Origin of the sequence: Microbacterium sp. AG790 (assembly GCF_003634765.1) — a bacterium.
Classification (GTDB): Bacteria; Actinomycetota; Actinomycetes; order Actinomycetales; family Microbacteriaceae; genus Microbacterium.
Window position 1 is genome coordinate 1 of sequence record NZ_RBWZ01000006.1, and the last position, 57,336, is coordinate 57,336.

Annotated in this window: 51 protein-coding genes, 1 tRNA gene and 1 pseudogene (1 of these 53 only partly in view); 28 read left to right on the forward strand and 25 right to left on the reverse strand. The window is 68.8% G+C overall.

Annotation, left to right across the window (positions count from 1 at the left end):
- The 3 genes and pseudogenes from DEU37_RS14715 to DEU37_RS00615 all read left to right on the forward strand — a co-directional run.
- Positions 1-675, forward strand: a pseudogene (locus DEU37_RS14715) (hypothetical protein); the annotation flags it as partial.
- 3 nt (positions 676-678) lie between these two features.
- Entirely contained in the window at positions 679-1,752 is a 1,074-nt protein-coding gene (locus DEU37_RS00610; RefSeq protein ID WP_121188794.1) for a hypothetical protein, read from the forward strand.
- Positions 1,753-1,761: 9 nt separating this feature from the next.
- Complete coding sequence (locus DEU37_RS00615) at positions 1,762-5,112, forward strand: DEAD/DEAH box helicase family protein (RefSeq protein ID WP_121188795.1); 3,351 nt, start codon at positions 1,762-1,764, stop codon at positions 5,110-5,112.
- 26 nt (positions 5,113-5,138) lie between these two features.
- Here the strand turns inward: DEU37_RS00615 and DEU37_RS00620 are convergent.
- A tRNA-Gly gene (locus tag DEU37_RS00620) sits at positions 5,139-5,212 on the reverse strand.
- Positions 5,213-5,294: 82 nt separating this feature from the next.
- Entirely contained in the window at positions 5,295-5,597 is a 303-nt protein-coding gene (locus tag DEU37_RS00625) for a hypothetical protein (protein ID WP_121188796.1), read from the reverse strand.
- Between the two features lie 235 nt (positions 5,598-5,832).
- Here DEU37_RS00625 and DEU37_RS00630 point away from each other — a divergent pair, with 235 nt between their 5' ends.
- Positions 5,833-6,669, forward strand: a complete 837-nt coding sequence (locus tag DEU37_RS00630) for an alpha/beta fold hydrolase (protein ID WP_121188797.1) — start codon at positions 5,833-5,835, stop codon at positions 6,667-6,669.
- 45 nt (positions 6,670-6,714) lie between these two features.
- Here DEU37_RS00630 and DEU37_RS00635 read toward each other — a convergent pair whose 3' ends face one another.
- From DEU37_RS00635 to DEU37_RS00645, 3 genes are read right to left on the reverse strand one after another with little or no spacing between them, the layout of a single operon-like run.
- Positions 6,715-7,452, reverse strand: a complete 738-nt coding sequence (locus DEU37_RS00635; protein WP_121188798.1) for a hypothetical protein — start codon at positions 7,450-7,452, stop codon at positions 6,715-6,717.
- Entirely contained in the window at positions 7,449-7,961 is a 513-nt protein-coding gene (locus DEU37_RS00640; RefSeq protein ID WP_121188799.1) for a DUF6114 domain-containing protein, read from the reverse strand. The genes DEU37_RS00635 and DEU37_RS00640 overlap by 4 nt, the downstream gene beginning before the upstream one ends.
- Complete coding sequence (locus DEU37_RS00645) at positions 7,952-8,548, reverse strand: DUF6230 family protein (protein WP_016464019.1); 597 nt, start codon at positions 8,546-8,548, stop codon at positions 7,952-7,954. The genes DEU37_RS00640 and DEU37_RS00645 overlap by 10 nt, the downstream gene beginning before the upstream one ends.
- Positions 8,549-8,710: 162 nt before the next feature.
- On the opposite strand from DEU37_RS00645, the gene DEU37_RS00650 reads away from it, so the two are divergent.
- The 3 genes from DEU37_RS00650 (at position 8,711) to DEU37_RS00660 (ending at position 11,691) form a co-directional block, all read left to right on the forward strand.
- Positions 8,711-9,301, forward strand: coding sequence for a TetR/AcrR family transcriptional regulator (locus tag DEU37_RS00650; RefSeq protein ID WP_121188800.1), 591 nt, complete (start codon positions 8,711-8,713; stop codon positions 9,299-9,301).
- A gap of 40 nt (positions 9,302-9,341) precedes the next feature.
- Complete coding sequence (gene dcd / locus DEU37_RS00655; protein WP_016464021.1) at positions 9,342-9,947, forward strand: dCTP deaminase; 606 nt, start codon at positions 9,342-9,344, stop codon at positions 9,945-9,947.
- A gap of 148 nt (positions 9,948-10,095) precedes the next feature.
- Positions 10,096-11,691 carry a BCCT family transporter gene (locus DEU37_RS00660; protein ID WP_121188801.1) on the forward strand — a complete coding sequence of 532 codons (1,596 nt, stop codon included), beginning with the start codon at positions 10,096-10,098 and terminating at the stop codon, positions 11,689-11,691.
- Positions 11,692-11,730: 39 nt separating this feature from the next.
- Here the strand turns inward: DEU37_RS00660 and DEU37_RS00665 are convergent, their stop codons facing one another.
- Complete coding sequence (locus DEU37_RS00665; RefSeq protein ID WP_121188802.1) at positions 11,731-12,354, reverse strand: hypothetical protein; 624 nt, start codon at positions 12,352-12,354, stop codon at positions 11,731-11,733.
- A 115-nt stretch (positions 12,355-12,469) separates the two neighbouring features.
- Between DEU37_RS00665 and DEU37_RS14960 the strand changes: the two genes are divergently transcribed.
- A complete protein-coding gene (locus DEU37_RS14960) occupies positions 12,470-13,006 on the forward strand; it encodes a MarR family winged helix-turn-helix transcriptional regulator (protein WP_259457082.1) in 537 nt (178 codons plus the stop codon).
- 9 nt (positions 13,007-13,015) lie between these two features.
- On the opposite strand, the gene DEU37_RS00675 is transcribed toward DEU37_RS14960, so the two are convergent.
- On the reverse strand, positions 13,016-13,612 hold the full coding sequence (locus DEU37_RS00675; RefSeq protein WP_036320217.1) for an LON peptidase substrate-binding domain-containing protein: 597 nt from the start codon (positions 13,610-13,612) through the stop codon (positions 13,016-13,018).
- 36 nt (positions 13,613-13,648) lie between these two features.
- Between DEU37_RS00675 and DEU37_RS00680 the strand changes: the two genes are divergently transcribed.
- Both DEU37_RS00680 and DEU37_RS00685 read left to right on the forward strand, forming a co-directional pair.
- On the forward strand, positions 13,649-14,158 hold the full coding sequence (locus DEU37_RS00680) for a DUF427 domain-containing protein (RefSeq protein ID WP_016464025.1): 510 nt from the start codon (positions 13,649-13,651) through the stop codon (positions 14,156-14,158).
- A 41-nt stretch (positions 14,159-14,199) separates the two neighbouring features.
- Positions 14,200-16,017 carry a DEAD/DEAH box helicase gene (locus tag DEU37_RS00685; RefSeq protein ID WP_121189591.1) on the forward strand — a complete coding sequence of 606 codons (1,818 nt, stop codon included), beginning with the start codon at positions 14,200-14,202 and terminating at the stop codon, positions 16,015-16,017.
- A gap of 173 nt (positions 16,018-16,190) precedes the next feature.
- Here DEU37_RS00685 and DEU37_RS00690 read toward each other — a convergent pair whose 3' ends face one another.
- Complete coding sequence (locus tag DEU37_RS00690) at positions 16,191-17,504, reverse strand: MFS transporter (RefSeq protein WP_082784327.1); 1,314 nt, start codon at positions 17,502-17,504, stop codon at positions 16,191-16,193.
- Positions 17,505-17,722: 218 nt separating this feature from the next.
- On the opposite strand from DEU37_RS00690, the gene dnaK reads away from it, so the two are divergent.
- The 4 genes from dnaK to DEU37_RS00710 are packed head-to-tail and all read left to right on the forward strand — an operon-like array spanning position 17,723 to position 21,663.
- Entirely contained in the window at positions 17,723-19,609 is a 1,887-nt protein-coding gene (gene dnaK / locus DEU37_RS00695; RefSeq protein WP_121188803.1) for a molecular chaperone DnaK, read from the forward strand.
- A gap of 12 nt (positions 19,610-19,621) precedes the next feature.
- Positions 19,622-20,218, forward strand: coding sequence for a nucleotide exchange factor GrpE (locus tag DEU37_RS00700; RefSeq protein ID WP_121188804.1), 597 nt, complete (start codon positions 19,622-19,624; stop codon positions 20,216-20,218).
- Between the two features lie 15 nt (positions 20,219-20,233).
- Positions 20,234-21,217 carry a DnaJ C-terminal domain-containing protein gene (locus tag DEU37_RS00705; RefSeq protein WP_121188805.1) on the forward strand — a complete coding sequence of 328 codons (984 nt, stop codon included), beginning with the start codon at positions 20,234-20,236 and terminating at the stop codon, positions 21,215-21,217.
- Between the two features lie 2 nt (positions 21,218-21,219).
- The gene (locus tag DEU37_RS00710) at positions 21,220-21,663 is read left to right on the forward strand and encodes a heat shock protein transcriptional repressor HspR (protein WP_121188806.1); all 444 of its coding nucleotides are present in this window, start codon (positions 21,220-21,222) and stop codon (positions 21,661-21,663) included.
- Between the two features lie 3 nt (positions 21,664-21,666).
- Here DEU37_RS00710 and DEU37_RS00715 read toward each other — a convergent pair whose 3' ends face one another.
- Genes DEU37_RS00715 through DEU37_RS00730 form a run of 4 tightly spaced genes read right to left on the reverse strand, consistent with a single transcriptional unit; the run spans position 21,667 to position 27,669 of the window.
- A complete protein-coding gene (locus DEU37_RS00715; protein WP_183043550.1) occupies positions 21,667-23,031 on the reverse strand; it encodes a DUF2252 domain-containing protein in 1,365 nt (454 codons plus the stop codon).
- A 4-nt stretch (positions 23,032-23,035) separates the two neighbouring features.
- Complete coding sequence (locus DEU37_RS00720; protein WP_121188807.1) at positions 23,036-23,809, reverse strand: potassium channel family protein; 774 nt, start codon at positions 23,807-23,809, stop codon at positions 23,036-23,038.
- 42 nt (positions 23,810-23,851) lie between these two features.
- On the reverse strand, positions 23,852-27,067 hold the full coding sequence (locus tag DEU37_RS00725) for a GH92 family glycosyl hydrolase (protein WP_121188808.1): 3,216 nt from the start codon (positions 27,065-27,067) through the stop codon (positions 23,852-23,854).
- Positions 27,064-27,669, reverse strand: a complete 606-nt coding sequence (locus DEU37_RS00730) for a hypothetical protein (protein ID WP_121188809.1) — start codon at positions 27,667-27,669, stop codon at positions 27,064-27,066. The genes DEU37_RS00725 and DEU37_RS00730 overlap by 4 nt, the downstream gene beginning before the upstream one ends.
- 119 nt (positions 27,670-27,788) lie before the next feature.
- Between DEU37_RS00730 and DEU37_RS00735 the strand changes: the two genes are divergently transcribed.
- From DEU37_RS00735 to DEU37_RS00780, 10 genes are all read left to right on the forward strand, one after another.
- Positions 27,789-29,000, forward strand: a complete 1,212-nt coding sequence (locus tag DEU37_RS00735) for a glycosyltransferase (protein ID WP_121188810.1) — start codon at positions 27,789-27,791, stop codon at positions 28,998-29,000.
- A 1-nt stretch (position 29,001) separates the two neighbouring features.
- Complete coding sequence (locus DEU37_RS00740; protein WP_121188811.1) at positions 29,002-30,102, forward strand: glycosyltransferase; 1,101 nt, start codon at positions 29,002-29,004, stop codon at positions 30,100-30,102.
- A gap of 219 nt (positions 30,103-30,321) precedes the next feature.
- Positions 30,322-32,196: an alpha-amylase family glycosyl hydrolase gene (locus DEU37_RS00745; protein ID WP_121188812.1), complete on the forward strand. Its 1,875-nt coding sequence runs from the start codon at positions 30,322-30,324 to the stop codon at positions 32,194-32,196.
- 71 nt (positions 32,197-32,267) lie between these two features.
- A complete protein-coding gene (locus DEU37_RS00750) occupies positions 32,268-33,995 on the forward strand; it encodes a glycoside hydrolase family 13 protein (protein WP_121188813.1) in 1,728 nt (575 codons plus the stop codon).
- 36 nt (positions 33,996-34,031) lie between these two features.
- Entirely contained in the window at positions 34,032-35,285 is a 1,254-nt protein-coding gene (locus DEU37_RS00755; protein WP_259457083.1) for an ABC transporter substrate-binding protein, read from the forward strand.
- Between the two features lie 8 nt (positions 35,286-35,293).
- A complete protein-coding gene (locus tag DEU37_RS00760; protein WP_005051828.1) occupies positions 35,294-36,238 on the forward strand; it encodes a carbohydrate ABC transporter permease in 945 nt (314 codons plus the stop codon).
- Positions 36,235-37,056 (forward strand): carbohydrate ABC transporter permease, encoded by an 822-nt coding sequence (locus DEU37_RS00765; protein ID WP_121188814.1) that lies wholly within the window; start codon positions 36,235-36,237, stop codon positions 37,054-37,056. Before DEU37_RS00760 ends, DEU37_RS00765 begins: the two co-directional genes overlap by 4 nt.
- A 2-nt stretch (positions 37,057-37,058) precedes the next feature.
- Positions 37,059-38,447: a glycoside hydrolase family 13 protein gene (locus DEU37_RS00770; RefSeq protein WP_121188815.1), complete on the forward strand. Its 1,389-nt coding sequence runs from the start codon at positions 37,059-37,061 to the stop codon at positions 38,445-38,447.
- Between the two features lie 14 nt (positions 38,448-38,461).
- Positions 38,462-39,496, forward strand: a complete 1,035-nt coding sequence (locus DEU37_RS00775) for a LacI family DNA-binding transcriptional regulator (protein ID WP_259457084.1) — start codon at positions 38,462-38,464, stop codon at positions 39,494-39,496.
- A 200-nt stretch (positions 39,497-39,696) separates the two neighbouring features.
- Complete coding sequence (locus tag DEU37_RS00780) at positions 39,697-40,674, forward strand: GlxA family transcriptional regulator (protein WP_121188817.1); 978 nt, start codon at positions 39,697-39,699, stop codon at positions 40,672-40,674.
- A 30-nt stretch (positions 40,675-40,704) separates the two neighbouring features.
- Here DEU37_RS00780 and DEU37_RS00785 read toward each other — a convergent pair whose 3' ends face one another.
- From DEU37_RS00785 to DEU37_RS00810, 6 genes are read right to left on the reverse strand one after another with little or no spacing between them, the layout of a single operon-like run.
- On the reverse strand, positions 40,705-41,940 hold the full coding sequence (locus tag DEU37_RS00785) for a DUF2254 domain-containing protein (RefSeq protein ID WP_121188818.1): 1,236 nt from the start codon (positions 41,938-41,940) through the stop codon (positions 40,705-40,707).
- A 54-nt stretch (positions 41,941-41,994) separates the two neighbouring features.
- On the reverse strand, positions 41,995-42,549 hold the full coding sequence (locus DEU37_RS00790) for a hypothetical protein (protein ID WP_121188819.1): 555 nt from the start codon (positions 42,547-42,549) through the stop codon (positions 41,995-41,997).
- 11 nt (positions 42,550-42,560) lie between these two features.
- On the reverse strand, positions 42,561-43,130 hold the full coding sequence (locus DEU37_RS00795) for a hypothetical protein (RefSeq protein WP_121189594.1): 570 nt from the start codon (positions 43,128-43,130) through the stop codon (positions 42,561-42,563).
- 8 nt (positions 43,131-43,138) lie between these two features.
- Entirely contained in the window at positions 43,139-43,720 is a 582-nt protein-coding gene (locus DEU37_RS00800; protein ID WP_121188820.1) for a hypothetical protein, read from the reverse strand.
- The gene (locus tag DEU37_RS00805) at positions 43,717-45,123 is read right to left on the reverse strand and encodes a hypothetical protein (RefSeq protein WP_121188821.1); all 1,407 of its coding nucleotides are present in this window, start codon (positions 45,121-45,123) and stop codon (positions 43,717-43,719) included. Before DEU37_RS00805 ends, DEU37_RS00800 begins: the two co-directional genes overlap by 4 nt.
- On the reverse strand, positions 45,120-45,413 hold the full coding sequence (locus DEU37_RS00810) for a type VII secretion target (RefSeq protein WP_121188822.1): 294 nt from the start codon (positions 45,411-45,413) through the stop codon (positions 45,120-45,122). Before DEU37_RS00810 ends, DEU37_RS00805 begins: the two co-directional genes overlap by 4 nt.
- Positions 45,414-45,554: 141 nt before the next feature.
- On the opposite strand from DEU37_RS00810, the gene DEU37_RS00815 reads away from it, so the two are divergent.
- On the forward strand, positions 45,555-47,777 hold the full coding sequence (locus DEU37_RS00815; RefSeq protein ID WP_121188823.1) for an ATP-dependent Clp protease ATP-binding subunit: 2,223 nt from the start codon (positions 45,555-45,557) through the stop codon (positions 47,775-47,777).
- On the opposite strand, the gene DEU37_RS00820 is transcribed toward DEU37_RS00815, so the two are convergent.
- The 3 genes from DEU37_RS00820 to DEU37_RS00830 form a co-directional block, all read right to left on the reverse strand.
- Complete coding sequence (locus DEU37_RS00820) at positions 47,774-48,157, reverse strand: GntR family transcriptional regulator (protein WP_121188824.1); 384 nt, start codon at positions 48,155-48,157, stop codon at positions 47,774-47,776. The two genes, DEU37_RS00815 and DEU37_RS00820, sit on opposite strands and share 4 nt — an antisense overlap.
- Entirely contained in the window at positions 48,154-49,182 is a 1,029-nt protein-coding gene (locus tag DEU37_RS00825) for a hypothetical protein (RefSeq protein ID WP_121188825.1), read from the reverse strand. The genes DEU37_RS00820 and DEU37_RS00825 overlap by 4 nt, the downstream gene beginning before the upstream one ends.
- A gap of 181 nt (positions 49,183-49,363) precedes the next feature.
- Positions 49,364-49,945: a nitroreductase family protein gene (locus tag DEU37_RS00830; protein WP_121188826.1), complete on the reverse strand. Its 582-nt coding sequence runs from the start codon at positions 49,943-49,945 to the stop codon at positions 49,364-49,366.
- Positions 49,946-50,129: 184 nt separating this feature from the next.
- Here DEU37_RS00830 and rraA point away from each other — a divergent pair, with 184 nt between their 5' ends.
- On the forward strand, positions 50,130-50,597 hold the full coding sequence (gene rraA, locus DEU37_RS00835; RefSeq protein ID WP_121188827.1) for a ribonuclease E activity regulator RraA: 468 nt from the start codon (positions 50,130-50,132) through the stop codon (positions 50,595-50,597).
- Positions 50,598-50,704: 107 nt separating this feature from the next.
- On the forward strand, positions 50,705-52,018 hold the full coding sequence (locus tag DEU37_RS00840) for a cation:proton antiporter (RefSeq protein ID WP_121188828.1): 1,314 nt from the start codon (positions 50,705-50,707) through the stop codon (positions 52,016-52,018).
- Positions 52,019-52,028: 10 nt separating this feature from the next.
- Here DEU37_RS00840 and DEU37_RS00845 read toward each other — a convergent pair whose 3' ends face one another.
- Positions 52,029-53,117 carry an ABC transporter permease gene (locus DEU37_RS00845; RefSeq protein WP_121188829.1) on the reverse strand — a complete coding sequence of 363 codons (1,089 nt, stop codon included), beginning with the start codon at positions 53,115-53,117 and terminating at the stop codon, positions 52,029-52,031.
- Positions 53,114-53,998: an ABC transporter ATP-binding protein gene (locus DEU37_RS00850; RefSeq protein WP_121188830.1), complete on the reverse strand. Its 885-nt coding sequence runs from the start codon at positions 53,996-53,998 to the stop codon at positions 53,114-53,116. The genes DEU37_RS00845 and DEU37_RS00850 overlap by 4 nt, the downstream gene beginning before the upstream one ends.
- 252 nt (positions 53,999-54,250) lie before the next feature.
- Between DEU37_RS00850 and DEU37_RS00855 the strand changes: the two genes are divergently transcribed.
- Positions 54,251-55,618: a hypothetical protein gene (locus tag DEU37_RS00855; RefSeq protein WP_259457085.1), complete on the forward strand. Its 1,368-nt coding sequence runs from the start codon at positions 54,251-54,253 to the stop codon at positions 55,616-55,618.
- Positions 55,619-55,682: 64 nt separating this feature from the next.
- Here DEU37_RS00855 and DEU37_RS00860 read toward each other — a convergent pair whose 3' ends face one another.
- On the reverse strand, positions 55,683-56,393 hold the full coding sequence (locus DEU37_RS00860) for a response regulator transcription factor (RefSeq protein WP_121188831.1): 711 nt from the start codon (positions 56,391-56,393) through the stop codon (positions 55,683-55,685).
- Positions 56,390-57,336 carry the 3' portion of a sensor histidine kinase gene (locus DEU37_RS00865; RefSeq protein WP_121188832.1) on the reverse strand. It continues 352 nt past the right edge of the window, so the window shows 947 of its 1,299 coding nt (coding positions 353-1,299); its start codon lies beyond the right edge, outside the window — the gene reads right to left on this strand; it ends in the stop codon at positions 56,390-56,392. Before DEU37_RS00865 ends, DEU37_RS00860 begins: the two co-directional genes overlap by 4 nt.

The window sequence follows — 57,336 nt, forward strand, 5'->3', positions numbered from 1 at the left end:
GCTGCACTCCTACAATCACCACAGGCCCCACACCGCGATCGGCGGCCACCCACCCATCAGCAGATTGACCAACGTCCCTGGGCAGCACAGCTAGCGCAGCTCGGAGTCGACTTTGTGAGTGGAAAGAACGTTCTGGGCGATGACAGCGACGCCCACCCCAAGAATCGTGTCATCAAGGTAAGTGCGATCTCGAGCGGCCGATTCATCGAATCAGAATCCAAGCCGATGCCGGGCGGTTACGCTCCCCCCGAATCGCACCTCATCCGCAACCGCGACATCCTGTTCGGACGAGCAAGCGGCTCCTTGGACTTGCTCGGAGCGACGGCGGTCGTCGACAGTGAGCCCGCGCATCTGTACCTCCCGGACAAGGTATGGAAGCTCAGTGCACCGCTTGGCGATCAGATCGAGCCAACGTACATTCTTGGAGTACTTAGGTCCACGCATGCGCGGGCTTACATCAAGCACAATGCCAGTGGCGCAGCGGGGGTGCGCAACATCAGCAAGGCGAGAGTGCTGAAGTACCGCGCGCCTCTGGCGCCGGTGCATCTCCAGCGCCAGTTCGCGTCGCGCGTGGAACGGATCGAGTTCGATCGCACGTTCGTTCAGCGTGCCCTCGCCGCTGACGACGAGCTCTTCGCCTCGCTTCAGTCCCGTGCATTCCGAGGGGAGCTCTGACCCATGCCGGTTGAGATGAGGATGTGGCGTATCGACGGCCAGCAACCCCGGCCGCTGACACCCGCTGCGCTGCCGACCGAGAACGAACTGCACGAGTTCCTCAAGAGAGATCCGTCGCTGCTCGGCATCCCGCTGCTGGTGATCGGCAGTGAGGTGCCGACGCCCTACGGCAAGCGGCTGGATCTTCTCGCGATCGATGGTGACGGCAACCTGCACGTGCTGGAACTCAAGCGCGACAAGACTCCGCGCGAGGTCGTGGCGCAGGTTCTGGACTACGGATCGTGGGTCTCGACGCTCTCGCGTGACGATGTCATCGACATCGCAGACCGATACCTCGGCCAGAAGTTCGAGAGCGCGTACGAGGAGGTCTTCGGGTCCGCGCCGCCCGACGAACTGAACTCCGAACTGCAGCTGACCATTGTGGCCTCGGTCCTCGACGACAGCTCTGAGCGGATCGTCACTTACCTGCGCACGTTCGGTGTGCCGATCAATGCGGTCTTCTTCACCTACATCGAGGATGAAGACCGGCGCTACCTGGCGCGGTCGTGGCTCGCAGCGTCCGTCGATGCGCCCACGTCCGCCAAGGTGAAGTCGACCTCGAAGCGCGCTCCGTGGAACGGACGCGACTGGTATGTGGCGTTCGGCGGTGATCGGTCGTGGGAGGACGCGCGTCGATTCGGCTTCGTCTCCGCCGGAGGTGGCAAGTTCTACTCGCAGACCATCCGCGCGCTCCCCAAGGAGGCGCGCATCTGGGTGTACATCCCGCAGACCGGATACGTGGGAGTCGGCACGGTGACCGGGCCCGCCGTTCGGTTCGCCGATGCCCGAGTCGAGGTGGATGGCGCGTCGGTATCTCTCGCGGAGCAGCCGCTTCTCGGGTCTTACATGCACGCGGAGGCCGCCACCGAGGATGCCGACGAATGGGTCGTGCCCGTCCGATGGATCAAGGTCGTCCCCGAGAGTCAGGCGTATCGCGAGAAGGGGCTCTTCGCGAACCAGAACAGCGCGTGCAAGCTGCGGCAGGAGTTCACGCTCGACCGGCTCGCCGAGCGTTTCGGCATCCACGACGACCAGTAGGTTGACCCCATGGGGAACTTCGACTTCGTCCGCGAGACGCTGCCGGGGCTGCACGGCGACTGCGCTCACGCGGAGTCCTATCTATCCTCCGACCCTCGATCGGCGTGCTTCTACAGTCGTCGTGTCGCTGAGCTCCTCGTGGACTACCTCTACGACGTGCTATCGCTGGGTGTCCCCTACCGAAGCGATCTCGCCGCCAAAATCAACGATGCTTCCTTCCGCACCCACGTGCCTTCTGCGATCGCGCAGAAGCTGAACGCGATCCGACGGGTCGCGAACACGGCCGTCCACGACAATCGGCAGATCCGCGCTGAGGTATCACTCGGGGTGCTGCGTGAGCTCTTCCATGTCGTCGTGTGGGTGTCGTATCACCACTCGCCGCGGCCCGACATCGTTCCACTTCAGGCTGATTTCGATCCCTCGCTTGCCGCTGAGGCTGCCCCCCTCACTCGCGAGGAGGTCGCCCGACTTGCGCAGAAGTTCCGCGAGCAGGACGAGGCCCACGCCCGCGACCTCGCGGAGCGCGACGACCGCCTCGCCGCGCGAGACGCGGAGATCGCCGTGCTGAAGACGCAGATCGCAGCGGCTCACGCCGCGCTCGCGCCGGACACGCGCGACTACGACGAAGCCGGCGCCCGCGACCTGTTCATCGATCTCCTCCTGCGAGAAGCGGGCTGGCCGCTCGATCAGGATCGTGATCGCGAGTACGAAGTCCACGGCATGCCCAACGCCGAAGGCAAGGGGTACGTCGACTACGTCCTGTGGGGCGACGACGGCCTGCCGCTCGCGGTGGTGGAGGCGAAGCGCACATCGAAGTCGCCGGAAGTCGGCCAACAGCAGGCGAAGCTCTATGCCGACTGCCTGGAACACGAGTGGGGCCAGCGCCCCGTGATCTTCTTCACGAACGGCTACGAGCACCGCATCTGGGATGACGCGGGCGGCTACCCGCCACGCGAGATCCAGGGGTTCTACACGCGGGACGAACTGCAGCTACTGATCCAGCGCCGCACCAGCAAGCAGCAGCTGTCCACTCAGTCGGTGAACACCGAGATCGCTGGACGCCCTTACCAGGCGAGCGCCATCAAGGCGGTCAGCGCGGCATTCGACCACAAACAGCGGGAAGCACTGCTCGTGATGGCCACTGGCTCCGGTAAGACCCGGACGACCATCGCGCTGGCCGACCTCCTGCAGAAGGCCAACTGGGTAAAGCGCGTGCTGTTCCTCGCCGATCGGCAGGCGCTCGTCAATCAAGCCGCGAACGCGTTCAAAGCGCATCTTCCCGGCTCGACGACCGTCAATCTTCTCAGCGAGAAGGGCGTGGACGGGAGAGTGTACGTCTCGACCTACCCGACGATGATGAACCTCATCAACGAGGTCGACAACGACATCCGCCGGTTCGGTCCCGGCTACTTCGATCTGATCGTGATCGACGAAGCCCACCGATCCGTCTATGCGAAATACGGCGCGATCTTCGACTACTTCGACTCCCTGCTGGTCGGTCTCACCGCCACGCCCAAGGATGAGGTGGACCACAACACCTACCGGCTTTTCCGCCTCGAAGACGGCGTGCCCACCGACAACTACTCCCTCGACGAGGCCGTGAGCGAGGGCTACCTCGTTCCGCCGCGCGGGGTGAGCTTCGAAGGTGGGTCTCTGCGCGCTGGCAAGCGCTATGAGGACCTCAGCGAAGAGGAGAAGGACGAGTGGGACTCGCTCGACTGGGGTGAGGATGGCCCACCGGACGAGGTCGGTGCGGAGGAGATGAACCGCTTCCTGTTCAACGCAGACACCGTCGACAAGGTTCTCGAGACCCTCGTGGTCCGGGGGTACAAGGTGGCCGGAGCTGACCGGCTCGGCAAGACGATCATCTTCGCGAAGAACCAGAATCACGCCGAGTTCATCGAGAAGCGGTTCAATCTCGCTTATCCGGAGTACGCGGGGCACTTCGCCCGCGTCATCACCCACGGCACTCCGTACGCGCAGTCGTTGATCGACGACTTCTCCACTCCTGACAAGGCGCCGCACATCGCCATCAGCGTCGACATGCTCGACACGGGCATCGACGTGCCCGAGGTCGTGAATCTCGTGTTCTTCAAGATGGTGCGTTCGAAGTCGAAGTTCTGGCAGATGATCGGACGCGGCACGCGGCTGCGCCCGGACTTGTTCGGCCCCGGCGAGGACAAGCAGGACTTCCTTGTCTTCGACTTCTGCGGCAACCTCGAGTACTTCAGCCAGGACCTTCCCGGCTCGCAGGGCCAGATCCAGAAGTCGCTCTCGCAAAGACTGTTCGAAGCGCGTCTCGGGCTCATCACCGCGCTCGGCGAGACCGAACCCGAGTTGTGGTCTTCGACAGCATCCACTCTGCACACGATCGTCGCGGGAATGAACCTCGACAACTTCGTCGTGCGCCCCCACCGTCGGGCGGTCGAGGAATTCGCCGAGTTGGATGCGTGGAAGCAGATCACCGGTCCAAAGGCCGAGCGATTGGCCCTCGTCGCCGGGCTCCCCTCGGCCGTGCGGGACGACGATGAAGACGCGAAGCGGTTCGACCTGCTGATCCTCCGCCGCCAGCTCGCGCAGCTCGACGGTGACATGCTGGTCGCTGAGCGAATCCGGGAAGCAGTGCAGCAGATCGCGGCCGCACTGCTGAGCAAGACGGCCATCCCATCGGTTGCGGCGCAGGCGGTTCTGCTGGAGTCGCTCGCGAGCGACGAGTGGTGGATCGACGTCACTCTTACGATGCTCGAGCTCGCGAGGATCAGGATCCGCAGCCTGGTTCGGTTCATTGAGAAAACGCGTCGCAGTCCGGTCTATACCGACTTCGAAGACGTCCTCGGCGATGGCGTCGAGATCGCCCTGCCTCATGCCACACCGGGCACGAACTTCGAGCGGTTCCGGTCAAAGGCAGAGGCCTACTTGCGTCAGCACCTCGACAACCTGGCGCTCCAGCGTCTCCGCCGAAACCGGCAACTCACCGCAGGCGACCTTTCCGAGCTCGAGAGCATGCTCGTCGACGCCGGCGCAGGACCCATCGACATTGAGTGGGCCAACGAGAGCGGCGGGGGCCTGGGGGTCTTCATCCGCCAGCTCGTCGGCCTCGATCGCTCCGCCGTCATGGAGGCGTTCGAGACCTACCTCGATGACACCAAGTTCACCGTTGACCAGATCCGCTTCGTGAACCTCATCGTCGACGAACTCACGCGCAACGGGGTGATGGAGCCCGCGCGTCTCTTTGAGCCGCCGTACACCGACCACGCCCCGACGGGGCCAGACACGATCTTTCCTGACGCTGACGTCGACGTGTTGGTGCGAACCCTGCGCGAGATCCGTGCGACCGCTACAGCGTCGGGCGTCGCGTAGTCCGCGCTAACTCTGGAAGTGACCAGTGGAGGGGCTGACGGGAATCGAACCCGCGCTGTCTGCTTGGGAAGCAGAAGTTCTGCCATTGAACTACAGCCCCACGACGACCTGACGGCCGTGCCCGTCCAGCATACCCACGAATGTCGCTGACTGATCGCCGCACTGAGCGCGGGCGGGCGCCGCTACGCTGCGCTGGGTGCAGAGATGATCGCGACGACATCGGGGGCGCGGAACACCATGACCCCCGGAACGTTCCGTTGCTCGAGAATCCCAACTTCTTCGAGCTTGCGTACAGCGTTGCTCACCGCTTGGTAGGTCAGCCCTGGAAACGCAACACGGTTCCAGGTGGCTGTGCCGAGTTCTGGCGGCGCCGCGAGTGGATGAGCGGCGAACGCGACGTGCTCGTATGTCTGTCCGCGGCCGTCCGTGCCGAAAATCGGAAGGAGGTCGCCGATCGGACTTGCCGCGAATCGTGCGGGATCCATGCTGCGCTCCTTCAAGTTCCCTTGACTACACCACGTATCGATTCAATTAAAACGTCAAATAATTGAACTCACAATCGTGTAATTAAAGCGTGCCGCAATCGTGCATGTCTCTCGGCTCACTCGCGCCGCGGCCCCGAACGTCTGTACAGATGTAGGAACGGGTCAGCGGATGCCGCGGTTAGCGTGAACACGCTCGGATCGAGCGCACCCATCCACACGACCCGGAGGACCGATCATGGCCTACGTCACCACCGAAGACGGCGCGGAGATCTACTACAAGGACTGGGGCAGCGCCGACGCCCAGCCCATCGTCTTCCACCACGGCTGGCCCCTCTCGTCCGACGACTGGGACGCGCAGCTGCTCTACTTCCTCGACAAGGGCTACCGTGTGATCGCCTCCGATCGCCGCGGCCACGGGCGCTCGTCGCAGATCGCCACCGGTCATGACATGGACCACTACGCCAACGACGTGAGCGCCGTCGTCGAGCACCTCGACCTGCGAAACGCCGTCCACATCGGCCACTCGACCGGCGGTGGACAAGTCGCCCGCTACGTCGCGAAGTACGGCGAGCCCCAGGGCCGTGTCGCCAAGGCCGTGCTCGTCGCTGCCGTGCCCCCGATCATGCTGCAGAGCGACAGCAACCCCGAGGGCACCCCGCTGGCCGTGTTCGACGGCTTCCGTGAGGCCCTCGCTGCCAACCGTGCCGAGTTCTTCGAGGCGGTGGCATCCGGCCCCTTCTACGGCTTCAACCGCGAGGGCGTCACGCCGTCCCAGCCGGTCATCGACAACTGGTGGCGGCAGGGGATGACCGGCAGCGCGCAGGCCCACTACCTCGGCATCAAGGCGTTCTCCGAAACCGACCAGACCGAAGACCTCAAGGCCATCACCGTTCCGGTGCTCGTGCTGCAGGGTGACGACGACCAGGTCGTGCCGTACAAGGCCGCCGCACATCTGCAGCACGAGCTGCTGCAGAACTCGACCCTCAAGATCTACGAGGGCTACCCGCACGGCATGCTGACCACGCACGCGGACGTCATCAACCCCGACATCCTCGCGTTCATCCAGTCCTGACGCCGCTCGGGGACACCCGCTGCGCGCTGGGCGCCGTACTCCCCGTCACTCCGACAGGTGCTGCACCGTGTTCGTGTAGGTGATCGCATCGGCCGTCGATCCGACGAGGCCGAGGGTCACGCCGAACATCGAGTCGAGGCCTTCGGCGGGCGGCGGGGTGTCGGCGCCCAGCGTGAGCAGCTTGCCTCCCGGAAGCGTCGCGCTGAGCGAGTTGATGTACACCGCCACGTGCCCGTCGAGGGTCATCGTGTCGGCCGTTGTCGTCAGGATGGGGCCGGTGTCGTGGCGGACGGTCAGGCTGAATCCGGAGATCGTGATGCGGTCGGCTTCGAGCTTCAACGCCGTCGTCCGCGACCCGTCGGCGAGGGGAACGGTCACGACCGAGATGCCGCGCAGGCCGCTGAACGACAGCGACTTCGACCCGAGCTGAGCGGACGGCTGCGTGAACACGGGCCCCTGCTCGTCGGCGACGGGCGCCACCGCGGGCGGCGTCGTGCCCTCCGACGGCGACGGCGACGGTGACGGCTGCTCGGGTTCCGGAAGACCGGGGACGGTCGGCAGGCTCGGGATGCCGGGAACCGACGCGCTCGCCGACGGTGACGGACTGGGCGTCGGGGACGGCGACGAGTGGCAGGGCATGATGATCGGGATGCACCACTCGGTGGGCTGCGCGCCAGAGGTCTCCACGGCCGCCGCCGGAAGGGCTGCGGCGCCGATCACGCTCGGCACCAGCGCGAGGAGCGCGGCCGCCAGCAGCGCGGAACGCCCTCGCCGCGTGGTCATCGCGTGACCGCCTCGTCGGGGACGATCGCCTCCTCGGCATCCGCCTCAGCCGTCGGCTCCGACTCCGCGGTGCGCGCGGCTCTCGGCATCCACGACACCGCGAGGATGCCGCCGACCGCCGACAGCACGAACCCGATCAGGAACCCGCCCAGGTTCACCCCCACGATCGAGTAGACGCTCGTCGCCAGCGCGATCACGCCGTACAGGATGCGGTGCGCCGGCGTGGCGATCACGAGGGCGCCCAGCACGATGAGCAGCAGCGGGATCACGACCGCCTGCAGTCCCTCGATGCCGAGGTGGATGTGCAGGCGTCCGAAGTCGAGCTGACTCGACCCGAACATCGCGAGGCCGCCGACGATGAGCAGGATGCCGCCCACGAGCGGCCGATCCTTCCGCCACGCGCGCGCCGGTCGATCGGCCGTGGGCGTCGGCTCTGTCCGGTCCTCGGGCTCGGATGCAGACTCGGCAGTGGGCTCAGCGGTGCGCGCGGCCCGGCGTGTCAGAAGCATCCGCTCGATCCGTCCGTCAGCTTCAGCGACATCCCGGTGAGCGTGAAGACCGAAGCCTGCGTGCTCCACGAGATCTGCTGGAGGTTGTTGATCGTGACGCTGTCGGCATCCTGAGCGAAGTCGCCCGCCGAGCCCTTCGCCGCCGTGTTCACGGTCGAGGCGTCGACGCCGATGCGGATGTTGGAGAACGACGAATCGCCCTTGAGGTCGGTCATGCCGATCTGCAGGTCGCTCGCGGTGGCCGGGTTGCCGCCGCCGCCCGCCGTGATGAGCACGCCCACCTTGCCCAGCGGGGTGTCGGAGATCACCGACTGGCACAGGTCGTAGAGCTGCGCCGACGCGATGTTGGCGATCGCGACGTTGTGCGAGCCGCCCGCCGTGTCTTGCGTGACGCCGGCGTACTGAGAGAAGCCGGTGCCCTCGAGCTTGGATGCGCTGATCTGGAACTGGCTGCCGGAGACCGCGAACGAGACCGGAACGGCGCCCTGTGCGACGCCTCCGAGGAGGAACGTCGAGGCGAGGACGACGGGGATGGTGGCGAGGGTGATGCGTCCCGCGCGGGAGCGAGTCGGGTTCGAGAGTCTCATCGATCCTCCGGATGCCGGGGCGCCGGCTCCGCTGCCGACGCGTTCGATCATCGACTGTGCGCTTCAATTGACAATCAGTCAATAAGGATGCCGTCACTGTGAGAGAACTCTCACGAAAACTGCCCGTGGGACCGTGCCCACCTCGTCGGTAGGGTCGAGGACATGTCCACGGAGCAGCGGCGGCGCCTGTCGCGGGAAGATCGCCGCGCCCAGCTGATCGCCTCGGGGGTCGCGTTCCTCGCGTCGCAGCCGCTGGACGAGCTGACCATCGAGGCGCTCGCCGAACGGGAAGACGTCTCGCGCGCACTCGTCTTCCACTACTTCGGCACGCGCCAGGGCCTGCACACCGCGGTCGTCACGACCGCCCGCGACGCGCTGATCGCGGCATCCGCCCCCCGCGCGGAGCTGCCGCCGCGCGCCCGCCTCGACGACACGATCGAGCGGATCGTCGCGTTCGTCCGCGCCCACGGCGGAACCTTCTACTCGCTGGTGCGGGGCGTCGCCAGCGGCGACCCCGTCGTCCGCGAACTCGTCGACGAGGCCCGCGACGAGAACGCGCATCGCATCGTCGAGGTCTTCCACGAGCTGGGTCACGCCGACTCGCCCCTGCTGTCGGTGGCCGCGCGCGCCTGGGTCGCGTTCGCGGAGGACGTGCTCATCGAGCTCGGGCTCGAGTCCGACCGGCCCGCCGGCGAGATCGTCGCCTTCCTGTCGCGTTCGGCGCTGGCGATCGCGGCATCCGTCGACCACTGAGCGCGCCGCGCTCGCCCGCCGCGGACAGTAGGCTGGCCGCGTGCTGCTCAGTGACCGCGATATCCGCACCGAGATCTCCTCCGGCCGCGTCGGACTCGACCCGTGGGATGCCGCGATGGTGCAGCCCTCGAGTGTGGACGTGCGTCTGGATCGCTACTTCCGGCTGTTCGACAACCACAAGTACCCGTTCATCGATCCCGCCGAAGACCAGCCCGACCTCACCCACCTCATCGAGGTGCGCCCCGACGAGGCGTTCATCCTGCACCCGGGCGAGTTCGTCCTCGGCTCGACGTTCGAACAGGTGACGCTCCCCGACGACATCGCCGCACGCCTGGAGGGCAAGTCGTCGCTCGGACGCCTCGGCCTGCTGACCCACTCGACCGCGGGCTTCATCGACCCCGGATTCTCCGGTCACGTCACCCTCGAACTCTCGAACGTCGCCACGCTGCCGATCAAGTTGTGGCCCGGCATGAAGATCGGTCAGCTGTGCTTCTTCCGGCTGTCCTCTGCGGCGGAGAACCCCTACGGCACCGGCCCCTACCTCAACCGCTACCACGGGCAGCGGGGCCCGACGGCGTCGCGCTCGTTCCAGAACTTCCACCGCACCGACGTCGGCGCGACGGACGCGGGCGCTCGCGGGGCCTGAGCGCGCGGCGTCCGCCGCCGCCGCTTTATCAGAGTTGCCCGGAAGGGGCCAGGACTCGGCCGTCGCCGCGTGCGTGGCTACCCTGAAACGATGACCGAGACTGCCCCGGCCGCCGATCCGCTCGCCCCCCCGTCCGCTCGCGCGCTGGGTGTTCTGGCCCGCCGCCGTCATCATCGTCGCCGTCGCCGCATTCGCGGTGATCTTCCCCTCGTCCGCAGAGACCGCGTTCGCGACCATCCAGGGGGCGATCATCCGAACCTTCAGCTGGTACTACGTCCTGATCGCGGCGTTCTTCGTCGCGTTCGCGCTCGTCCTGGGCTTCAGCCGCTTCGGCGAGATCAAGCTGGGCAAAGACGACGACGAGCCGGAGTTCTCCCTCGGTGCCTGGTTCTCGCTGCTGTTCGCGGCAGGCATGGGCATCGGGCTCGTGTTCTACGGCGTGAGCGAGCCGCTCAGCCACTACGTCACACCGCGCCCGGGTGTCACCGGCACCGATGCGCAGCTGGCGCAGAGCGCGCTCATCCAGACCTACCTGCACTGGGGTGTGCAGGCGTGGGCGATCTACGTCGTGATCGGTGTCGCCCTCGCCTACGCGATCCACCGTCGGCGCCGGCCGATCTCCATCCGCTGGGCGCTGGAGCCGCTCCTCGGCCATCGCGTGCGCGGGGCGTGGGGAAACGCGATCGACACCCTGGCCCTCGTCGGCACCGTCTTCGGCGTCGCCACCTCGCTCGGGCTGGGCGTCATGCAGATCGGCGCGGGCCTGTCCAGCGCCGGCCTGGGCACTCCCGACACGACGATGCAGATCGTCATCATCGGCGTCATCACGATCTTCGTGCTGCTGTCCGTGCTGTCGGGCGTCGGCAAGGGCATGAAGTGGCTGTCGAGCTTCAACCTGCTGCTGGCAGCAGCGCTGCTCGTGTTCATCCTCATCGCGGGGCACACCGAATACCTCCTGCGGGAGTGGGTGCAGTCGATCGGCGCCTACCTGCAGAACTTCGTCGGCCTGAGCTTCACGGTCAGCGCCTTCCAGGGCGAGGCCGGCGAGCAGTGGCAGGCCTCGTGGACGTCGTTCTACTGGGGCTGGTGGATCTCGTGGGCGCCGTTCGTCGGCATCTTCATCGCCCGGGTGAGCAAGGGGCGCACGGTCCGTGAGTTCGTCTTGGGCGTGCTGATCGTGCCCACCCTCGTCGGCATCCTCTGGTTCGCCGTCCTCGGAGGCTCGGCGCTGTACCAGGAACTGACGGTGCCGGGATCGATGCTCGCACCCGACGGGACGGTCGATCTGCAGGGCGCTCTCTTCCAGCTGTTCGCCCACCTGCCGGCCGGACCGGTGCTGACGGTGGGCGCCATCCTGCTCATCGGCATCTTCTTCGTCACCTCGGCGGACTCGGGTGCGCTCGTGATGGGGATGCTGGCCACCGGCGGCGACGTCGAGCCGAAGCGGTGGGTGCGGGTGTTCTTCACGCTCGCGACCGCGGTGCTGGCGGTCGCCCTGCTGCTGGCCGGAGGGCTGTCGGCGCTGCAGACGGCGGCGGTCACGATCGCCTTGCCGTTCAGCGTCGTCATGCTCCTCATCTGCTGGTCGACGGTGATCGCCTTCCGGCGGGAGCGACGGGTCTACGACCGTGCCCAACGGGCCCAGCTCGTCGGCTACGTCGGCGAGCACTACGGGCTCGACGTCGAACGCGGCAACGAGCAGGGCGTGCGGATGCCTGGATGGCGGCGACGCACCCCGCGGTGACGGTCGAGTGCGCGAGCGCCCCGAGCGCGCGCGGGGCGCTCACGCGCGCGCGGCGGTGCGTCCCTCGGTGAAGCCGGCCGCGAAGCCGCGCTCGTAGGCGCGCTCGGCGCCCTCGGCGCCCTCGGCGCCACGGTGGCGGGGTGAGCGGTCGCGGTGGGGACCGAAACGGTGGCCGCGGGGGCCGAACCCGCCACGGTGGCGCGGGTGGTGGGCCTCACCGGGATCGCCCTCGGCGCCGAGCGCGCGGGCGACGGCGTCGAGGGTGGCGCCGGCGGCGGCCAGCTCCTCCGCGGACGCGGCCTCGTGCAGGCGTGCGTCGAACTGCTCGGCCTGCCGGCGCAGCCCGTCCGCGGCGTCGCGCCCCGCATCGGTGAGCGACCAGGTGCCGTCGGTCTCGGCGATCCAGCCGCGTTCGGCGAGTCGACGCAGGCCCTTGCCGCCATGGGGGTGCTGGCGAAGGCGCGTGAGCAGTTCCGCCGCCTGTTCGGAGGCGAGGGCACGCAGAAGGCGCGCCTCGCGCGGACGGATGCCGTCGGCGGCGAGGGCCCGGGCGCGATCGTGCCAGAGGGCGCGATCGACCGCGCGCGCCCAGCGGACGACGTCGAGGGGGTCGGGGGTGTGAGGGGTGTGGGTGTTGTCAGGGGTGTCTGTGGAGGTCTCCATGGGAGGTCCTTTCATCGGGTGATCGCCGGGCGATCTCATTTGCATGTCAAAGTGCATGTGCATGTAGTGTGACATGCAGTCTGAGAACATGTCAAGCGACATGTAAATTTGAGGGATGACGGATGCCGATCCCCCCGCCTCCAGCGCGGACCTCGACGCGATCGACGCGGCCCTCGGTCGCCTGCGCGGGCGGGGGCCCGGTCCGGGTGGCGTCCCGGGTGGGGCCGGCGGCCACCGCGGCGCCGCGCACGGGTTCGGCCCCCGCGGGCACTGGCCCGCTCCGCCGGAGGGCGGCCCCGCGATGCGGATGGGCGGCGGCCCCGCGCGCCTGCGTCTGATCGAGGCGCTGCACGCGGCATCCCACCCCCTGAGCGTGAGCGAACTGGGCGAGGCGATCGGTGTCGATCAACCCCGGGCGTCGCGGCTGGTGCAGCAGAGCGTCGAGCTGGGCCTCGTGCAGCGCGAAGCCGACCCCGACGACGCCCGTCGCACCCGGATCGCTCTCACGCCCGTGGGTGAGCAGTTCGCGCGCGGGTTCCGGGGCCGGCGCCGCGAGCATCTGACCGCGGCGTTGAGCGATTTCAGCGCGGACGAGCGTGCGGAGCTGGCCCGCCTGCTCACGAAGCTCGCTGCTGCCTGGCCACGCGACTGAGGCGGGGACTCACCCCTCGGGCCAGATCTCGTCGACCTCGAGCGTCAGATCGATGATCTGCTGAAGCAGCCCTCCCATGGTCGTTGCCCGCAGCAGGCGCTGCTGGTCGTACTCTACCAGGGGCGCGATCGCGGCGACCTGCCAGGCGGCGGCGACGGGATCGGACGACAGCTCGATGTGCGCGCCCCAGGGGGCATCGGGAAAGCGGCCGAGCACGCGGCGCACGATGGCCTCGGCCTCGGTGCGCAGCGGCGTCAGCGCGTCGTTCCAGGCCAGCGGCTCCTGCAGCGAGACCTCCGCCCGGGGGTACGGGTCGTCGTCGAGCCAGCGGTCGACGGTGAAGCGGTCGGTGCCGATGGCGACCACCTGGAGGGCATCGGCGCCGGCGGCGACATCGACCAGGCGGGCCAGTGTGCCGATGCCGGAGCGCTGGTCGCCGCCGCCGGTCTCATGCCCGCGGTCGATGAGCACGACCCCGAACTGCGGATCATCGCTGTCGAGCAGCTCGCCCATCAGACGCAGGTAGCGCGGCTCGAAGACGCGCAGGGGCAGAGGCGTGTGAGGGAAGAGCACCGATCCGAGAGGAAACATCGGCATGACGGTCATGCGCCCAGTCAACACCGACGGACGTACAGTGGGCGCGTGCCTCGCCTTCCCGCCTCGATCCGCCCCGACGTTCCCGGCCCCGGACAGGAGTCGGTCTGGGACTATCCGCGTCCGCCGCGCGTCGAGCCGGTCCCTGTGCGTGTCGCCATCCGCCTCGGCGGCCAGCTCATCGCCGACACCCACGACGCCGTCCGCGTGCTCGAGACCAGCCATCCGCCCGTCTACTACCTGCCGATCTCCGACTTCGCCCCCGGCTCCCTCGTGGATGCCGAGGGCACCTCGTTCTGCGAGTTCAAGGGCGCCGCGCGCTATCTCGACGTCGTGGGCGGGGGCATCACGCGGGCGGGAGCCGCGTGGAACTATCCGCATCCCGCGCCGGGGTACGCAGTGCTGCGCGACCGTGTCGCCGTGTACGCCGCCGCGATGGACGAGTGCACGGTCGACGGCGAGGTCGTCACGCCGCAGCCGGGAGGCTTCTACGGGGGCTGGATCACGGCGAACATCCTCGGGCCGTACAAAGGCATCCCGGGTTCGATGGGGTGGTGACGGCGTCGGGCGGCTACCGTGGGTCTATGGCCTCTGACAGCATGACCGATCCCCTCGAGGCCGCGCCCGCGCCCGACACCCAGACCGACGCCGATTCCTCGGCATCCGCCCCGGCATCCACCGCTGCGCCGTCGACCCCCGGCTTCGCCGATCTCGGCCTCGACGCCGCGGTCCTCAAAGCCCTGAAGGACGTGGGCTACGAGACGCCGTCGGCGATCCAGGCCGCGACGATCCCGCCGCTGCTGGCCGGTCGCGACGTGCTCGGCACCGCGCAGACGGGAACGGGCAAGACCGCGGCGTTCGCGCTGCCGATCCTGTCGCAGCTGGACCTCTCGCAGAAGACGCCGCAGGCGCTCGTGCTCGCGCCGACGCGTGAGCTCGCGCTGCAGGTGTGCGAGGCGTTCGAGTCCTACGCGGGTCACCTCCGCGGCGTCCACATCCTGCCCGTCTACGGCGGCCAGGGCTACGGTCAGCAGCTGTCGGCGCTCCGCCGTGGCGTGCACATCGTCGTCGGCACGCCCGGCCGCATCATGGACCACCTCGACAAGGGCACGCTCGACCTGTCCGAGCTGCGCTTCCTCGTGCTCGACGAGGCCGACGAGATGCTCAAGATGGGCTTCGCCGAAGACGTCGAGACGATCCTCGCCGACACCCCCGCCGGCAAGCAGGTCGCGCTCTTCTCCGCGACCATGCCCGCCCAGATCCGTCGCCTCGCGGGCACGTATCTGAAGGATGCCGAGGAGATCAACGTCAAGGCGAAGACCTCGACGGCGACCAACATCACGCAGCGCTACCTGATCGTGTCGTACCCGCAGAAGGTCGATGCGCTCACCCGCATCCTCGAAGTCGAGAACTTCGAGGGCATGATCGTGTTCACGCGCACCAAGAACGAGACCGAGACCCTCGCCGAGAAGCTGCGCGCCCGCGGCTATGCGGCGGCCGCCATCAACGGCGACGTCGCGCAGGTGCAGCGCGAGCGCACCGTCAACCAGCTCAAGGACGGCAAGCTCGACATCCTCGTCGCCACCGACGTCGCCGCGCGCGGGCTCGACGTCGAGCGCATCAGCCACGTCGTCAACTTCGACCTGCCGATCGACACCGAGTCGTACGTCCACCGCATCGGCCGCACGGGCCGCGCCGGCCGCTCGGGCGACGCGATCAGCTTCGTCACCCCGCGTGAGCGGCGCATGCTCGCCTCGATCGAGAAGGCGACGCGACAGCCGCTCACCGAGATGTCGCTGCCGAGCGCCGAGGATGTCAACGCGACGCGGCTCACCCGCTTCGACGACGCGATCACGACGGCCCTCGCCGAGACCGAGCGCATCGACCGCTTCCGCGACATCATCAACCACTACGTCACCCACCACGACGTGCCCGAGGCGGATGTCGCAGCGGCGCTCGCCGTCGTCGCGCAGGGGGAGACCCCGCTGCTGCTCGACGAGGACCAGCCCGCGCCGGCGCGCCGGGAACGGTTCGACCGTGACGACCGCGGCGACCGTGATCGCGGCGACCGTGACGATCGTCCCCGCCGCGACGATCGGCGTCGCTCGGGCGGGCCCACCGCGACCTACCGCATCGAGGTGGGACGTCGACACAAGGTCGAGCCCCGTCAGATCGTCGGCGCGCTCGCCAACGAGGGGGGCCTGCGCCGTGAGGACTTCGGCGCGATCCAGATCCGTCCCGACTTCTCGCTGGTCGAGCTGCCGGCCGACCTTCCGCGCGACACGCTCCAGCGCCTGGAGGGCACCCGCATCAGCGGCCGCCTGATCGAGATCAAGCCCGACCGCTTCCAGCGTTCCGCCAAGCGCCCCGACCGCGACGACCGCGATCGCGGCGAGCGGCGCCCGCGCCGCGACTGAGCGCGGCTCGGCATCCCGCCGACGCCCGAGTCGCTGACGCAACTGCAAGGGATCACCGGCGACGCGCCGCCTGCGTGAGTCGCACCGCGGGGTGTCGCACTGCTCGCCTTGCAGTTCGGGCGGGCGGGCGGGCGGGCCGGTCGGCAGGTCGGCGGGCTGCGCCGGAGTGGTGATCAGCGGGCGGGCGGACGCACGGGGATCAGCAGCGCCAGCCCGACGAGCAGCACGGCGACGAGCCCGAGCACGCCCCAGTACTGATGGCCTCCGAGCGTGACGAAGACGCCGAACATCATCGGGGCCAAGAAGACGGCGGCGCGGCCGGTCGTCGCATAGAGGCCGAAGACCTCTCCCTCGCGACCGGTGGGGATGCTGCGGGCCAGGAACGTACGCGACGCCGACTGGGCCGGGCCGACGAACATCGCCATCGCGAGGCCGAGGCCCCAGAACACGGCAGGCCCTCCGTCGTGGAGGACGAAGATCAGGATGCCGCCGACCACGAGCGCGACGAGCGAGACGATCATGACCGGCTTCGGTCCGAACCGGTCGTCGAAGAAGCCCGATGCCATGGTCACGATGCCCGCCACGACGTTGGCGGCGATGGCGAAGATGAGGACGTCCGCGGCGGTGAGCCCGAACGTACCGGTCGCCAGCACTCCGACAAAGGTGAACACTCCCGTGAGACCGTCGCGGAAGATCGCGCTGGCGAGCAGGAACCACACGGTCGTACGGCTCTCGCGCCACAGTGAGGCGACCGTTCCGAAGAGCACGCGGTATGAGGCGAAGAAGCCGATGCGCGCCGCGCCGGGGGTCGACGGCGTGTTCTCCGGCACCGCGAACAGCAGGGGCAGGGCCGACACGGCGAACCAGATCGCGGCGAGGAGCATCGACACGCGCACAGCCATGCCGTCCGCCCCCGTGACGCCGAACAGTCCTACCTCGGGCTTGATGAGCCCGAAGTAGAGCACCAGCAGCAGCACGATGCCGCCGAGATAGCCCATCCCCCAGCCGAAGCCCGAGACCTTGCCCACCGTGCGCGGTGTGGAGATCTGGGAGAGCATCGCGTTGTAGTTCACGCTCGCCAGTTCGTAGAAGACGGTGCCGACCGCGAGCAGCGTGAGCCCGAACCACAGGTAGGCGGTGTCTTCGCGGACGAAGATCATCAGGGCCAGCATGAGCACGACCACGCCGGTGTTGATGCCCAGCCAGCGCTTGCGATGGGCCGAGGCGTCCGAGCGTTGTCCGGTGATCGGCGCCGTGATGAGCACGACCAGGCCGGCGAGGGTGAGGGCCAGCGACAGGGCTTGCGACGTGGTCGCCGCGTCACCGAAGGCGCTGCCGGTGAGATACACGGTGAACACGAAAGAGGTCGCGACCGCGTTGATCGAAGCCGAGCCCCAGTCCCATAGCCCCCACGCGATGACGGCGCGACGAGAGGTCGCCGTCGGGGGAGTCATCGTCGTGGGTGCGGGCAGGTCGGGCAGTGACATGTTCGTCACGGTATGTCCCTTCGGTGAACACCGGGTGGCGCGTCGTCGCGCGTGCAGGTCACGTTACTCCCGGCATCCGGTCGAAAAGTTGAGCCGATTCATATCAACTTGCGTTTGACACTCGAGGATGCCGCGGCTATCGTGGAACACATCGAAGTTGAGCCGTTAAGACTCAACCCCGCAGACTTCCTCAGATCCGTTTCACGAAAGGGAACACAATGGCACGTGCAGTGGGTATCGACCTCGGGACGACGAACTCCGTCGTCTCCGTCCTCGAGGGCGGCGAGCCGAAGGTCATCGCCAACGCCGAGGGCTTCCGCACGACCCCGTCGGTCGTGGCCTTCACGAAGGACGGCGAGGTGCTCGTCGGCGAGACCGCCAAGCGCCAGGCCGTCACGAACGTCGACCGCACGCTGTCCTCCGTCAAGCGCCACATGGGCACCGACTGGAAGACGCAGGCGATCGACGGCAAGCAGTACACGCCGCAGGAGATCTCCGCGCGCATCCTGCAGAAGCTCAAGCGCGACGCCGAGGAGTACCTGGGCGACAGCGTGACCGACGCGGTCATCACGGTCCCCGCCTACTTCAACGACGCCGAGCGTCAGGCCACCAAGGATGCCGGTGAGATCGCGGGACTCAACGTCCTGCGCATCATCAACGAGCCCACCGCCGCGGCCCTCGCCTACGGCCTCGACAAGGGCAAGGAGGACGAGCTCATCCTCGTCTTCGACCTCGGCGGCGGCACGTTCGACGTGTCTCTGCTCGAGGTGGGCAAGGACGACGACTTCTCCACCATCCAGGTGCGCGCCACCGCCGGTGACAACCGCCTCGGCGGTGACGACTGGGACCAGCGGGTCGTCGACTACCTCATCAAGCAGTTCAAGGACACCACCGGCGTCGACGTCTCGGGCGACAAGATCGCCCTGCAGCGTCTGAAGGAGGCGGCCGAGCAGGCGAAGAAGGAGCTCTCCAGCTCGAGCAGCACCTCCATCAACCTGCCCTACCTCTCGCTGACCGACTCGGGCCCCGTGTCGCTGTCGGAGACGCTGACGCGTGCCAAGTTCGAGGACCTCACCAAGGATCTCCTCGACCGCACGAAGAAGCCGTTCAACGACGTCATCGCCGAGGCCGGCATCAAGGTCGGCGACATCGACCACGTCGTGCTCGTCGGTGGTTCGACCCGTATGCCCCAGGTCACCGAGCTGGTCAAGCAGCTCACCGGCGGCAAGGAGCCCAACAAGGGCGTGAACCCGGACGAGGTCGTCGCCGTCGGCGCCGCCCTGCAGGCCGGTGTCCTCAAGGGTGAGCGCAAGGATGTGTTGCTCATCGACGTCACCCCCCTGAGCCTCGGCATCGAGACCAAGGGTGGCATCATGACCAAGCTCATCGAGCGCAACACGGCCATCCCGACCAAGCGCAGCGAGACCTTCACGACCGCCGACGACAACCAGCCGTCGGTCGCCATCCAGGTCTTCCAGGGCGAGCGCGACTTCACGCGTGACAACAAGCCGCTCGGCACCTTCGAGCTGACCGGCATCGCGCCTGCGCCCCGCGGCATCCCGCAGATCGAGGTCACCTTCGACATCGACGCCAACGGCATCGTGCACGTGTCCGCGAAGGACAAGGGCACCGGCAAGGAGCAGTCGATGACGATCACCGGCGGCTCGTCGCTGCCCAAGGACGACATCGAGCGCATGGTGCGCGAGGCCGAGGAGCACGCCGCCGAGGACAAGAAGCGCCGCGAGGCCGCCGAGGTCCGCAACCAGGCCGAGACGCTCTCCTACTCGATCGAGAAGCTCATCAAGGACAACGAGGACAAGCTCCCCGCCGAGGTGAAGACCTCCGTCCAGGCCGACGTGGATGCGCTGAAGACCGCGCTCGCGGGCGATGACGAGGATGCCGTGAAGACGGCGTTCGACAAGCTCAACGCGTCGCAGCAGCAGCTCGGCGAGGCGATCTACGCCTCGGCGCAGGCCGCCGGCGAGCCGGCCGACCCCACGGTCGCCGACCCGGGCAACGGCAGTGTGCCGAACCCCGAGGAGGACGTCATCGATGCCGAGGTCGTCGAGGACGAGGACGACAAGAAGCCGGGAACCGGAAAGTAAGAGAATCGAACCATGACGAACAAGGACTTCGAAGAGCCCATCGACGAAGTCCCCGGTGACGAGGGGTCGGAGGCACACGCCTCCGGCCCCGACTCGCAGGGGGACCGGCGTGAGGGCGACGACCTGACCGTCGACGACATCCTCGACGCGCCGCAGACCGACGAGGCCGCCGTCGCGGAGGCCTCGCCCGAGGACCGCGATCTGGTGTTGGACCTCAAGCGCCTGCAGGCGGAGTATGCGAACTACCGGCGCCGCACCGAGGAGCAGCGTGAGGTGGAGATCGCCCGCGCGAAGGGGTCGGTCGCCAAGGGGCTGCTGCCGGTGCTCGACGACCTCGACCGTGCCGAGAAGCACGGCGACCTGGTCGACGGATCGCCCCTGGCGGCGATCGCGGAGAAGCTTCGCGCCGTCGTCGCCCGCCTGGGCGTGGAGACCTACGGTGTGGCGGGCGAGGCGTTCGACCCGCAGCAGCACGAGGCCATCTTCCACGCCCCGAACCCCGGAGGGGTGGAGGACGGCACGATCCTCGACGTCGTCGAGGTCGGCTACCGCCTGGGCACCATCGAGCTGCGACCGGCCAAGGTCGTCGTCGCCGGTTCCGCTGACTGACGGGAGGAGGTGTCCATGGCCAGTCAGGATTGGTTCGACAAGGACTTCTACAAGGTCTTGGGCGTCTCCAAGGACGTGTCCGAGGCCGACCTGAAGAAGGCGTATCGCAAGCTCGCCCGCACGTATCACCCCGACTCGACGCAGGGTGATCCTGCCAAAGAGGCGAAGTTCAAGGAGATGAGCGAGGCGTACGCCGTGCTCTCCGACAAGAGCCAGCGCGAGGAGTACGACCAGATCCGCGCGATGGGCGCCGGGGGTGCCCGCTTCCAGGCGCCCGGCGCCGGCAGCGGGGGCTTCGAGGACGTCTTCAGCCGGTTCGGCCAGTCGCGCGGATCGGCCCAGTCGGCCGACTTCGACGACTTGTTCTCGATGTTCGGCCAAGGCGGCGGCTTCGGCTCCGGCCGGTTCGGGCAGTCCACCGGTGGATTCCGCGGCTACGGCGGCCCGCAGCGCGGCGCCGACGTGACCGCGCGCACGACGCTCGACTTCCAGACCGCGGTGAAGGGTGAGACCATCACCCTCGCGGGCGAGGATGGCAAGCCGTTCAAGGTGAAGATCCCCGCCGGCGTGGCCGACGGCCAGAAGATCCGTCTGCGTGGCCGCGGGCGCCCGTCACCCGACGGCGGCGAGCCCGGCGACATCGTCGTGAGCGTCTCGGTGCGCCCGCACCCGGTGTTCGTGCGCGACGGACTGAACCTGCGCGTCACGGTTCCGGTCACCTTCACGGAAGCCGCGCTCGGCGCCACGATCGAGGTGCCGACCCTGGGCGGAGATCCGGTCAAGCTGCGTGTGGCACCGGGCACGCCCTCCGGGCGCGTGCTGCGGGTCAAGGGTCGCGGCGTGCACACCGCGAAGGGCACCGGAGACCTCCTCGCCGAGGTGCAGGTCGCGGTGCCGTCGCATCTGGACGATCAGGCGATGGAAGCGCTTCAGCGCTTCCATGAGCTGGAGCCGAAGGAGAACCCGCGCGCCGACCTCATGGCCAAGGCTCGGGAGTGAGCATGGCCGACGGGCAACCCGATGAGGAAGCGCCGATCTTTGCGATCGCCGTCGCCGCGGAGCTTGCCGGCATGCACCCGCAGACCCTCCGTCAGTACGACCGGCTCGGACTCGTCGTTCCCGGGCGCACGCAAGGCGGATCGCGGCGCTACTCGCTGCGGCACGTCAAGCAGCTGCGCGAGGTGGCCGCGCTCTCGGCGGAGGGCATGAGCCTGCCCGCCATCTCGCGGTTGATCGAGCTCGAGAACGAGGCGCGCGGTCTGCGTCGGCGCGTCGCCGAACTCGAGCAGCGTCTGCAAGAAGAACTGGCCCGTCGCTCCCGCGTCTTCGCGGCGGGGGCGACGGGGTCGGTCGTCACGCTGCGTCATGGCACCCGTGTGCGCCGGGCGACCGAGGTGGTGCTCTGGCGTCCGCTTCCGCTGGCGGATGCCGAGTCCGAGCGGTAGCCGCTATCTCGCGGTGCGCGCCGCCACGGCATCCACGAAGGCGCCGTAGTCCGCACGCGAGAGGGCGGCGTAGCCGTAGGCCCACTCCACGATGGCCTCGGCGGCCGCCCGTCCTTCGCCGAGGTAGCCGACGATCTGCGCAGCGTTCGGCGACTGCCCGTGGGCGCGCGCGAGCACCGTCGCGCAGGCCTGCGCGTAGAGCCGGAACGGTGCATCCTCGAGCGTCTCGGCGTCGATCCCGCCCTTCATGTCGCGGAACTGGCGTACGTAGTAGTCGGCGCTCTCTCCGCGGAAGTGTCCGAGGAACGGGTCGGACGACCCCTGCAGAATGCGCTGCAGGGCCACGACGCGGCCACCCTGACCGTGGCTGTCGACGAAGGCAGTGACCTCCTCCGGCTGTGCACAGCCGCCGTACTCGTCGAGCACGCTGCGCCCTGCCTCCTTCACCTGCATCAACAGCGCGGCGCCGTCGCCGTCGACGAAGACGGCGATGTAGCACCGGGTCCCCACGCTGCCGACACCGACCACCCGACGCACGACATCGCAGAACGTGTACTGCGACAGCACGAGCTGCACGTCGGCGCGCGTCGTCGAGATGTACTGGGCGAGGGACGCGTCGACGGCTGCCGCCACGTCGGGCGTGACGCGGGTCATCGTCGGCGGCTGCTCGACGAAGCGCAGCCGCCCGTCGGCATCCGCCTCGGTCATCTTGCGCACGGCCTTGTCGCCGGTCCGCTTCTCGGCATCCGCGATCGCGGCGCGCAGCACCTTGCGCGACGCTTTGCCGCTGGTGACGAGGGCACCGGCGGCATCGAAGTGCTGGTAGAACCGGGCGAGCGGAGTGGCCCGCTCCCCGACGGCCAGAGCGCGGGCGTAGCGGCGGACGGCCGCGCGCGCAGCATCCGCCGTCACCGCATCGTCGCGTCCGGTTGCCTGACCGGCCACCACGATGCTGGTCACCAGGCGCTTGAGATCCCACTCCCAGCTGGCCCAGGCGGACTCGTCGAAGTCGTTGAGGTCGAACACGAGCGTGCGCTGCGGTGACGCGTAGAAGCCGAAGTTCGCGACGTGCGCGTCGCCGCACGAGGCGACGAGGATGTCGCTGCGCGCGCCGGCGGCGAGGTCGTCGGCCATCAGCGCCGCCGTGCCCCGGTAGAACGCGAAGGGGCTGGCGGACATCCGCTCGTCGCGCAGCGGCACGAGCTCTGCGACCCGCGTGGCGGCCTGCGCGGCGAGGATGCCGAGGGGATCGCGCTGACGCGTCGGCAGCTCCGCCAGCATCCGGCGGGGCAGCTCCCTCCGCAGCGCCCGACCCTGCTCGAAGGCGACCTGGCGAGAGGCGGGCGCGGTCCAGGCGGCGGTGGTCATGCGCTCATGATGGCACCGAATCGGGGCCGCCCGCGGCGTCTGCGTCCGCGCGGACCGGGGTGGAGGCGGACGCCGACGCCGTGCCGCGTCCGATCGCTGCCGCCCGGTCCTCCTCGAGCCGCTGCCCGACGCGGTGCATCTGGTCGGTGAGCGCGGAGATGACGGTGGCGCTGGTGACGCCCAGCACGACCAAGCCGCCCATCATGAGTCCGACGGCGATCGTGCGTCCGAGCGGGGTGACGGGGACGAAGTCGCCGTACCCCACCGTCGCGAGCGTCGAAAACCCCCACCAGATCGCATCGCCGAGGTCGATGATGTTGGCGTGCGAGTCCTGACGTTCCGCCAGCCAGACCAGGGTCGATGCCGTGAACACGAACAGCAACGTGAACAGCGACACGAGGATGACGAGCCGCACCCGTTGGCGGGACGGCCGCGTGCGAAACCACGGCAGGCGCCAGAGGTAGGCGAGAATCACGAACGGCCGCAGATAGACGATGACGAGTGACACGGCCTCGAACCAGCGGGTGCGGAAGAACTCGCGCGCCGACCCGCAGATGGCCAGCCGGACGAGGAAGTCGGCGATGAACACCGCCCACATCACCCCGATCGCGCCGAGCAGCAGACCCTGCTGGTGCGCGTCCAGCCGGGTGTCCGCCAGGCTCCAGACCCACCCGGCGAAGAAGAGCAGGGACAGGGCGAACATCGGCCACGCGGTGCGGTCCTCCCAGCGCAGCACGCGCGGAGACAGGGTCCGCCGGGGACGCTCCCGCTCGCTCATATCCGCCACGATAGCGGCCGCGGTGCGCGCCCCGCCGTGCGCTCAGGTGCTGTCACCGAGGTCGAACAGCTCGATCTGTCGCAGGCGCACGCCGGAGCGGGCCCGCACCCTCACGAAGCGGGCCGGCACCGGCGCGCTGAACCGGAACGGTGTCGTCCGGTCGGCGGGCAGCGAGGTCGGAGCGGTCACCTCGACGGGGCGCCACGAGGAGCCGTCGTCGCTCGCCTCCCACGCGAGCGCCGCGGCATCCGCCTCGTCGACGGCGGTCAGTGTCGCATCCGTCACGGTCCTCACCGCGGGAAATGCCCATCCCGCCCAGGCGCCCGCGCGCAGGCGCGTGCCGCGGTCACCGCGCCGTGCGCCGTCGTCGAAGAGGCGCCGAGTGTGCCAGACGCCCCGAGAATGGATGCCGCGCCCCGCGCCGCCTGTCAGGTCCGCCTGCCAGGGGCGCGCGGCGGACTCGCGCCGGGACCAGAGTGCGACCGCCGCGTCGTCGGGGTCGTCGGCGAACTCGAGTTCCAGATGCAGGTCTCCGTCGTGGTCGGCGCCGAAGGTCTCCACCGGCAGGACGGGCGCGGTCAGCAGCTCGCCGTTCAGGCGCGCTGCCCGCAGCACCCGCGCGTCGGGGCTCATGCGGCGCGTCCGCACACGCAGGCGGGTGCCGGCGGACCGGTCGACGGTGATGTCATCGAACAGGGGTGAGCCGATCACGAGAGCGCCCGAGGCCGGTTCGAGGGGGTACAGACCGAGCGCCGCCCAGAGCCACCATGCGCTCATCTCACCGTTGTCTTCGTCTCCGGGAAAGCCCTGCCCGATGTGACCGCCCGCGAACAGGCGTCGTGCGAGCCGATGCGCTGTCGCACCGGCGAGCCAGGGCCGGTCGGTCGCGGTGTACATGTACGGGATGTGGTGCGCGGGCTGGTTCGAGACAGCGCACATGCCGCTGCGCAGTGCGCGGGCCTCCCGCTGCTCGTGGATGACCCGGTGGTACGTCCCGGCGAAGGCGCGGTCGGCCGTCTCGGGCTCGTCGAACAGGCGGTCCAGGTGCGCGCGCAGCGCCGCCGGCCCGCCGTACAGCTCGGCGAGTCCGCCCGGATCGTGCACCGCGCTCACGGACATCCCCCACGCGTTCGTCTCGACGTAGTCGCCGCCCCAGACGCGCGGGTCGAAGCGTCCGCCCGCCGTGCGGCCGTCGGCGTCGCGTCCGCGCAAGAACCCGACGGCCGGATCGAACAACTGCCGATAGGCGAGAGCGCGGTTTCCCAGCCAGCGCGACAACGCCTCATGGCGTGCGGCGTCCTCGCCCGCCGAGGTCGCCGCCAGGCGCTGCGCCAGCCGCGCCAGCGCGGCATCGCTGATGGCGTTCTCGACACTCCAGCTCATGCCCTCGTGGATGTCGCGCGGGATGAACCCCAGGAAGCGTCCCCGTCCGATGCCTTTGCGTCCCCGGCGGGCGTCGGGCGCGCGCTCGGCGGCGTTGCGCCACCCGGACGACAGGGCGGTCTCGGCGTCGTCGAGCAGTCCCCACCTTTCGCCGTCGGCGAGGATCTGGTCGCTGGAGGTGCCCACCATCGCGTCCACGTAGCCGGGTGCCGTCCACCGCGGCATCCAGCCGTGACGTCGCTGCGGTTCGAGGATGCCGTCCAGCAGCTCACGAGCCCGAACGGGGTCGACGAGATTCAGCATCGGCCACGCGGTGCGGTACGTGTCCCAGTAGCCGTTGTTGACCGGAAGGCGCCCGGCGACGATCGGCGCTCCGGTGTGCGTGTCGGTGTGCGCGCCGGTAGGGGCGAACGGATCGGCGTAGACCCACTGCGGGTTTTCGGCAGATCCGGCGTTCTCCTGCGCAGCGTTCGGGTACAGATGCAGGCGGTACAGCGCCGACGCGAGCTGTGCGCGCGTGTCGGCGTCGGCGAGGCCCCGGAAGGGGCGCTCGGATGCCGTGAGCTGCGGGATCTGCACACGGTCGAGCACCGCGTCCCAGGCGCCGCGCGTGCGGTCGCGGATCTCGTCGAACGTCACCTCCGCGGGCGCTTCCAGAGCGAGCGAGCGCAGCGCCTGCTCGACGGAGATGAACGAGATCGCGATGCGCAGCTCGAGGGAGCCCGTGCCGGCGACGAAGCCGGCGCGCTCGCCCCGCCCGTCGTCGTCGAGGCGGCCCGCGTGAACCCGTGTCCCCCGCACGACACCCGCGAAGAACGTCCGCGGCCCGTTGCCCCACCGCGGGTCGGCCTCGCCGACCCAGCCCCGCACGCTGTCGCCGTGGGCGGTGAGCGCGCCGTGGGCTCCCGGCTGGTCGATGATGAAGCCGACGTCGGCGTCGGGGGCCCGGCCCTCGACCCGGAAGAGTCCGACGTGGTCGCTCGCCGTCGCCTCGACGCGCAGGTCGCCGTCGAGTGTCGCGGACCAGACGTGCGGGTGGGCGCGTTCGCTGCCCGGTGCGATCCAGCGTCGCCGCGCCGTGGGCGACGAGACGGGGATGCCGTCGAAGGGCATGACCTGCAGCACTCCGCGGTCGCCGATCCACGGGCTGGGCTGATGCGAGAACTGCACGGCCTCGAGGCGGCGGCCCCGTTCGTCGTCGTGGACGAAGGGACGGTACGGCCAGCGCTGGTCGCGGGCATCGGTCGCCGGGGTGAGGAAGGTGAACCCGTGCGGCACCGCGACCGCGGGGATCGTGTTGCCGCGCGAGAAGCGGTCGCCGGCGTGCGAGCCGCGCCGTGTGTCCACGCGTTCGGCCGGCGAAGAGGTGGATGCCGGTGCCTCCTCGATCCGCACCTCGACGAACCCGGTCACCTCCTCGGGGGTGCGGGCGTCGGTCGCCAGCGCCGTCGTCCCGAGGACGATCTCGACCGCCGCGGTCCGCCCGGCCAAGGGAGCGAGGCTCACGGTGTCGGCGTTCCACTGCTCGGGCATGCTCCACGCCGCCGCGAACTGACTCTCGGCATCCAGAGCAAAGCCGTAGCGGTCGCGCACGCGGACATCGTCGCTGAGACGTTCCTCGCCGACGCGGGCGTCGACCGTCACCGCGAGCGGCGCCCACGGTGCGTGCACCGCGGCATCCCCGTCGGCGTAGAACGCCCAGTGCAGCACCGTGTCGGCGGTGCAGACGACCGCGTCGAGCCCGGGCACCGCGACGCGCTGTGCACCCTCGCCCGGCCGGAAGCCGAAACGGAACACCGGGCCCCCGAGGACGCCTGCGTGCGGGCGCGACGAGGGCGGATCGGCGGGGCCGTCCGCCGGCTCCAGGAAGATCATGCGGGGTCGATCCGCAGCACCGGCCCCGCTTCGCCGGCGACCACGTCGTCGACGACCCGCAGCGATCGGGCGAGCTCGTCGACGGCCGGGATCACCGTGCCGAAGCGCTCCCGATCACCCCCGGTCGCCGTCACGGTGATCAGATGCGTCCCGGTGTCCCAGGTGTAGGTCGCGAACGGCGGCGGCGTCGCGGCGCCGTCCCGGGCCGGCGGAGTCGGCATGACCAACCGTTCTCCCGTGCCCAGGTACGTGCCGCGGAAGTCCTCGGTGTCGTCGTACTCCATCGGCATCATGGCGCGCGCGGTCCGCAACTGCGGGGTGAGCTGCTGGATCTGCGCCATGACGACGACCAGCTCGGGGTCGGACCTCCACACCCAGACCAGGACGCGTCCGGCGGCCTTGCGCATGAGCGCGGGCGCCGCCTGGCTCATCGCCCAGGCTGCGAACGCGCCGCCCGGGCGCGGCTCGGCGCCCAGCATGCCGTTGGCCTGACCCAGCAGCATCCGGATCGCCTTCTTGCGGGCGCGACGTCCCCGCAGTCCGAACGAGTCGGTGATGGGAACCCAGCGCGTCTGGTCGGCATCGGCGGTCAGTCGGGCCATGACACCACGTTACGCGGGACGGGTCCTTCCCGGCGGCAACAGGGCCCTCGGGTAGACTTCCCTGGGTGGCTCCGTGATCCGCGGTCTTGCCGCCGCCGCACAGATAGGCCTCGCACCCCGTGACCGACTCCGCGACACCCGACGACCCGCATCCCGCTCCTCGGCCGCTCACGATCGTCATCGCTGCCGATACGTTCAGCCCCGACGTCAACGGCGCTGCCCGCTTCGCCGAGCGCCTCGCTGCCGGCCTTGCCGGACGGGGCCACGACGTCCACGTGATGACGCCGAGTGTCAAGCACTCTGTCCACGGCACCTTCCACGAGATCATCGAAGGTCAGCGGATCACGGTGCACCGGCCGCCCGGGTGGCGCTGGCCTCCGCACGACTGGCTGCGCTTCGTGCTGCCGTGGTTCGCGAAGCACTACTCCCGAAAACTCCTCGACGAGGTGCCGGCCGATGTCGTGCACAGTCAGTCGCACATCGTCCTCGGGCGTGCGCTCACCCGCATCGCACGCCAGCGCGGCATCCCCGTGATCGCCACCAATCACGTCATGGCCGAGAACATCCTCGACTTCACGACCCTGCCGCCCCTGCTGGACAAGGTGGTCGTCAAGCTCGCGTGGGACGACGCGAAGCGCACGTTCGACATGTCGCGCGCGGTCACCACGCCGACGCGCAAGGCCGCGGAGTTCCTCGAGAGCACGATCGACATCACGGGCGTCATCCCGATCAGCTGCGGCATCGACAAGCGCAACTACACGCCGAACCTGACCCCGCGGCCCCACAACCGCGTGCTGTTCGTCGGTCGGCTGACCACCGAGAAGCACGTCGAGGTCACGCTCGCGGCGATCGCGAAGCTCGCGCCGGAACTGCCCGATATCGCCTTCGACATTGTCGGGGGCGGCGACCAGCGCCGCGCGCTGGAGCAGACCGCGCAACGCCTCGGCATCCAGGACCGCGTCACCTTCTACGGCCGCGTCGAGGAGGACGACCTCCGCGCCGCGTACACACGCGCCGACGTCTTCGCGATCGCGTCGATCGCCGAGCTGCAGTCGATCGCGACGATGGAGGCGATGGCCTCGGGCCTTCCCGTCGTCGCCGCCGATGCCGTCGCGCTGCCGCACCTCGTCCACGACGGGGAGAACGGGTACCTGTTCGCGCCGGGCGACGTCGACGACCTCGCCGACAAGCTGCGCCGCGTGCTGACGGCCTCGCCGGAGGAGTACCTGCGCATGCAGCAGGCGTCGCTCGACGGGGTGGAGATCCACGACATCGAGAAGACCCTCGACACATTCGAGAAGCTCTACCGCGGCGAGCCCCTCAACGGCTGACATGCGCCTGCTGTTCGACGCGCGGTACATCCGCACCGACTTCCACGACGGCATCAGCCGGTACTCGGCCGAGCTCGCCGCAGCCGTCGCCGGTGGCGCAGCCGCGCGGGGTGTGGAGGTCGTGTTCCTGATCCACGACGAGGCGCAGCGGGCTCTCCTGCCGGAGGGCGCACGTGCGCTGCGGATCCACGCCCCCACCGCGGTACGCGAGCCGTTCACGGCACTGCTGCTGAACAGGTATCGCCCGGATGCCGTGTTCTCGCCGATGCAGACCATCGGTGCGCTCGGGCGCCGCTTCGGACTGATCCTCACCCTGCACGACACGATCTACTACCGGCACCGGACGCCGCCGCGGAACCTGCCGTGGTACGTCCGGGTCGGCTGGCGGCTGTTCCATCTGTCGTACGTGCCGCAGCGGCTGACGCTCGACGCCGCCGACCTGGTCGCCACCGTCAGCGAGACGAGCGCCGCCGAGTTCGCGCGCGTTCGCCTGACGAGGCGACCCGTCGTCGTCATCCCGAACGCGCCGCAGCGGCTCGCAGGCCTCCTGCCGGAGGCGGCGCGGGTCGAGCCCGGCGCCGACAACCTCGTCTACATGGGCTCTTTCATGGGCTACAAGAACGTCGAGACCCTCATCCGAGCCATGGCGGAGCTGCCCGGGCGTACGCTCCACCTGCTGTCGCGCATCTCCGCCGACCGGCGTGCCGAGCTCGAGCGCCTCGTCGATGGTCGCGGGGGAGCGGTGCGCTTCCACAACGGCGTCACGGATGCCGAGTATGCCGCGCTGCTCGCCGACCGTGCCGTGCTGGTCTCGGCATCCCTCGACGAGGGCTACGGCCTGCCGGTCGCCGAGGCGCTCGCGCTGGGCGTGCCCGCCGTCGTCACCGACATGCCGATCTTCCGCGAGGTCGCCGGCGACGGTGCGTTGTACGCGCCCGGCGTGGATGCCGCGGCCTTCGCCGCCGCGGTGCGTGAGCTGGACGATCCCGCGCGTCGCGACGCCGTGATCTCCGCAGGAACGGCGCACATCGCCCGGTTCTCGTGGGAGCGTTCCGCGGCCGTGCTGCTCGACGCGCTCGAGCGCCTGCCGCGCCGGCGCTGACGCCGCGGAGGAGGCGTTTCGACTCGCTGCGCTCGCTCAACGACCGGAGTGTGTCCCGCCCCCGGTCGTTGAGCGAGGCGCACGGCACCGAGTCGAAACGGCGTCAGGAACTGCATCTTGACAGCCACAGGCTCGGGGGTGTTGCATCGATCCAGTAAACACGTGCAAGCCTGGCGGCCGGTACGCACTCCGACAGCGAAGTCGTAAGGAGTCCACCGCATGATCCGTGAAGACACCACCGTTCCGACGAAACGTCGAAAGGTGCTCGGCCTCGGGGCGATCGCCACCTTCGTGGCCGCTCTGCTCATCACCCCCGCGCTCAGTGCACCCGCCGCCGCCACCACCACGGTCCCGTCGCCCGGCCCGCTCGCGGAAGGCGACGTCATCTACCAGGTCCTCGTCGACCGCTTCTCCGACGGCGACTCGACGAACAACAACCAGGGCGCCGGCGAGTACAACCCGTCGGATCTCGGCTTCTACCACGGCGGAGACTGGAAGGGCCTCACCCAGAAGCTGGACTACATCGCCGGGCTCGGCGTGACGGCCATCTGGATCTCGCCGGTGTCGGAGCAACAGCCGTTGTCGCGCGACGGGCTGGAGGCCAGCTACCACGGCTACTTCACCAAGAACTTCGCCACGCCCAACCAGCACTTCGGCAGCACCGCAGAACTTCAGACCCTGATCGACACGGCGCACGCCAAAGGCCTGAAGATGATCCTCGACGTCGTCCCGAACCACACAGCGGACTACCTCGCGGGTACGGCGACGACCTACTCCCCGAGCACCTACAAGCCCGCGTCGCCGCTGGACAACCCGGCCTACTTCCATCACAACGGCGACTGCCTGTTCAACGGCACAGAAACCCAGACGCAGATCGAGAACTGCGACCTGGGTGGACTCGACGATCTCGACCAGTCGAACCCCACGGTGTCGAACTACTTGATCAACACGTACAAGGACTGGGTCGACATGGGCTTCGACGGCATCCGTGTCGATGCCGCGCGCTCCATCCCCCAGTCGTGGCTGGCAAGTTTCCAGACGGCAATGGGCGTTCCCACGTTCGGTGAGGTCTTCGTCGGCGATGTCGACTACGTCGCGCCTTATCAGAACTACGAGTGGGGCGTCCTCGACTTCCCCTACTTCTTCGCCGCCCGCAGCGCCTTCGCCGCTGACACGAGCATGACGGGACTGAGCACCCTGTTCGCGCAGGACTACAAGTACCAGAATCCGAACCGGCTCGAGACCTTCCTCGACAATCACGACCGGGCGCGCTTTCTGACCTGGGCGGACGACAACTATCAGCGCCTGCGCTCCTCGCTCACGTTCCTGCTGACCTCTCGCGGCGTGCCGGTGATCTACTACGGCACCGAGCAGGCCGATAACGGCAACGGAAATGCGAGTGAGGTGCCGATCGCCAACAAGGACAACCGCAAGGACATGTCCAGCTTCAGCCAGACCTCTCCGATCTACACGCACATCCAGCGTCTGACCGCGATCAAGAAGGCGTACCCGGCCCTGCAGGTCGGCACTCAGCGCGAGATGTGGGCGGACACCAACGTCTACGGGTTCTCGCGCCGGGTCGATTCCACGGGCGCGGAGGCCATCACGATCTCGTCCAACTCATGGAACACGCAGACCCGCACGATCCCGCTGCGCGCCGAGAGCTCGCTGCCCGTCGGCACGGTGCTCACGAACCTCATGAACACCTCCGACACGGTCACGGTGACCGCCGGTGGCACCACGGGCAAGCAGATCACCGTGAGCCTCGGTGAGCACGAGTCGAAGGTGTACGCACCGGGGACGCCCGTATCGGCCTACGCGCCCGCCGCGCGCAACACGACGAAGATCCGCGTGCACTACAACACCGGGCTCGGCCACTCGATCGCTATCCGCGGCGACGCCTATCCCTTCACCTGGACCGCGGGTCGCGGCGCCAGGAACGTCGCCAGTGACGTGTGGGAGTTCGAACTCGAGCGCATCCCCGCAGGACAGACGTTCCAGTTCAAACCGCTGATCGACGACGCGACCTGGTCCAGCGGAGGCAACTTCACCGGCACCGGCGGAAGCACGATCGACATCTATCCCACCTTCTGAGCGGAAGGACACAGCCGCCCGGGCGGTGCGGCCGCCATATGCGCCGCCCGGGCACCACCTCAGGAATCTCCATGACTCTTCTCGAACCACGCGTCGTCACCGACAGCGCCACTCCCACCCCTGCCTGGTGGCAGGGGGCCGTCGTCTACCAGGTGTACCTGCGGTCGTTCCGCGACAGCGACGGAGACGGCATCGGTGACCTCCGCGGACTCATCGCCGGTCTCACCGACATCGCCGCCCTCGGCTGCGACGCCATCTGGCTCAACCCCTGCTATGTCTCGCCCCAGGCTGATCACGGCTATGACATCGCGGACTACCGTGCGATCGACCCCACCTACGGCACGCTCGAGGATTTCGACGCGCTGGTGGCGCACGCCCATCGCCTCGGCATCCGCGTCCTCATGGACATGGTCGCCAACCACTGCTCCGTCCGGCATGCCTGGTTCCAAGCGGCCCTGCGGGCGGGGCCGGGCAGCCGAGAGCGTCGACGCTTCCACTTCGCCGCCGGCGCCGGGCCTGACGGCGAGCTCCCGCCCAACAACTGGCTGAGCGTGTTCGGCGGATCTGCGTGGACGCGCATCGTCGAAGCCGACGGGCAACCGGGCCAGTGGTACCTGCACTCGTTCGACTCCGCGCAACCCGACCTCAACTGGCGTAACCCCGACGTTGCCGAGGACTTCCGCGACGTCATGCGGTTCTGGTTCGATCGCGGGGTCGACGGCTTCCGGATCGATGTCGCGCACGGCCACGTCAAAGCGCTGGGGCTGCCCGATTGGCCCGGAGCCGACGACGGCACCGGCGGTCACAATGCAGCGATGTGGGACCAGCCGGAAGTGCACGAGATCTACAGGGACTGGCGGGCGGTGGGCGATGCCTACCCCGACCCGAAGTACTTCGTCGGTGAGGTCTGGGTGCCTTCGGCGAGCCGACTCTCGGCCTACCTCAGACCGGACGAGCTGCATCAGGCGTTCAGCTTCGATCTCCTCGTCCAGCCGTGGGACGCGGCCCGCCTCCGGGAGGCGATCTCGACGGGGCTCGCCGCATCCGAGGGCCCGCCTGCCTGGACGCTGTCCAACCATGACGTGCACCGCACCGTCACCCGATATGGGCAGGCCCAGCTGCTGGACGCGGTCGATCCGTCAGACATGATCTCGGCGGCGCGCCGCACCGGATCGGTCGACATCGCTCTGGGGTCTCGCCGCGCTGCCGCGGCGGTCGCGATGCTGCTGGCGCTGCCCGGCGCCGTGTACCTCTATCAGGGCGAGGAGTTGGGGCTTCCGGAGGTCTTCGATCTGCCGCAGGCATCGCGACAGGACCCGATCTGGCTCCGCTCCGAGGGCGCGGATCTTGGCCGAGACGGATGTCGCGTCCCGCTGCCCTGGACGAAGGATCCCGGCGACTTCGGCTTCGGAAGCGGGGCGAGCGCCACCTGGCTTCCGCAGCCGGCGTGGTTCGGAGCCTACGCGCGAGCGGCGCAGGACGTGGACCCCGATTCGATGCTCTCGCTCTACCGCACGCTTCTCCGGCGGCGCCGCGAGCGGTTTGCGCCGACCGACCCGCTCCTCTGGCTCGAGACCGGCGTGAGTAACGTGCTCGCGTTCCAACGCGGTTGCACGCTGTGCGTCGTCAACACGGGGCCGGACGCTTTCGTCGTCCCCGAGATCTGGCCCACCGGCGAGCGCATCCTCGCCACGGCTCCGGCCGCACCAGACAACGTTGCCTCGGACAGCACGGCCTGGTACGCGCTGCCCGTGCGCTCGCCGGCTACGTCCGATTCGACCTCCCCCGAACACCACTGAGAACACCACCCGATTGGAGCAATGATGCACCGCAGAATGACCGCCGCACTCGCCGTGGGGGTGGCCGGCACCCTCGCCTTCGCCGGCTGTTCCTCGTCGACCGGCGCGGCCACCGACACCACCACCGTGACGATCTGGCACTACTGGGACGGCACGAACGCCGACACCTTCGATGCCATGGTCGATTCCTACAACGCCTCTCATCCGGGTGTGAAGATCGTCACCACGAACGTCCCAAACGCCGACTTCCTCACCAAGCTCCGGGCGTCCGCGACCTCGAAGACGCTTCCCGATGTCGCAATCGGCGATCTCGTCTGGGTCCCGCAGATCGCGCAGATCGGATCGCTTGCGAATCTGTCCACTCTGCTGCCCGCCGACACGCTCTCGGACATCAATCCGGCGCTCACCGGATTCGGCACGATCGACGGGTCGCAGGTATCCGTTCCTGTCTCGGCCAACAACCTCGGCTACATGTACAACAAGACCCTCTTCCAGAAGGCGGGCCTCGATCCGGACAAGCCCCCGACCACGTGGGATGAGCTCAAGGCTGACGCGAAGAAGATCCTCGACACCACCGGCATGCCCGGGTACGACCTGTATACGCAGGCCGGCGACAACGGCGAGGGTCTGACCTGGAACTTCCAGGTCAACCTGTGGCAGGCGGGCGGCGAGTTCCTCACTGCCGACAACTCGGCGGCGGCCTTCAACACCCCAGAGGGTGCGAAGGCCCTGCAGTACTGGGTCGATCTGATCTCCTCCGGCGCCAGCCCCTACGCCCGGTGGGGCGAGTTCGAGAAGGGGCAGGGTGGGTCCGCGCAGGAGGGCTCGTGGATGGTCGGCATCTGGGCCGCCGACCCGCCGTTCGAGTTCGGCGCCGCGCAGGTGCCGTATCCGAAGGATGGTGCCCCGGCGACCAATCTCGGCGGCGAGCAGGCGATGGTCTTCCAGAACTCCGACGCCAAGACGAAGGCGGCGGCCGACTTCCTGGGATGGTTCCTCCAGCCCGCGCAGGTCACCGATTGGAGCGAGAAGACCGGCATGCTCCCCGTGCTGAACTCGGTAGCCACGGGCTCGGATTACCTCGGCTGGGTGGATAAGACTCAGCCCCTGCTGCGACCGTTCGTCGAGCAGATGGCTGTCGCTCACGCCCGGCCCAATACGCCCCTCTACCCCCAGATCTCGCTCGCGTTCGCGCAGCAGATCGAGAAGGCGCTCGCGGGCGAGGCGACGGTGTCGGACGCGTTGGCAGCGGCAGAGAAAGCCGTCAACGCCGTCATCGCAAAGGGCTGAGCGCTGCGGTGACGATCACAACCCGAGGGACCCGTCCGACGTCTGCGACGTCGGGCGGGTCCCACCCCCGCGTCAGGCATCGCTACGACCGCGAGCAGGTGTTCACGGCGGCGCTGTTTCTCGCGCCCGCCCTCGTCGTGTTGGCGATCTTCGTCCTCTACCCGATCGTTTCGGCCGGGTACATCAGTCTCACGGCGTGGAACGGCTTCGACCCCACGAAGGAGTTCATCGGTGTCGGCAACTACCTCCGGCTGTCGCAGGATCCCGAGTTCTGGAACAGTCTCTTCGTCACCGTGCTCTACGCGACGGGCGTCTGCGTCCTGAGCGTCGTCACGGGGCTCGCGGTGGCCCTGCTGCTCGACGCGCCCTTGCGCGGGCGCGGTCTCTACCGGGGGATCTACTTCCTTCCGGCGGTCACGTCTTCGGTCGCGGCCGCCATCGTCTGGCGCTACATGCTCGACCCGTCGGGCTTCGTCAATGCGCTCCTTGCTCAGATCGGCATCGACGGGCCGGACTGGTTGCAGGACCGCTGGCTCGCGTTGGGGGCACTCACCCTGTTGACGGTCTGGAAGAACATCGGGTTCAATGCGGTGTTGTATCTGACGGCGATGCAAGCCCTCCCACACGGCATCTACGAGGCCGCACAGCTGGACGGTGCGTCGGCACGACAGCGGCTGCGGTTCCTGACGATTCCGCTGCTGTCGCCCATGACGTTCTTCGTGGTGGTCCAGGCGCTCATCACCAGCTTCCAAGCGTTCGACCTGGTCTACGTCCTCACCGAAGGTGGCCCGCGCGGCGGCACGGACGTGCTGGGGATGTTCATGTACCGCACGGCATTCCGGCTCGGGGACTTCGGCTACGGCACAGCTATCGCGTTCGTGACGCTGCTGCTCGTGCTCGGGGTGACCCTCGTGCAGTGGCGGGTCAGCGGCTCGGGGAAGGACACGCGATGAGGCAATCGCTCGGTGTACGCGCGGCGCGCCACATCGTCCTGATTCTGGGAGCCGTGGTCGTGGTCGTCCCGTTCCTGTGGATGTTCACGACTTCGCTCCTCAGTCGTGCGGAGACCTACACCAACACATCGATCCTGCCGACTTCGTGGCACTGGGAGAACTACGTCAGAGCCTGGCAGGCTGCGCCGTTCGCCCAGTACTACCTCAACAGCATCATCATGACCGTGGGCATCGTGCTCGGACACCTCGTCCTCGACGCGCTCGCGGCCTATGCGTTCGCGCGCCTGCGTTTCCCGCTACGCAATACGCTCTTCGTGGTCCTGCTCGCGATGCTGCTGATCCCGACGTTCGTGACCGTGATCCCCGCGTACGCCATCGTGGCCGATCTTGGATGGATCGACTCGTACGCCGGATTGATCGTGCCGCGCCTGGCCGACGTGTTCGGCATCGTGCTGCTGCGCCAGTACTTCTCGACGATTCCGACCGAGCTCGAGGATGCCGCGCGCATCGATGGCTGCAGCCGGATCGGCACCTTCTTCCGCATCATCGTGCCACTGTCGAGGCCCGCGTTCGCCACCCTCGCGATCTTCAGTTTCCTCTTCGCGTGGAACGACTTCCTTTGGCCGCTGCTCGTCACCAACACCGATGACTTCCGCACGATCCAGATCGGGCTCTCGTCGTTCGTCGGTCGCTACGGCACGAGCTGGAACTATCTGATGGCCGGCACGTTGACGGCGACGATCCCGGCCATCGTCGTGTTCCTCGTTTTCCAGCGCGCGCTCGTTCGCGGCATCTCCACCACCGGATTGAAGGATTGACCATGCCCGCTCCCGATTGGCTCGCCGATGCCGTCTTCTACCAGATCTTCCCCGACCGCTTCGCCAACGCGGATCCGTCGCTGAACCCGCCGGACGTGGTGGCCTGGGATGCCGAGCCGACGCGCGACAACTTCTTCGGGGGGGATCTTGCCGGCATCCGCGCACGCCTGGATCACATCGCCGCAGTGGGAGCGAACGCGATCTACCTCACGCCGATCTTCGAGGCAGGTACCAACCATCGCTACGACGCGGTCGACTACTTTCGTATCGACCATCGTCTCGGCGACCTCGATGCGTTCCGATCGCTCATCGACGATGCTCACGCGCGCGGCATCCGCGTCGTGCTCGATGCCGTGCTCAACCATTGCGGCGACGGACACTGGGCATTCCGTGACGTCGTCGACCGTGAGGCGGCCTCCCCTTACGTGAACTGGTTCTCCGTCGAAGGCTTTCCGGTGAACGTCGAGGAGGGCAACCCCAACTACCGCACGTGCTCCGGCTGCTGGTACCTCCCCAAGTGGAACGCCTACAACCCCGAGGTGCGCGCGCACCACGGCGATGTGGCGCGCTACTGGATCGACCAGGGAATCGACGGGTGGAGGCTCGATGTCCCCTACTTCATCAACCAGAGCTTCTGGCGCGAATTCCACCGGATCGTGAAGGACCGCGACGATGACCTCTACATCGTCGCGGAGGAGTGGCGCGAGCCCGAGCAGTGGCTCACGGGTGACCTCGCTGACGGGACCATGAACTACACCCTGCGCGACCTGGTGCTCGGCTTCACCGCGGATCGTACGATCGACGGCTTCGCGTTCGCGGAGGGAATGAACCGCCTGCGCGCTCGCATCCCGGAGGGATTCCATCGCGGAATGCTCAACCTGCTCGGCAGCCACGACACGGAACGCCTGCTGACGCGACACGGCGATGACGAGCAGTCGACTCTCGCTGCATTCACGCTGTTGTTCGCCGCCGAGGGAGCGCCCATGGTCTATTACGGCGACGAGGTCGGCATGCGCGGGCAGAACGATCCGGGATGCCGAGCGGGCATGGTGTGGGATCGCGAGCGCTGGTCGACGGCCCTGTACGAGGGTGTCCGTGCGCTTGCGCGACGGCGAGCGCAGTGGCCGGCGCTGCGTCGCGGAACGCAGCAGGTATCAGCACTGGATGCCGACACCGTTCTCGTGTCGCGTCTCTGGGAGGATGAGCAGGTGGTGGCGATCGTGCATCGGGGGCAGGGCATCGACGTCGACCCGGCGACGCACGCCGAGCTGCGCGGAGATCAGGACTGGACGGTCGTCGACGTCGACGGAGACGTCTCGGCCCGGAACTGGCGCATTCGCGCCGGCGGCGCGCTGATGGCACGCCGCCCATTCGGCGGGGCCGGCGCATGAACCGGCGACCGACGATGCAGGACGTCGCGGACCGCGCCAAGGTCTCGAAGTCGGCCGTCTCTTTGGCCTACAACGACCCGCGGAAGCTCTCTGCGACGACGCTCGAGAACATTCTCGCCGCGGCATCCGAGCTCGGGTACTCCCAGGATCCGGCCGCCCGGATGCTGCGTCGGCGCCGTACCGACAGCCTCGGTCTGCTGCTGCCGCAGCAACTCGACCGTGTTCTGGAAAACCCCTACTACACGCTCTTCATGCAGGGGATCGGGCAGGTGTGTCAGCGCGAGGGCTTCACTCTGCTGCTGGCTCCGCCCCTGCGCGGATCGATGCTCAAAGCCATCCCCTACGCGGCCGTGGATGGCTTCATCGTTTGCGGTCTGGAGTTCGATCGGGGCGAAGTGACGGCGCTGCAACAGCGGGGAGTGCCTTTCGTGCTTGTCGACAGTGAGGATCACGATGGTGTCTCCCGCGTCGACATCGACGATGGTGCGGCGATGGAGGAAGTCGTCGACTACCTCGTCGGTCTCGGACATCGCCGATTCACCTTCGTCGCCTTCGAGACGGAGGCCGATGGGGGCCGCGCGGCGTGGCGGGGCGCCGTCCGACAGCGTTTGGACGGGGCGGTCCGCGCGCTGGCGAAGGTCGGTATCGAATTGTTGGACGACGGGATCGACATCGTCGAAGCGCCCAACACGCGTGCCGGCGGCGCGTCCGCATTCCGTCGCGCGTGGGAGGCATCTCGTCGTCCGACGGCCATCGTGGCGTTCAGCGACATCCTGGCCGTGGGCGTGCTCGACGGTGCGCGAGAGGCGGGGGTGGACGTTCCGCGCGACCTGTCCGTCTCGGGATTCGACGACCTCATCGAAGCGGGATGGACGCGACCGACTCTCACGACAGTGCGCCAGCCGATCGTCTCGAAGGGCAGGTTGGCGGCGGAGTATCTCGTGGAGGCTATCGCCGCGTCAGACGAGACGATCATCGACGTGCATCAGCGGCGGTTGAGCACGGCGCTGCTGGTTCGTGAGTCCACGGGCCCGGCGCCCGCCGGGTAGGCAGCGTCCTCACGGCAGGCGCGACCGGTCGGTCGGCACCGGCCGGTAGTCGTCGGTGATGAGGGCGCGAACGGTCGCGCCGACCGATACGACGATGACGAGTGCGAGAACGAGGAAGAAGATGACCATGGCAGAAAAGATACGCACGTAGCAAAATAGCCGCGAGTGGCAGGACTGCGCAAAGGGGTAGGATTCCTGCCATGAAGACCATCGCCTGCGTCGTCCAGCCCGGTTTCGCGCCGTTCGAGTTCGGGTTGGCGTGCGAGGCGTTCGGCCTCGATCGGTCGGACGACGGCATCCCGAACTTCGACTTCCGCGTCGTCGCGCCCGACCCGGGTGCGGTGCCGAGCAACCTGCGCTTCTCGATCAACGTCGACGACGACCTCTCGTTCGCGGACGAGGCCGATCTCGTCGTCATCACCCCGATCCCGCGCGATCAGTGGGCCCGCGTCGACGAACGCGTGTCCGCCGTGGTGCGCCGCGCCGTCGAGCGCGGGGCGTGGGTGCTCACGGTCTGCAGCGGCGCGTTCGTCGTGGCCGCCGCGGGCGTTCTCGACGGGCGGCGCGCGACGACGCACTGGCGCTACGCCGACACGATGTCTGAGATGTACCCGAACATCGACGTCGACCCGAACGTGTTGTACGTGCAGGACGGGCGCATCATCACGAGCGCCGGCACGGCGGCCGGTCTCGACGCCTGTCTGCATCTGCTGCGCATCGAGCTCGGCGCCGAGATGGCAAACACGATCGCGCGGCGGATGGTGGTGCCGCCTCAGCGCGACGGCGGGCAGGCGCAGTTCATCGCCAAGCCGCTGCCCGAATCCACCTCGATGTCGCTGACGCCGGTCACCGAGTGGATGCTGGAGAACCTCACCCTCGATCTGTCGGTCGACCAGCTCGCCGCCCGCGCGCACATGTCGCCGCGCACCTTCGCCCGCCGATTCAAAGCCGACTACGGCACGACGCCCGCTGCCTGGCTGGGACGCCAGCGCATCATCCACGCGCAGCGTCTGCTCGAACAGACCGATCTGGGCCTGGATGCCATCGCGTCGGCGTGCGGGTTCGGCTCGGCGGCCGTCCTGCGGCAGAACTTCGCGCGCACCCTGGGGCTCACGCCCACCGCCTACCGCGCGCGCTTCACGTGCGTCGTCGAGGATGCCGCTGTGATGGCATCCTGACCGCCGGTGCTGCGCCCGGACGGTGCAGCATCATGCCCAGAGCCGTCGGGTGAGAGCCTGCAGCGATTCACGGTCTTGGGCGGGCAGGGCGGAGTCGGCGCGGGCGCGGGCGTCGTCGGCGACGGCGCGGAACAGGGCGGCATGCGCCGGGGATGCGGCCGCAAGGGCGGCGAGTGTCTTCTGAAGGCGAATGGCGACCTCGATGATCGCGGCGCCATCACGCGCGATCGGTCGAAACCCGTCGTCGATGAGATCGTCAAGCGAGACCGGCTCGATCTCGATGCGGTCGTGGCGCACCTCGTCCGACCGCTGCGCGCCGAGCGCGGTCGCGAACACGCGCTGCAGCGATCCGAGCACGTCGATGGCCGTGCCGGGATCGTTCGTCGCCGATGACAGCGCACGACTGCCGATCTCGGCCAGGGCGATGACGCCCAAGCGAGGGTCCTGATCGAATGTTCGGTGGTTCTCCACATGGAACGCGCGCCGCACTGCCGCGTACTCCTGCGCGGGCAGAGTGCCGGAAACGACTCGGACGAGCGGTCCGCTCGCGTCCGCCATGGCGCCGGGCATCGTGAGGACCGCCAATCGCGTCACCGAGCGCCGAGCGATGGCCTGGAGGGAATCGAGGTCGACGAACCCGACGTAGCCCGTGGACTCGGCATACACTTCGGCGCCGTCGCCGGGGACATCACTGCCGGTCGCCGCGTAGGCGGTGGGAGCACTCGCCCATCGCCGCACGGCATCCGTCGCGGCGTTCTCGGTGCGGTCGATCACGTCGGCGACACGACCGAAGCGTGTGAGATGGGCGATCCAGCGCAGCAGCGTGACGACCACGATGACAATGACGACCAAGGTCCCGAGGAACAAGATCGTGCGCCCCTCGTCGGTGTAGTACCCGGTCGAGAGGGCGATGATGCCCACGAGCGAGAAAACGAAGGAGCCGACGAAGGTCGACAGGACGGTCTGCGAGGTGGTGTCGTCCATCAACAGCTGCGTGCTTCGGGGCGTGGCCTGCGTCGTGGCCGAGGAATAGGCGGTCACCATTGCGGTCAAGGAAAATGTCGTGACCGCCAGCATGGAACTGGCCAGAATCTGCAGAATCGACCCCACCGCGCCCTGGCCCAGATCCATCGTCAGCTCTAGCGGGATCAGCGTTCCGAAAGCTCCGGCGATGAGGGCGAGTGCGACGGCGCAAACGGTCAGAAGCGCGGCCCGGAACCAGATGCGACGTGCGAGCCGCGCGAGAAAGAGTCCTGACTTACCCATCCTGTCCTCTCCGACTCATGACTCTATCGAGGCGCCGCCGGCCACTTCGCAGCGTCAGGCCAGGCGGATCGTGCGGGCCAGCTCGTCGACGACCGGGTCGAGAGCCTCTGCCAGGGGCAGATCGGAACTGGCCGTCAGGACGACGATGTCGCGGTCAGCGGTGCGCCACACCCAGTTGGTGGCCCGGACGATCCTGTCGGCCTCGGTTCGCACCCACCGGGTGGACTTCACGCCCGCACCGAGATGCTCCGAGTCGAACGGCACGACCTCGGGCTCGCGCACAGCGGGTTCCTGGTTCTCGTGTGTGAGATCGATCAGTGCGACGTCGTCGCGACGCGGCATGTCGTAGACGTCGACGATCGCGTGCGGCGCGGTGATGTTCGGCAGATGCACGAAGCGGATCGTTCCCGATCGGTTGCTGCGCACCGCGCCGACGAGGTACGCGCGCAGCCAGTCGACCAGCTCCGCCGGTGCGGCCGTCCGCCCTTCGCCGCCGAAGGCGCGCGCGACGGCATCCGCCCACTGCTCCTCGTCGCCGAACGACTCCCAGGGGAAGAGGTTCGGTACGTAGACCCAGCGGTCGAGGTCGTAGTCCATGTCGATGGCCATGAGGGTTCCTCTCAATCCCAGCGGAGCGTCTGCAGCAGCAGATCGCCCAGCTCCGCGAGCGCGTCGACGATCGGCGCGAGCTCGGGGTCGACCGTGCCGCTGATCGTGCAGACGGCGAGCAGCTGCCGGTCACTGCCCGGGATGGGCCAGTGGAAGCGCACCCGCATGAGCGGTGCCATCTCGTCGGCGCTTGCGGGCACGGCGAACCTCTCGGTCGCCCGGACGGCCTCGCCCGCGGATGTCGTCACGGTCTCGCTGACCTCGGATGCCGAGGGCTCCGTCCCGTCGGCATCCGGTGCCGGGCCGGTGCTGATCGCGATCGCCAGCGACACCGGCGCGCGCCACGGCACGCCCATCGGCACGATGAGGTCGAGTACGCCGGCCTCGCGGGCGCTGCGCGCAGAGGCGACCAGCTGAGCGGCGGTCCGGTCGATCTGCGGGCCGTAGCTGTCGCGAGGCAGGTCGCGATAGTGGCGACGGACGAGGTCGGCGATCTCGTCGTCGGTCGAGTGCGCCACGGGGATGAGCAGGAACCCCGGCGGCAGCACGAGCCGGTAGCGTGGCGGCGCGATCTCGTTCACGGTGTCCTTCACTGTCGCGGGGGGCGGCGACTCGCCCAGTCCCAGGGGCGTCGCGGGGAGCGGCGCACGATCTCCTTCGGCGGCACCACCGTACCGTCTTCGTCGATGTACTCCCGCCACCGTCGCGGGAGCAGGCGCAGCGCGCCCAGCAGCATGCGCGCGACCGTGATGATGATCAGGAAGAACTGGATGAAGACGAGGGTGTCGACCCCGAAGAAGTTGACGCGGCCCTGGTGGGCTTCCGCCGCGGCCGCGGCCGCGGCGATGTACAGCGTGGTGCCGAAGGTCAGCACGAGAACCGTGAGAAGCGTGCCGCGAGTCGTCGCCCGCGGGCCTCGCAGCGGCAGCGGCAGTGAACCCAGCGCGAGTACCACGAGCAGCAGCGTCATGGGATAGGCCGCCCACCAGGGCGGCATGAACGCCGGAAAACTGGCGGGGACATCCCCGCTCTTCACGAAGCCGCCGGTCACGAGCTGTCCGACCAGCAGCCCGATCGTCGGCAGGGCGCCGAAGACGATCCAGAGGATCGTTGCGACGAAGAGGCCGTCGCCGAAGCGGGCCTCCCACTCGACCTGGCGCTGCAGACTCATGGGACGGAGGGGCTGCGCCAGTCCGCCCCCATCGGTGCCTCGAAGAGCCCCGGAACGAATCCGTACACCTCGTTGAGGCCGCTGGTGAGGGTGCCCAGCGGCGTCTGGACTCCCCTCTGGTCCTGAACCCAGTCCACCAGCTGGTCGCTGCGGTTGATCCCGATTCCGACCATGTTGTAGGCGTCGAGCGACGAGCCGATCTTGCCCATCGTGCCGACGACGCCCTTAAGGCTGTCGACACTGCTCGTCACGAGGTTGTCGATGGCGCCCCCGGCGCCCAGCCGTGCCTGCGACGCGATCTGGTCGAACTCCGAGATGATGATGCTGTCCGATTCGCGGATGGCCTTCATCGCGTCGTCGCCCCAGTGCGTGACCACCTGCGCGAAGTTCGGCCGCGCAGACAGCACGCTCGCGCTCTCCTCGGCCACCATCCGCATCGGCTGACGGACCGAGCCGACCAGGCCCCGATCGAGCAGATTGCCGATGACCTGGCGAGCGCCGTTGCCCCAGACCATCCCCGGGCTGCGCACCGCCAGCGTGGCCGCACGGCCGCCGCGCAGGGCGACCGTGCCGAGCTTGATACCGGCCAGCGCGGCGCTGCCGACGCCGAAGGTCAGCACGCCGATGGCATCCAGCGCGAAGTCGAACCATGACCCGTCGCCCGACGAGGCCAACAGGAAGCTCAGCCCCATCGACAGGACGGCGAGCCCCAGTGCGATCGGTGCGAGCACGGGGAAGAAGATCGACAGCACGCCGACGATGGCGGTGACGACCGTCAGGATGTCCTTGACGACCTTCAGCCACTCCGCGTTCTGGTTCACCCAGTCCAGGACGTTGTCCCACCACGAATCGTTGAGCTCATCGCTGGACACCGTCTGCGAGATCGTGGATGCCGCGGCGTCGCCGGCCCGCTGCACGCGCTCGAGCGCGGCGTCATACGCGGCCTGAGCGTGGGAGAGGTCTGTCGCGGCCGTCGTGCTCATCGAGGAGTAGCGCCGCGCGGCATCCGTCGCCTCGGCGAGCTCGCCCGGGTCGACGGTCTGCTGGGTCGCGTCGCGGGCCTCCGAGAGATGGCGCTGCGCGTAGCTGTGCCGACGCTGCGCGTCGTCGTGCGCCGCGATGGCGGATGCCGCCTGTTGCTGCGCCTGCTCGAGCTCGTTCGCGAAGGTGCTCAGCGCGGAGCCCGCGACCTCGTAGCGCTCGCGGATGCGGGACAGGTAGGTCTTCGTGTCGCCGATCGTGCCGGCCAGGGCGTCGACGGCGTCGCTCGTCTCCTGCTGCGACGCGTCGATGACCGCCTGCAGCATCTCCACCGCCTCCGACACTGCGCGGGCCGTGGAACTGTACCGCGAGGCGTGTCCGCGAATGCCGGCGACGTCGCCGCCGATGGGTGTCATGCTCATCCGTTGCTCCCCTCCGTGAGCTTGTCGGCCAGCTGGCTGTCGACGCCTTCGAACGCATCGGCGGTGCCGTCGGCGCGCTTCTGGAGCTGGTCCACGCGATCGGCGAGGTCTTTGCGGCGCCGGTCCCATCCTGACGTGAACTCGTCCACGGCGGACGCGAGTCCGGCGTGCGGGATCATGCCCGCCAGGTCGCGCGCGTCGCCGTCTGCGGCAGTGAGGGTGCCGTGGACGGTCGCGAGCTGGTTCGCGAGGTTTCGGAGGTTCTCCGTATTGACGACGAGATCGGCCACGCCGTCACTCTAGGTGAGCCCCGGAATCGTCGCGATGGGGAGGACTGCCCATCGCCGCACCGCTTGCCGCGCGCATCACGTTTTGATAAAGTTGAGTCCAGATGGCTCAAGTTTGAGCATCGGAGATTTCAAGGAGAAGCGATGAACGCACAACCCCAGCCCGGTCAGGAGGAGCAGCAGAGCGCCCTCGAGCAGTTCGGCATCAACCTGACCGACCGTGCGCGCCAAGGCAAGCTCGACCCCGTGATCGGCCGCGACAGTGAGATCCGGCGTGTCAGCCAGGTGCTCACGCGCCGCACCAAGAACAACCCCGTCCTCATCGGCGAGCCCGGCGTCGGCAAGACCGCCGTCGTCGAAGGCCTCGCCCAGCGCATCGTCGCGGGCGACGTCGCCGAGTCGTTGAAGGACAAGGAGCTCGTCTCCCTCGACATCTCCGCGCTCGTCGCCGGTGCCATGTACCGCGGACAGTTCGAGGAGCGCCTCAAGAGCGTCCTCAAGGAGATCACCGAGTCCGAGGGGCGCATCATCACCTTCATCGACGAGCTGCACGTGCTCATGGGTGCGGGAGGCGGCGAGGGGTCGGTCGCGGCATCCAACATGCTCAAGCCGATGCTCGCGCGTGGCGAGCTCCGCCTGATCGGTGCCACGACGCTCGACGAGTACCGCGAGTTCATCGAGAAGGATGCCGCGCTCGAGCGCCGGTTCCAGCAGGTCTACGTCGGCGAGCCCAACGTCGAGGACACCGTCGCGATCCTCCGCGGCCTCAAGGAACGCTACGAGGCGCACCACAAGGTCGCGATCGCCGACGGGGCGCTGGTGGCCGCGGCATCCCTGTCGAACCGGTACATCCCGAGCCGCCAGCTGCCCGACAAGGCGATCGACCTGATCGACGAGGCCGCCTCTCGGCTGCGCATGGAGATCGACTCCGCACCGCTGGAGATCGACGAGCTGCGTCGTCACGTCGACCGACTCAAGCTCGAAGAGCTGGCGCTGAAGCGCGAGAAGGATGCCGCATCGAGGGAGCGTCTGGCGACCCTTCGCGACACGCTGACGGTCGAGCAGTCCCGCCTCGACGAGCTGCAGGCCCGGTGGGAGCGCGAACGCGCCTCGCTCAACGCGGTCGGTGACCTCAAGACGCGCCTGGACCAGGCGCGCGTGGAGGCCGAGCGCGCGCAGCGCGAGGGCAACCTCGAGAAGGCGTCGCGGCTCTACTACGCCGAGATCCCGGCGCTCGAGCGTCAGGTCGCGCAGGCCGAGAATGCGGAGGCCGCCGAGGGCGGGGAGCGGATGGTCGGCGACCAGGTGACGGATGCCGACATCGCCGCCGTCATCGCGGCGTGGACCGGCATCCCCGTGGGGCGCCTGCTGCAGGGCGAGAGCGAGAAGCTCGTGCACCTCGAAGCCGAACTCGGCAAGCGCTTGATCGGACAGAAGGATGCCGTGAAGGCGGTTTCCGATGCGGTGCGCCGCTCGCGCGCCGGCATCAGCGACCCCAACCGGCCGACGGGCTCGTTCCTGTTCCTCGGGCCCACCGGTGTCGGCAAGACCGAGCTCGCCAAGGCGCTCGCCGAGTTCCTGTTCGACGACGAGCGCGCCATGGTGCGCATCGACATGAGCGAGTACGGCGAGAAGCACGCCGTCGCGCGGCTGGTCGGCGCCCCTCCGGGATACATCGGCTACGAGCAGGGCGGACAGCTCACCGAGGCCGTTCGCCGCCGGCCCTACTCGGTCGTGCTGCTCGACGAGGTGGAGAAGGCGCACCCGGAGGTCTTCGACATCCTGCTGCAGGTGCTCGACGACGGCCGCCTCACCGACGGTCAGGGGCGCACGGTCGACTTCACCAACACGATCCTGATCCTCACCTCGAACCTCGGCTCGCCGATTCTCATCGACCCGACGCTGACGCTCGCGCAGAAGCGCGAGCAGGTGATGGCTCTTGTGCGCACGGCGTTCCGTCCCGAGTTCCTCAACCGGCTCGACGACATCGTGATGTTCCAGGCGCTCAGTCAAGACGACCTCGCCCAGATCGTCGAGCTGTCGGTCGACGCGCTGCAGCGACGGTTGCGCGATCGCCGGCTGACGCTCGCGGTCACGCCCGACGCGAGGGCGTGGCTCGCCGAGCGCGGCTACGACCCGATCTTCGGAGCCCGGCCGCTGCGCCGCCTCATCCAGTCCGAGATCCAGGACGGGCTGGCGATGGCACTGCTGTCCGGCGGCGTGCGCGACGGCGACCTGGTGCGTGTCGACGTCGCCGCCGACGGCTCGGGCCTCGTGCTCACCAGCGCCGGGGCCGCCCCCGAGGAGGGCGCGGATGGCGCGGCATCCGACGACGACGTGATCGAGGCCGAACTGCTCGACGACTAGCGGCTGCCGTCCGGGGTGCCCGCGGATGGCCACGTACTGCGCAGGACGTCGATGACGTCCTCCATGCTGGTGCCCGTGACCGCGGCCTCCTCGATCACGGCGCGCAGGCGGTGGGTGACCGATGCGGGCAGTCGGGCGGCGGATGCCGCGACTCGCGTGCCGGCTGCGGTCCTGGTCACCACCAGGCCATCCTGCTCCAGCAGCTTGTAGGCCTTCGCGACGGTGCCCGGCGAAACGCCCACGTCGGACGCCATCTGTCGCACCGTGGGCAGCTTCTCGTGGGCGCCGAAAGCTCCCCCGAGAATGTGGCCACGCAGCTGCCCGTAGATGTCGCGGGCCGATCCGGCCTCGTCTCCCGCGCTGCCCGGTCGAGGGGTCACCCGATACTCCCGAGAGGGTGGCCCAGCGCGACCGTCTGCGCACTCTTCCGCGGACTCTTGCGAAGTCCGTTCGAGGTGAGCAGCAGGAGGAGGGTCAGGGCGGCGACCTCGAGAAACGGTGCGCACCACCCCGCGGCCGCGGCCACGTCGGCGAAGCGCCAGGGCGTTTCATACGTCGCCTCGCCGGTGGGCGAGCCGACCGTGAGTGATGACGCCGATCCTGCGTCGGCGATCATTCGCCACGCCTCTGCGGTCGTCAGCACCACCACGGCCGACACGAGTCTCGTGCTGTCTCGTGCGGTCTGCCGCCGAAGCGTGCTTTCCGCCGCCATCGTGTGCATGCTCTGAAACCGGCGCGCGGAGTTCAGATGCAGAACAGCCATCAGGCACGCGATCGCCGACACGAGGCCGACGAGGACCGGCGCTCCATAAGCCCAGCCGTAGAAGGGGAACTGCAGCGCGGGCACGTCGGGAGCGTTGGGGATAGGGATCGTGAGGAGTGTGTAGCGCCCCTCGTCGTCAGGGGACGATACGGCGCCGGCTCCGATCGTGGTCGCGACGAGCACCGCGCTGGCGCCCGCTGCGAACCACAGCGACGAGGCTGAGCTGAAGCTGCGCCACGTTCGTCGAGCGGTCGGCGGCATCGGCGCGGCAACGCGCGGCATCCGTCGTCGAGCGATGAGTACGGCGACGACGCCCAGCCCTCCGGCCGCGGCGACCAGGGGCGTGGCGAACCGCCACCACGGCAGCGCGATGCCGCCCACGAGGTAGCCGCGCGTGAGGAACTCGGTGAGAAACGCCAGAACGACCGCGGCGGCGACGACCGCGATGCCGCGGCCCTCGTTCGCGTGCGGGCGTGTGACTGCCGGGTCGGTCGCGGAGCCGATGGCGCGGGAGCGCCTCGCTGAGGTGAGGAGTGCGATCGAGGTGGCGAGGATGAGGGCCAGCGCCGCGCAGATCGCGGGTGACTGAAGACCCGCTTCGACGAGATCGAAGAGGGTGAGGGTGCGGCTGGTCGTCGTCATCGAACGCCTCTCGCTCGTGTGCTGCGGAACTTGTATTACATGAGTATCACAACTTGTATCCCGTGTGAAGTACAAATGTGGCCACGGCATGCGTAGGCACGAAAAAGGTGGCGCATACAGCGGGAACCCGACGAAGGATGCCGCCGTATGCGCCACCGAAGTGCGCAGGCGCGAACGGGTGTCAGTCGTTGACGACGAGCGAGTCCGCGATGGGGCGACGCACGCGCGGGGCGAGCTCGCGCTCACGCAGCGCCTCGGGAGCCGCGTCGACATCGCCGAGGGCGCCGACGGCCATCACGGTGACGGCCACGAGGTCGTCGCCGAAACCGAACGCCTGCGCGATCGCGTCGCGGTCGAATCCGCCCATCTGGTGGGTGTGCAGGCCCGACGCGTGCGCCTGGACCGTGAAGTGAGCGGCGGCCTGGCCTGTGTCGTACGCAGCCCAGGGCAGCGGCTTACCGTCGAGCGCGGCCGACGAGGCGAAGACGACGAGGGCGGCGGCGTCTGCGGCCCAGGATTGGTTGAAGCCCATGAGTGCGTCGACGATCTGCGCGTGTGCGGCCGAACCGCGGCGGGCGACGACGAAGCGCCACGGCTGCGAGTTGTTCGCCGACGGCGCCCACCGGGCCGCCTCGAGCGCGCTGGCCAGGGCCTGCTCGTCGATGAGCGTCGCGGGGTCGAAGATGCGGGTGCTCCAGCGCTCGGCGAGCACGTCGAGGATCGGCGCGTCGGTGTCGGCGGGGTGAGCGGCGATGGTGCTCATGATCGTCTCCTGAAAGAGGATGGGGAACGGTTGTCGGGGGACGCCTTCGGCCCGCTCGATGCAACCGTATGCACCGGGCGTGTTGTTCCCGCGAGGACCTATGAGTTTGCTGGCGGCGGAAGGATGCCGGAACTTCCTTGCTCATGGCGGGGCCTGAGACGCCGAGCCTCGTTAGCGTGGCGTCATGACCACTGCCACCGCCGACCTGTACGACGAGCGCGGCGACGCGCTGGACTCCCTCACGCTGCAGCTGCAGGACATCGGAGGCAGGGTCGCGTTCGACGGCCCGATCCGCACCGTGCGGTGCTACCGCGACAACGCGCTGGTGAAGGCGACACTCGCGACACCGGGCGACGGCGCCGTGCTCGTGATCGACGGCGCAGGCTCGCTCGCGTCGGCGCTCGTGGGCGATCTGATCGCGGCCTCCGCGGTCGACAACGGCTGGGCGGGGATCATCGTGCACGGCGCGATCCGCGACCGTGAGGCGATCGGGCGGCTCGCGCTGGGCGTCAAGGCGCTCGGCTCGAACCCGCGCAAGAGCTCCAAGGAAGGGACGGGAGAGCTCGACGTTCCCGTCGAGATCGCCGGCGTCGTCTTCCGCCCGGGTGCCCACGTCTGGGCCGATGCCGACGGCGTGCTCGTCGAGCGCTGACAGGCCGCGCTGACAGGCCGCGCTGACACGCAGCGTCGACACCGACTGGCAGACTGATCCCCGAACGGGCTGCGCGCCCGCCCGACACGGCCGAGGAGAGGTTAACGGTGCCGCTGATCTTCCTGCTGGGATTCGTCGTGATCGGCCTGTGGTCGACCGTCGCGCACCGCTTCGAGCGCACCGGGGTCGCCGGTCCGGCCGTGCTGGCGCTGGCAGGTGCCGCGCTCGTGCTCATCGACGTGAGCGGATTCTCGGATGCCGTCGGCAGCGACGCCGCCGAGCACGTGGTCGAGCTGATCCTCGCCGTCCTCCTCTTCGTCGACGCCTGCGAGGTGAGCGGCGGCGTCTTCGGCGGCGAAGGAAGGACGATCGCGCGGCTGGTGCTCGTGGCCTTGCCGCTGTCGATCCTGGCGGTCGTGGTGAGCGGATTGTTCCTGCTGCCCCACCTCAGCCTGTTCATCCTGATCGTCATCGCGTGCGTGATCATGCCGACCGACTTCGCCCCGGCGGCGACGCTGCTGCGCTCGCCGCGCATCCCCGCCCGCGTGCGTCAGATCCTGAACATCGAAAGCGGCTACAACGACGGGCTGGTCTCGCCGGTGTTCGGCATGGCACTGGCGGCAGCGATCGCCTGGCCGACGATCCTGGCGGCGGTCAACTCCGACAACCTGTCGCCCGAGAACCAGTCGCAGCTCGAGGAGAGGCTGGGTGAGTTCTTCGAGGCGTTCTTCGGGGCGGTTCCCGCCACCGCGATCGCCATCCTCGTCGGAGCGATCGTCGGCGGAGCCTTCGGTCTCTGCGTGCGCTGGGCGTCGCGCCGGGGCTGGGCCGACGCCCCCGGCATCCGCTACGTCATGCTTCTCGTTCCCCTCATCGCCTTCGGCGTCGCGACACTCAGCGACGTCGCGGCGAACGGCTTCGTCGCGGCGTTCGTGGCCGGCATCGTCTACCGCATCGCACGGACGAGGCGCACCGACGAGCGCACCATCCCGCACGCCGAGATCCTTCTCGTCGAAGAAGCCGGCACCCTCGCCGCCAACATCGTGTGGTTCGTCCTGGGGGCCATGACCACCGTTGTCATCGTCAACGGCGTGGACTGGCGTCTGCTCGTGCTCGTTGCCCTGGCGCTCACGCTGTTCCGCATCGTGCCGGTGTACGTGTCGATGCTGGGATCGCCCGTGCCCTGGGGGTCGCGCACCCTCATCGGGGTGATCGGTCCGCGTGGCACCGCGACGATCGTGTTCGGGCTGCTGGCGTTCAACAAGCTGCCCGACGCGGAGGCGTACGACGTCCTCGCGATCATGGTGTTCACCGTCGTCGGCAGCATCCTGCTGCACGGCATCGCCGTTCCGCAGTTCGTCAATCGACGGATGCCGGTGCTCGCGCAGCCCGCGACGGCACCGGCATCCGCCGATCACTGACCCGACGGGCTCATCCGGCGAGGGCCTCGGAGAGCTTGACGCGCGCTCCCATCCGCAACAGCGAGTTCTGGTAGATCTTCGCGCCCACCCAGATGGCCGCCGCGCACGTGACCAGCATGACCACGAGCGACAGCAGCGGCTCCCACCACTGCGCGTCGCCCAGGAAGATGCGCACGGGCATGCCGACGGGGGCCGAGAACGGCACGTAGGACATGATCGTCATCACCAGCGGGTTGTCGTTGAAGAAGATGACGAGGAAGTACGGCGCCATCACCAGCATGGTCAGCGGCGTCGTGGTCGAGCCGATGTCCTCCATTCGCGACACCATCGCCGCCGCGGCGGCGAACAGTGCGGCGAGCAGGATGAAGCCGAAGAGGAAGAAGACGGCGAACCAGGCGATGGGGGCGCCGAGCCCGGCGAGCAGGCTGCTCTGACCGGTGACGGTGAAGCCGACGATCGCGATCGCGGCGAGGCCGATGATCTGGCCCATCGCGAGGATCGTGTTGCCGATGACCTTGCCGGCCAGCAGCGCCCGCACGGGGACGGCGGAGATGAGCAGCTCGACCACGCGGGTCTGCTTCTCCTCCACGACGGACTGCGCGATCGTCGAGCCGAAGGTCAGCGCCGCCATGAAGAAGAGCAGCCCGAATCCGAGCGCGACGAGGTAGCGCAGCCCCGGGTTCACGCTCGACGGATCGAGCAGCTCCACCTGCGGGGTGAGGCTCAGCGCTCGCAGCAGGGACGACGGGGCCGTGTCCTTCGCGACGACGGTGTACTCGAACGGCGCGGCGCCGCCGGGGATGAGCGCGGCGTCGACGGCGCCGTCCTGCACGAGCGCGCGTGCGGCGTCGGCATCGGCGACCTCGGTGGTCTTCACGAGCGGGTTGTCGGCGACCGATGCGGCGGTGTCGGCGGTGACGGCGACCGGGGTGCGGCTGTCGGACTGTGCCGAGAAGCCTCCCCACAGCACACCGACGAGCGCGAGCACGAAGAGGATGCCGGTGGAGATGAGATACGCCTTGCTGCGGAGCTTGGATCCCACCTCGCGCTCGGCGACGAGCCACGTGCTCTGGGCGAAGGACGGAGCGCTGACGTTCACTGGATGACCTCCTTGAAGATCTGGGCGAGAGAGGGCTGCTGGGGAGAGAAGCTGGCGACATCGCCCGCGGAGACCGCGCGCTGCAGCACCCGCTGCGCGGCGGCATCCCCGTCGACGTCGAACAGTGCGTAGCCGCCGTCGAACGAGAGCACGTCCACGCCGGGCTCGTCACGGAGCCAACCGAGATCGCCGCCGGAGATCAGCTCGTAACGGTGCTGGGCGTGCTCGGCGCGGAGGGCGTCGCGAGTGCCGGCGGCGCGGATCGTGCCGTCCGCGATGATGACGAGGTCGTCGCAGAGCCGTTCGACGACGTCGAGCTGGTGGGAGGAGAAGAGGACGGCCGCGCCCTGGGCCGCCCGCGCCTGCAGGACGCCCGCGACGACATCGACGGCGAGCGGATCGAGACCCGAGAACGGCTCGTCGAGGATGAGCACCTGCGGGTCGTGCACGAGAGCGGCGGCGATCTGCGCGCGCTGCTGATTGCCCAGCGAGAGGGTCTCGACGTTGTCGCGGAGGCGCTCGCCGAGACCGAGTTCGACGAGCAGCGCCTCGGCGCGGCCGGTCGCCTCGGCCTTGTCGAACCCGCGCAGACGGGCGAGGTAGACGATGTGCTCGAGCACCCGCATCTTCGGGTACAGCCCGCGCTCCTCCGGCATGTAGCCGAAGAGGCGTCGGTCGGCCGCGGTGACGGGGGCGCCGTCGAGGGTGACCTCGCCGCTGTCGCGGGCGAGCACGCCGAGCACGATGCGCATGGTCGTGGTCTTGCCCGCGCCGTTGCCGCCCACGAATCCGGTCAGGCGCCCCGACGCCACGCGGAAGCTCACGTCGTCGAGCACCCGCTTCACGCCGTAGCTCTTGGTGATGCCGTTCAGTTCGAGCATGTTCTCCTCCTCGGCTTGCCGTTGACTCCACGTTAGGAAGGGCGGATGCCGCGAACCTCCCCCCTGAGGCGGGAATCCGGGGTGGGATTGCTCGCGCGCAGCGGTGTCGGCAGGGCTCGGCATCCCCCCTGCGGGGGAGTGCGTGTTCCGCCGTTCTCACGGCGCAGGAGCGCGGCGTACTCGGCGAACTCCCAGCAATGGGTAACATCGCGTCCACCATTTGCTCAGGCGAGCTCTCCTAAACTCTGTCGAGTGACGAGCGCTCCTGAGGTGACCCGCGCCCTCGGCGCCCGTGTATCCGACCGTGCCCGCGAGTGGTGGCCCCGTGCCCTGCACTTCGCGTTCACCCGTCGTGGCCTGCTCATCGGCTTCGCCGTCGTGCACGCCCTCTTCTTCCTCGCCCTGCTGAAGGTCATGATCTTCGGCGGCACCGAGGGCGACCTGCCGCTGTACCGCCTGTGGGCGGAGCAGGCGGCCCACGGGCACTGGCCCGTGATCGACATGCCGTGGGTCTACCCGGCCGGTGCTCTCGCGCCGATCATGGCCGCGATCGTCGCGGGCCCCTGGAACTACCAGCTGGTCTGGCTCCTCATGATGGTCGGCGCGAACTTCTTCGCCGTCCTCGCCCTCACCGACAACCTGCGCAACCGCAAGGGCTACGTCGCGGCCTGGTACTGGCTGGCGATCCAGGTGCTGCTCGCGCCCGTCTCGATGCTGCGTCTCGAGGGCTTCGCCGCGCCGCTGGCCATCGCCGGCCTTGTCTGGCTCGTCCGACGCCCGTTCATCGCGGGCGTGCTGATCGCCGCCGCGACGTGGATCAAGGTCGCGCCGGCGGCTCTCGCCGCCGCCGCGGTCGCCGTCTCGTCACTGCGCCTTCGCATCATCGCGGGTGGACTGGCGTTGAGCGCCGCGATCGCCGGCCTTGTGGTCGCCTTCGGCGGCGCCTCCAACCTCTTCAGCTTCGCCACGATCCAGGGCGACCGGGCCCTGCAGCTCGAGGCTCCCGTCGCGACCCCCTGGGTGTGGGCGACGGTGCTCGGCCTTCCCGGTGCTCAGATCCACCAGAACTACGTGCTCGCGACGCGTGAGGTCGCCGGTCCCGGCGCGACCGCCGCGGGCGTGCTGGTCGGCTACGCCATGCCGATCGCGTTCATGGTGATCCTCGTGCTGCTGTGGCGCGCGCGTCGCCGTGCCCTCCAGGAAGGCGCCCTGTCTCGCATCGGCGAGCAGCACCTCATCCTTCGCGGAGCGTTCGCGTTGACGTCGGCCCTCATCGTCTTCAACAAGGTCGGCTCGCCGCAGTACATGCTGTGGCTTGCCCCCGTCGTCGCCGCCGGTCTGCTGATCGACCGCAAGGCGTGGACGTCGATCGCCGTCTGGCTCGCGGTCACGTGCTTCCTGACGACCCTCGTGTTCCCGGTGCTGTACCTGCCGCTGATCGATGCTCATCCGTTCGCCGCGGGCGTGCTGCTCGCTCGCAACGTGCTGCTGGTCGGCATGTTCGGCTGGAGCCTCGTGGTGCTGTGGCGTCCCGACGCGACCCTGGTCTCGCTGCGCGAGCGCCTGGCGCGCGCCGCGACGACAGCCACCACGGGATCGATCCCGGTCGCCGCTCGCTGACCTGGCACGGCGGCACCACCCGCCTCGCTGCGCCCCGCGGGCGGTGCGAGGCGGCCAGCTCGCGTCAGACCATGCCGTGACGGTGGGCGTAGACCACGGCGGCCACGCGGTCGCGGGCGCCGAGCTTCTGCAGCACGTTCGACACATGCGTCTTGACGGTCGCCTCGCCGATGAACAGGGCAGCGGCGATCTCGGCGTTGCTGTAGGCCTCGGCGAGCAGACGCAGCACGTCATCCTCACGCTCGGTGAGCTCGATCGTCGGCGCTGTACGGACCGTCGCTGACGAGGCCGGCCCCGGCGCCGGTGGCAGCGCGGCGGCGATCCGGGCGTCGGTGTCGACCGGCGACGCCGCGAACCGCTCGATCACGCGGCGGGTGACCGCCGGCGACAGGAGTGCGTCGCCCGCGGCGGCGACGCGCACCGCGGTGACGAGCTCCTCCGGGCCGGCATTCTTCAGGAGGAAACCGCTCGCGCCCGCGTGCAGCGCGTGGAACAGATAGTCGTCACGGTCGAACGTGGTCACGATGACGACGACGGCCGTGACCGACGGGTCGGCCACGATGCGACGGGTCGCTTCGAGCCCGTCCATATCGGGCATCTGCACATCCATGCAGATCACATCGGGATGCAGAGCGGATGCCGCAGCCACCGCCTCTGATCCCGTTGCGGCCTCGCCCACGACCGTGATGTCGTGCTGCGCCTCCAGGATCATGCGGAAGCCGGCTCGCATGACGGCGTGATCGTCGACGAGCAGCACCCGCACCGGCTCACTCATCGCCCTACCTCCGCGATCGTTGCCGCGCGAGGCGATGATGTTCGGGTCGAGGAGCCTCCGAGCCGTGCGGGTACGCGGGCGCGCACGAGGAAACCGCCACGCGGCCGCGGCCCTGCTTCGAGTGTTCCGCCCGACGCCGCTGCGCGTTCGCGCATCCCGACGATGCCGAGCCCGGCCCGCCCCGCGACCTGCTCGCGGCCGCGGTTGGCGACCTCGAGCTCGACGTGATCGTCGTCGAAGCGCAGACGGACGTCGGCCGCGGCATCCGGCCCACCGTGACGCCGCGCGTTCGTGAGCGCCTCCTGCGCGATGCGGTACAGGTTCACCTGCACCAGCTCGGGCAGCTCGGTCGGGTCGCCGACCACGGCGAAGGTCGTGGGCATGCCGTTCTCATTCGCGTGCGCGATGAGCTCGGGGATCGAATCCAGGCGCACCGTCGAGGCGGCCGGCGTGTCAGCATCGGGCGTGCGGAGGGTCTCGAGCAGCTGACGAAGCTCGGTCAGCGCCTCGCGCGCCGACGTCTCCACCGTCACCAACGCCTCCCGGGCTGCGGCGGTGTCGTCGTCGAGCACGGTGCGCGCCGCCCCCGCCTGCACGCCCATGGCCGACACATGGTGTGCGACGACGTCGTGGAGTTCGCGCGCGATGCGCACCCGGTCGAGAGCGACGGCCTGCGCGGCCGTCAGCTCCCGCTCTCGCTCCAGCTCCGCCGTCCGGTCCTCGAGCACGGAGCGCGAGCGGGCGTCGGCCCACGCGCGCTCACCGAAGTAGTACGCGCCCCCGAAGTAGGCGACGTTCACGAGCAGCTGGATGATCATGTAGGCCGCGAAGGGCGAGAAGAGTCCTGCGCGCGAGGGGCCGTTGCCGTCGGGGTCGATCGCGCTCTGGAACATCACGACCATCAGCCAGACGAACATGCCCACGATCACGGCGAGCCGCACGA

Excerpts from the sequence above, each read along its gene's own strand:
- DEU37_RS00610 (WP_121188794.1), top strand. The coding sequence starts at position 679 with ATGCCGGTTGAGATGAGGATGTGGCGTATCGACGGCCAGCAACCCCGG.
- DEU37_RS00615 (WP_121188795.1), top strand. The coding sequence starts at position 1,762 with ATGGGGAACTTCGACTTCGTCCGCGAGACGCTGCCGGGGCTGCACGGC.
- DEU37_RS00625 (WP_121188796.1), bottom strand. The coding sequence starts at position 5,597 with ATGGATCCCGCACGATTCGCGGCAAGTCCGATCGGCGACCTCCTTCCG.
- DEU37_RS00630 (WP_121188797.1), top strand. The coding sequence starts at position 5,833 with ATGGCCTACGTCACCACCGAAGACGGCGCGGAGATCTACTACAAGGAC.
- DEU37_RS00635 (WP_121188798.1), bottom strand. The coding sequence starts at position 7,452 with ATGACCACGCGGCGAGGGCGTTCCGCGCTGCTGGCGGCCGCGCTCCTC.
- DEU37_RS00640 (WP_121188799.1), bottom strand. The coding sequence starts at position 7,961 with ATGCTTCTGACACGCCGGGCCGCGCGCACCGCTGAGCCCACTGCCGAG.
- DEU37_RS00645 (WP_016464019.1), bottom strand. The coding sequence starts at position 8,548 with ATGAGACTCTCGAACCCGACTCGCTCCCGCGCGGGACGCATCACCCTC.
- DEU37_RS00650 (WP_121188800.1), top strand. The coding sequence starts at position 8,711 with ATGTCCACGGAGCAGCGGCGGCGCCTGTCGCGGGAAGATCGCCGCGCC.
- DEU37_RS00665 (WP_121188802.1), bottom strand. The coding sequence starts at position 12,354 with ATGGAGACCTCCACAGACACCCCTGACAACACCCACACCCCTCACACC.
- DEU37_RS14960 (WP_259457082.1), top strand. The coding sequence starts at position 12,470 with ATGACGGATGCCGATCCCCCCGCCTCCAGCGCGGACCTCGACGCGATC.
- DEU37_RS00675 (WP_036320217.1), bottom strand. The coding sequence starts at position 13,612 with ATGACCGTCATGCCGATGTTTCCTCTCGGATCGGTGCTCTTCCCTCAC.
- DEU37_RS00685 (WP_121189591.1), top strand. The coding sequence starts at position 14,200 with ATGACCGATCCCCTCGAGGCCGCGCCCGCGCCCGACACCCAGACCGAC.
- DEU37_RS00690 (WP_082784327.1), bottom strand. The coding sequence starts at position 17,504 with ATGTCACTGCCCGACCTGCCCGCACCCACGACGATGACTCCCCCGACG.
- dnaK (WP_121188803.1), top strand. The coding sequence starts at position 17,723 with ATGGCACGTGCAGTGGGTATCGACCTCGGGACGACGAACTCCGTCGTC.
- DEU37_RS00700 (WP_121188804.1), top strand. The coding sequence starts at position 19,622 with ATGACGAACAAGGACTTCGAAGAGCCCATCGACGAAGTCCCCGGTGAC.
- DEU37_RS00705 (WP_121188805.1), top strand. The coding sequence starts at position 20,234 with ATGGCCAGTCAGGATTGGTTCGACAAGGACTTCTACAAGGTCTTGGGC.
- DEU37_RS00710 (WP_121188806.1), top strand. The coding sequence starts at position 21,220 with ATGGCCGACGGGCAACCCGATGAGGAAGCGCCGATCTTTGCGATCGCC.
- DEU37_RS00715 (WP_183043550.1), bottom strand. The coding sequence starts at position 23,031 with ATGACCACCGCCGCCTGGACCGCGCCCGCCTCTCGCCAGGTCGCCTTC.
- DEU37_RS00720 (WP_121188807.1), bottom strand. The coding sequence starts at position 23,809 with ATGAGCGAGCGGGAGCGTCCCCGGCGGACCCTGTCTCCGCGCGTGCTG.
- DEU37_RS00725 (WP_121188808.1), bottom strand. The coding sequence starts at position 27,067 with ATGATCTTCCTGGAGCCGGCGGACGGCCCCGCCGATCCGCCCTCGTCG.
- DEU37_RS00730 (WP_121188809.1), bottom strand. The coding sequence starts at position 27,669 with ATGGCCCGACTGACCGCCGATGCCGACCAGACGCGCTGGGTTCCCATC.
- DEU37_RS00740 (WP_121188811.1), top strand. The coding sequence starts at position 29,002 with ATGCGCCTGCTGTTCGACGCGCGGTACATCCGCACCGACTTCCACGAC.
- DEU37_RS00745 (WP_121188812.1), top strand. The coding sequence starts at position 30,322 with ATGATCCGTGAAGACACCACCGTTCCGACGAAACGTCGAAAGGTGCTC.
- DEU37_RS00750 (WP_121188813.1), top strand. The coding sequence starts at position 32,268 with ATGACTCTTCTCGAACCACGCGTCGTCACCGACAGCGCCACTCCCACC.
- DEU37_RS00755 (WP_259457083.1), top strand. The coding sequence starts at position 34,032 with ATGACCGCCGCACTCGCCGTGGGGGTGGCCGGCACCCTCGCCTTCGCC.
- DEU37_RS00765 (WP_121188814.1), top strand. The coding sequence starts at position 36,235 with ATGAGGCAATCGCTCGGTGTACGCGCGGCGCGCCACATCGTCCTGATT.
- DEU37_RS00770 (WP_121188815.1), top strand. The coding sequence starts at position 37,059 with ATGCCCGCTCCCGATTGGCTCGCCGATGCCGTCTTCTACCAGATCTTC.
- DEU37_RS00775 (WP_259457084.1), top strand. The coding sequence starts at position 38,462 with ATGCAGGACGTCGCGGACCGCGCCAAGGTCTCGAAGTCGGCCGTCTCT.
- DEU37_RS00780 (WP_121188817.1), top strand. The coding sequence starts at position 39,697 with ATGAAGACCATCGCCTGCGTCGTCCAGCCCGGTTTCGCGCCGTTCGAG.
- DEU37_RS00785 (WP_121188818.1), bottom strand. The coding sequence starts at position 41,940 with ATGGGTAAGTCAGGACTCTTTCTCGCGCGGCTCGCACGTCGCATCTGG.
- DEU37_RS00790 (WP_121188819.1), bottom strand. The coding sequence starts at position 42,549 with ATGGCCATCGACATGGACTACGACCTCGACCGCTGGGTCTACGTACCG.
- DEU37_RS00800 (WP_121188820.1), bottom strand. The coding sequence starts at position 43,720 with ATGAGTCTGCAGCGCCAGGTCGAGTGGGAGGCCCGCTTCGGCGACGGC.
- DEU37_RS00805 (WP_121188821.1), bottom strand. The coding sequence starts at position 45,123 with ATGAGCATGACACCCATCGGCGGCGACGTCGCCGGCATTCGCGGACAC.
- DEU37_RS00815 (WP_121188823.1), top strand. The coding sequence starts at position 45,555 with ATGAACGCACAACCCCAGCCCGGTCAGGAGGAGCAGCAGAGCGCCCTC.
- DEU37_RS00825 (WP_121188825.1), bottom strand. The coding sequence starts at position 49,182 with ATGACGACGACCAGCCGCACCCTCACCCTCTTCGATCTCGTCGAAGCG.
- DEU37_RS00830 (WP_121188826.1), bottom strand. The coding sequence starts at position 49,945 with ATGAGCACCATCGCCGCTCACCCCGCCGACACCGACGCGCCGATCCTC.
- rraA (WP_121188827.1), top strand. The coding sequence starts at position 50,130 with ATGACCACTGCCACCGCCGACCTGTACGACGAGCGCGGCGACGCGCTG.
- DEU37_RS00850 (WP_121188830.1), bottom strand. The coding sequence starts at position 53,998 with ATGCTCGAACTGAACGGCATCACCAAGAGCTACGGCGTGAAGCGGGTG.
- DEU37_RS00860 (WP_121188831.1), bottom strand. The coding sequence starts at position 56,393 with ATGAGTGAGCCGGTGCGGGTGCTGCTCGTCGACGATCACGCCGTCATG.